The sequence below is a fragment of the Arthrobacter sp. zg-Y750 genome (genome assembly GCF_020907365.1).
Lineage (GTDB): Bacteria > Actinomycetota > Actinomycetes > Actinomycetales > Micrococcaceae > Arthrobacter_B.
Genome location: NZ_JAJJOC010000012.1, coordinates 56,180 through 109,707, shown reverse-complemented (window position 1 = coordinate 109,707; position 53,528 = coordinate 56,180). Strand labels below are relative to the sequence as shown.

The 53,528-nt window shown below is 66.9% G+C and carries 49 protein-coding genes (1 of these 49 cut by a window edge); 10 read left to right on the top strand and 39 right to left on the bottom strand.

Annotation, left to right across the window (positions count from 1 at the left end; all coding sequences use genetic code 11):
* Positions 1 to 85: 85 nt before the first annotated feature.
* The 5 genes from holA to leuS all read right to left on the bottom strand — a co-directional run bounded on the left by holA (position 86) and on the right by leuS (position 8,395).
* A complete protein-coding gene (gene holA / locus LOC57_RS07845; protein ID WP_229959027.1) occupies positions 86 to 1,111 on the bottom strand; it encodes a DNA polymerase III subunit delta in 1,026 nt (341 codons plus the stop codon).
* Between the two features lie 190 nt (positions 1,112 to 1,301).
* Positions 1,302 to 3,833, bottom strand: a complete 2,532-nt coding sequence (locus tag LOC57_RS07840) for a ComEC/Rec2 family competence protein (RefSeq protein ID WP_229959025.1) — start codon at positions 3,831 to 3,833, stop codon at positions 1,302 to 1,304.
* An 85-nt stretch (positions 3,834 to 3,918) separates the two neighbouring features.
* Positions 3,919 to 4,770, bottom strand: coding sequence for a helix-hairpin-helix domain-containing protein (locus tag LOC57_RS07835; RefSeq protein ID WP_229959023.1), 852 nt, complete (start codon positions 4,768 to 4,770; stop codon positions 3,919 to 3,921).
* Positions 4,771 to 4,875: 105 nt separating this feature from the next.
* Complete coding sequence (locus tag LOC57_RS07830; RefSeq protein WP_229959021.1) at positions 4,876 to 5,880, bottom strand: DegV family protein; 1,005 nt, start codon at positions 5,878 to 5,880, stop codon at positions 4,876 to 4,878.
* A 13-nt stretch (positions 5,881 to 5,893) separates the two neighbouring features.
* The gene (leuS, locus tag LOC57_RS07825; protein ID WP_442860136.1) at positions 5,894 to 8,395 is read right to left on the bottom strand and encodes a leucine--tRNA ligase; all 2,502 of its coding nucleotides are present in this window, start codon (positions 8,393 to 8,395) and stop codon (positions 5,894 to 5,896) included.
* 342 nt (positions 8,396 to 8,737) lie between these two features.
* Here leuS and LOC57_RS07820 point away from each other — a divergent pair, with 342 nt between their 5' ends.
* Positions 8,738 to 9,784, top strand: a complete 1,047-nt coding sequence (locus tag LOC57_RS07820) for an RNA polymerase sigma factor (protein WP_227911458.1) — start codon at positions 8,738 to 8,740, stop codon at positions 9,782 to 9,784.
* Between the two features lie 214 nt (positions 9,785 to 9,998).
* Here the strand turns inward: LOC57_RS07820 and glpK are convergent, their stop codons facing one another.
* Complete coding sequence (glpK, locus tag LOC57_RS07815; RefSeq protein ID WP_227911459.1) at positions 9,999 to 11,522, bottom strand: glycerol kinase GlpK; 1,524 nt, start codon at positions 11,520 to 11,522, stop codon at positions 9,999 to 10,001.
* Positions 11,523 to 11,578: 56 nt separating this feature from the next.
* A complete protein-coding gene (locus LOC57_RS07810; protein WP_227911460.1) occupies positions 11,579 to 12,325 on the bottom strand; it encodes an MIP/aquaporin family protein in 747 nt (248 codons plus the stop codon).
* Between the two features lie 198 nt (positions 12,326 to 12,523).
* Here LOC57_RS07810 and LOC57_RS07805 point away from each other — a divergent pair, with 198 nt between their 5' ends.
* The 3 genes from LOC57_RS07805 to LOC57_RS07795 are packed head-to-tail and all read left to right on the top strand — an operon-like array spanning position 12,524 to position 15,344.
* Positions 12,524 to 13,360, top strand: a complete 837-nt coding sequence (locus tag LOC57_RS07805) for an aldo/keto reductase (protein WP_227911461.1) — start codon at positions 12,524 to 12,526, stop codon at positions 13,358 to 13,360.
* The gene (locus LOC57_RS07800) at positions 13,360 to 14,250 is read left to right on the top strand and encodes an alpha/beta fold hydrolase (RefSeq protein ID WP_227911462.1); all 891 of its coding nucleotides are present in this window, start codon (positions 13,360 to 13,362) and stop codon (positions 14,248 to 14,250) included. The genes LOC57_RS07805 and LOC57_RS07800 overlap by 1 nt, the downstream gene beginning before the upstream one ends.
* Positions 14,251 to 14,252: 2 nt before the next feature.
* Positions 14,253 to 15,344, top strand: coding sequence for a glycosyltransferase family 4 protein (locus LOC57_RS07795; RefSeq protein WP_227911591.1), 1,092 nt, complete (start codon positions 14,253 to 14,255; stop codon positions 15,342 to 15,344).
* Between the two features lie 9 nt (positions 15,345 to 15,353).
* Here LOC57_RS07795 and LOC57_RS07790 read toward each other — a convergent pair whose 3' ends face one another.
* Positions 15,354 to 16,367: an NADP-dependent oxidoreductase gene (locus tag LOC57_RS07790; RefSeq protein WP_227911463.1), complete on the bottom strand. Its 1,014-nt coding sequence runs from the start codon at positions 16,365 to 16,367 to the stop codon at positions 15,354 to 15,356.
* Positions 16,368 to 16,376: 9 nt separating this feature from the next.
* Positions 16,377 to 16,838 carry a MarR family winged helix-turn-helix transcriptional regulator gene (locus LOC57_RS07785; RefSeq protein WP_227911464.1) on the bottom strand — a complete coding sequence of 154 codons (462 nt, stop codon included), beginning with the start codon at positions 16,836 to 16,838 and terminating at the stop codon, positions 16,377 to 16,379.
* Between the two features lie 122 nt (positions 16,839 to 16,960).
* On the opposite strand from LOC57_RS07785, the gene LOC57_RS07780 reads away from it, so the two are divergent.
* Entirely contained in the window at positions 16,961 to 17,932 is a 972-nt protein-coding gene (locus tag LOC57_RS07780; RefSeq protein WP_227911465.1) for a phosphotransferase, read from the top strand.
* Between the two features lie 14 nt (positions 17,933 to 17,946).
* On the opposite strand, the gene LOC57_RS07775 is transcribed toward LOC57_RS07780, so the two are convergent.
* On the bottom strand, positions 17,947 to 18,498 hold the full coding sequence (locus LOC57_RS07775; protein ID WP_227911466.1) for a TetR/AcrR family transcriptional regulator: 552 nt from the start codon (positions 18,496 to 18,498) through the stop codon (positions 17,947 to 17,949).
* A gap of 115 nt (positions 18,499 to 18,613) precedes the next feature.
* Between LOC57_RS07775 and LOC57_RS07770 the strand changes: the two genes are divergently transcribed.
* From LOC57_RS07770 to LOC57_RS07760, 3 genes are all read left to right on the top strand, one after another.
* Entirely contained in the window at positions 18,614 to 19,486 is an 873-nt protein-coding gene (locus tag LOC57_RS07770) for an NmrA family NAD(P)-binding protein (RefSeq protein ID WP_227911467.1), read from the top strand.
* A 182-nt stretch (positions 19,487 to 19,668) separates the two neighbouring features.
* A complete protein-coding gene (locus LOC57_RS07765) occupies positions 19,669 to 20,103 on the top strand; it encodes an Hsp20/alpha crystallin family protein (protein WP_227911468.1) in 435 nt (144 codons plus the stop codon).
* A 155-nt stretch (positions 20,104 to 20,258) separates the two neighbouring features.
* Positions 20,259 to 20,408, top strand: a complete 150-nt coding sequence (locus tag LOC57_RS07760; RefSeq protein ID WP_227911469.1) for a hypothetical protein — start codon at positions 20,259 to 20,261, stop codon at positions 20,406 to 20,408.
* Between the two features lie 4 nt (positions 20,409 to 20,412).
* Here LOC57_RS07760 and LOC57_RS07755 read toward each other — a convergent pair whose 3' ends face one another.
* From LOC57_RS07755 to pyrR, 13 genes are all read right to left on the bottom strand, one after another.
* Positions 20,413 to 22,551, bottom strand: coding sequence for a primosomal protein N' (locus tag LOC57_RS07755; protein ID WP_229959020.1), 2,139 nt, complete (start codon positions 22,549 to 22,551; stop codon positions 20,413 to 20,415).
* Between the two features lie 5 nt (positions 22,552 to 22,556).
* Positions 22,557 to 23,780 carry a methionine adenosyltransferase gene (gene metK, locus LOC57_RS07750; protein WP_227911471.1) on the bottom strand — a complete coding sequence of 408 codons (1,224 nt, stop codon included), beginning with the start codon at positions 23,778 to 23,780 and terminating at the stop codon, positions 22,557 to 22,559.
* Between the two features lie 54 nt (positions 23,781 to 23,834).
* Positions 23,835 to 25,061 (bottom strand): bifunctional phosphopantothenoylcysteine decarboxylase/phosphopantothenate--cysteine ligase CoaBC, encoded by a 1,227-nt coding sequence (gene coaBC, locus LOC57_RS07745; protein ID WP_229959018.1) that lies wholly within the window; start codon positions 25,059 to 25,061, stop codon positions 23,835 to 23,837.
* 30 nt (positions 25,062 to 25,091) lie between these two features.
* Positions 25,092 to 25,355, bottom strand: coding sequence for a DNA-directed RNA polymerase subunit omega (gene rpoZ / locus LOC57_RS07740; RefSeq protein ID WP_227911473.1), 264 nt, complete (start codon positions 25,353 to 25,355; stop codon positions 25,092 to 25,094).
* Positions 25,356 to 25,381: 26 nt separating this feature from the next.
* Positions 25,382 to 25,951 carry a guanylate kinase gene (gene gmk, locus LOC57_RS07735; protein ID WP_227911474.1) on the bottom strand — a complete coding sequence of 190 codons (570 nt, stop codon included), beginning with the start codon at positions 25,949 to 25,951 and terminating at the stop codon, positions 25,382 to 25,384.
* 53 nt (positions 25,952 to 26,004) lie between these two features.
* A complete protein-coding gene (gene mihF / locus LOC57_RS07730; protein WP_227911475.1) occupies positions 26,005 to 26,322 on the bottom strand; it encodes an integration host factor, actinobacterial type in 318 nt (105 codons plus the stop codon).
* 116 nt (positions 26,323 to 26,438) lie between these two features.
* Positions 26,439 to 27,299 carry an orotidine-5'-phosphate decarboxylase gene (gene pyrF, locus LOC57_RS07725; RefSeq protein ID WP_331460647.1) on the bottom strand — a complete coding sequence of 287 codons (861 nt, stop codon included), beginning with the start codon at positions 27,297 to 27,299 and terminating at the stop codon, positions 26,439 to 26,441.
* Positions 27,292 to 30,588, bottom strand: a complete 3,297-nt coding sequence (gene carB / locus LOC57_RS07720; RefSeq protein ID WP_227911477.1) for a carbamoyl-phosphate synthase large subunit — start codon at positions 30,586 to 30,588, stop codon at positions 27,292 to 27,294. Before carB ends, pyrF begins: the two co-directional genes overlap by 8 nt.
* Positions 30,588 to 31,724 carry a glutamine-hydrolyzing carbamoyl-phosphate synthase small subunit gene (gene carA, locus LOC57_RS07715; RefSeq protein ID WP_227911592.1) on the bottom strand — a complete coding sequence of 379 codons (1,137 nt, stop codon included), beginning with the start codon at positions 31,722 to 31,724 and terminating at the stop codon, positions 30,588 to 30,590. The genes carB and carA overlap by 1 nt, the downstream gene beginning before the upstream one ends.
* A gap of 38 nt (positions 31,725 to 31,762) precedes the next feature.
* Positions 31,763 to 32,278, bottom strand: a complete 516-nt coding sequence (locus LOC57_RS07710) for a PH-like domain-containing protein (protein WP_229959016.1) — start codon at positions 32,276 to 32,278, stop codon at positions 31,763 to 31,765.
* Positions 32,278 to 33,603, bottom strand: a complete 1,326-nt coding sequence (locus LOC57_RS07705; protein ID WP_227911479.1) for a dihydroorotase — start codon at positions 33,601 to 33,603, stop codon at positions 32,278 to 32,280. The genes LOC57_RS07710 and LOC57_RS07705 overlap by 1 nt, the downstream gene beginning before the upstream one ends.
* Positions 33,600 to 34,595, bottom strand: coding sequence for an aspartate carbamoyltransferase catalytic subunit (locus LOC57_RS07700; RefSeq protein WP_227911480.1), 996 nt, complete (start codon positions 34,593 to 34,595; stop codon positions 33,600 to 33,602). The genes LOC57_RS07705 and LOC57_RS07700 overlap by 4 nt, the downstream gene beginning before the upstream one ends.
* Positions 34,592 to 35,179, bottom strand: a complete 588-nt coding sequence (pyrR, locus tag LOC57_RS07695) for a bifunctional pyr operon transcriptional regulator/uracil phosphoribosyltransferase PyrR (RefSeq protein ID WP_227926224.1) — start codon at positions 35,177 to 35,179, stop codon at positions 34,592 to 34,594. Before pyrR ends, LOC57_RS07700 begins: the two co-directional genes overlap by 4 nt.
* A 146-nt stretch (positions 35,180 to 35,325) precedes the next feature.
* On the opposite strand from pyrR, the gene LOC57_RS07690 reads away from it, so the two are divergent.
* Positions 35,326 to 36,537, top strand: coding sequence for a PrsW family intramembrane metalloprotease (locus tag LOC57_RS07690; RefSeq protein ID WP_227911482.1), 1,212 nt, complete (start codon positions 35,326 to 35,328; stop codon positions 36,535 to 36,537).
* Positions 36,538 to 36,623: 86 nt separating this feature from the next.
* Here LOC57_RS07690 and nusB read toward each other — a convergent pair whose 3' ends face one another.
* The 13 genes from nusB to LOC57_RS07625 form a co-directional block, all read right to left on the bottom strand.
* A complete protein-coding gene (gene nusB, locus LOC57_RS07685; protein WP_227911483.1) occupies positions 36,624 to 37,034 on the bottom strand; it encodes a transcription antitermination factor NusB in 411 nt (136 codons plus the stop codon).
* On the bottom strand, positions 37,031 to 37,594 hold the full coding sequence (gene efp, locus LOC57_RS07680; RefSeq protein WP_227911484.1) for an elongation factor P: 564 nt from the start codon (positions 37,592 to 37,594) through the stop codon (positions 37,031 to 37,033). The genes nusB and efp overlap by 4 nt, the downstream gene beginning before the upstream one ends.
* 65 nt (positions 37,595 to 37,659) lie before the next feature.
* Positions 37,660 to 38,781, bottom strand: coding sequence for a 3-dehydroquinate synthase (gene aroB, locus LOC57_RS07675; RefSeq protein WP_227911485.1), 1,122 nt, complete (start codon positions 38,779 to 38,781; stop codon positions 37,660 to 37,662).
* Complete coding sequence (locus LOC57_RS07670; RefSeq protein ID WP_227911486.1) at positions 38,782 to 39,348, bottom strand: shikimate kinase; 567 nt, start codon at positions 39,346 to 39,348, stop codon at positions 38,782 to 38,784.
* Positions 39,332 to 40,546 carry a chorismate synthase gene (gene aroC, locus LOC57_RS07665; protein WP_227911487.1) on the bottom strand — a complete coding sequence of 405 codons (1,215 nt, stop codon included), beginning with the start codon at positions 40,544 to 40,546 and terminating at the stop codon, positions 39,332 to 39,334. The genes LOC57_RS07670 and aroC overlap by 17 nt, the downstream gene beginning before the upstream one ends.
* A gap of 32 nt (positions 40,547 to 40,578) precedes the next feature.
* Positions 40,579 to 41,448: a shikimate dehydrogenase gene (locus LOC57_RS07660; protein ID WP_229959014.1), complete on the bottom strand. Its 870-nt coding sequence runs from the start codon at positions 41,446 to 41,448 to the stop codon at positions 40,579 to 40,581.
* Complete coding sequence (gene mltG, locus LOC57_RS07655) at positions 41,449 to 42,663, bottom strand: endolytic transglycosylase MltG (protein WP_229959013.1); 1,215 nt, start codon at positions 42,661 to 42,663, stop codon at positions 41,449 to 41,451.
* The gene (ruvX, locus tag LOC57_RS07650; RefSeq protein ID WP_227911490.1) at positions 42,660 to 43,241 is read right to left on the bottom strand and encodes a Holliday junction resolvase RuvX; all 582 of its coding nucleotides are present in this window, start codon (positions 43,239 to 43,241) and stop codon (positions 42,660 to 42,662) included. Before ruvX ends, mltG begins: the two co-directional genes overlap by 4 nt.
* 1 nt (position 43,242) lies before the next feature.
* Positions 43,243 to 45,936, bottom strand: a complete 2,694-nt coding sequence (alaS, locus tag LOC57_RS07645; RefSeq protein ID WP_227911491.1) for an alanine--tRNA ligase — start codon at positions 45,934 to 45,936, stop codon at positions 43,243 to 43,245.
* Between the two features lie 90 nt (positions 45,937 to 46,026).
* Positions 46,027 to 46,281 (bottom strand): hypothetical protein, encoded by a 255-nt coding sequence (locus LOC57_RS07640; protein WP_231700628.1) that lies wholly within the window; start codon positions 46,279 to 46,281, stop codon positions 46,027 to 46,029.
* Between the two features lie 40 nt (positions 46,282 to 46,321).
* Entirely contained in the window at positions 46,322 to 46,723 is a 402-nt protein-coding gene (locus tag LOC57_RS07635; protein ID WP_227911492.1) for a DUF948 domain-containing protein, read from the bottom strand.
* A gap of 192 nt (positions 46,724 to 46,915) precedes the next feature.
* A complete protein-coding gene (gene rpsD, locus LOC57_RS07630) occupies positions 46,916 to 47,542 on the bottom strand; it encodes a 30S ribosomal protein S4 (RefSeq protein WP_227911493.1) in 627 nt (208 codons plus the stop codon).
* 262 nt (positions 47,543 to 47,804) lie between these two features.
* Positions 47,805 to 49,214 carry a replication-associated recombination protein A gene (locus tag LOC57_RS07625; RefSeq protein ID WP_227926220.1) on the bottom strand — a complete coding sequence of 470 codons (1,410 nt, stop codon included), beginning with the start codon at positions 49,212 to 49,214 and terminating at the stop codon, positions 47,805 to 47,807.
* Between the two features lie 67 nt (positions 49,215 to 49,281).
* On the opposite strand from LOC57_RS07625, the gene LOC57_RS07620 reads away from it, so the two are divergent.
* Positions 49,282 to 49,896, top strand: a complete 615-nt coding sequence (locus tag LOC57_RS07620; protein ID WP_229959011.1) for a Vms1/Ankzf1 family peptidyl-tRNA hydrolase — start codon at positions 49,282 to 49,284, stop codon at positions 49,894 to 49,896.
* Here the strand turns inward: LOC57_RS07620 and LOC57_RS07615 are convergent.
* The 3 genes from LOC57_RS07615 to aspS all read right to left on the bottom strand — a co-directional run.
* The gene (locus LOC57_RS07615) at positions 49,856 to 50,929 is read right to left on the bottom strand and encodes a nitronate monooxygenase (RefSeq protein WP_331460646.1); all 1,074 of its coding nucleotides are present in this window, start codon (positions 50,927 to 50,929) and stop codon (positions 49,856 to 49,858) included. The genes LOC57_RS07620 and LOC57_RS07615 overlap by 41 nt on opposite strands.
* Before the next feature lie 8 nt (positions 50,930 to 50,937).
* Complete coding sequence (locus LOC57_RS07610; protein WP_227911497.1) at positions 50,938 to 51,774, bottom strand: PhzF family phenazine biosynthesis protein; 837 nt, start codon at positions 51,772 to 51,774, stop codon at positions 50,938 to 50,940.
* 118 nt (positions 51,775 to 51,892) lie between these two features.
* Positions 51,893 to 53,528, bottom strand: partial view of an aspartate--tRNA ligase gene (gene aspS / locus LOC57_RS07605; protein WP_227911498.1) — the 3' portion only. It continues 176 nt past the right edge of the window; the window shows 1,636 of its 1,812 coding nt (coding positions 177–1,812); the start codon falls outside the window, past its right edge; the stop codon is at positions 51,893 to 51,895.

Sequence of the window (53,528 nt, the reverse complement as noted above, 5' to 3'; positions counted from 1 at the left end):
CGCGCGCTCTACCCAGCACCTTACAACCCGTCCCGGGGGGGCGGGTCCTGGGGCACCGGCCGCGCTTTGGTTTAAGTCCAGGCTTTTACCGGCCCGATGCCGCCAGGGCAATTACGGTCACGGCGCGTTCCACCGCGTACACGGGGTCCCGTCCGGCGCCCTTGACCTGGGCGTCTGCTTCGGCGAGGGCCTGCACTGCTTCGATGAGGGACTCCGAGGAAAACCTCTGCGCATCCCGGCGTGCCTGGTCCACCTGCCACGGTGCCATGCCCAGTTCCTTGGCCATGGACGCGGAGGAACCGCGCAGGTTCACCACGCGGGCCACCGCGCGGACCTTCATGGCCAGGGCGCCGACCAGCGGCACCGGATCGACTCCTGTATCCAGTGCGTGACGCAGCATGGACAGCGCCTGGGCCGCCCGGCCGGCCAGGGCGGCGTCTGCCACCTTGAAGGCCGTGGCTTCGACCCTGCCTCCGTAGTAGCGTTCCACCAGTTCTTCGGTGACCTCGCCGGTGGCGTCACTGATCAGTTGCTGGCAGGCCGCAGCCAACTCGGACAGACTGGAACCCACGGCGTTCACCAGTGCGCGGGCGGCAGCCGAATCTATGCGGCGGCGGGCGGACCGGAATTCGGAGGTGACGAACTCGAGCTTTTCTGCATCCTTCTTGAACGGCTGGCATTCCACCACCGGAGCACCGGCAGCCTTCACGGCGTCCAGCAGCTTTTTGCCGCGGTTGCCGCCGCTGTGGTGCAGCACCAGGACTGCGTCCGGGGACGGATCCTTTAAATAGGCAAGGGTTTCGGTGAGGAAGTCTTCGTTCATGGAGGCCAGGTTCACGGCTTCAATGAGTTTGGCTTCGCCGAAGAGTGAGGGGCTGGACTGCAGGGTGAGTTCCCCCGAGGCGTAGGAAGCGGCGTCGAACTGCACCAGCTCGGTGTCCGGCTGCTTCTCCCGCAGCGCCGCCCGTAGCCGGTCCCGGGCCCGGGACGCCAGGTAATCTTCGGGGCCGGCCAGCAGGATAACCGGGGCCGGTTCGACCTCCCGCCACGACACCGTGCGCGAGGAGGTTTTGCTGCCGGAGCTGCGTTTGGAAGGGACGGCCGGATTCACAGCAGGTGCTCCTGGGATTGTGCTGGCGGCGGGGTTGCGGAACCCGCCGGGATCAGTGGATCTGAGCATACCCGCACTGCGGATATCCTCCCTCCAAGATTCTCACGCCGGTCCGCGGGCACCAACTCAGGGCTCCGCGCCGGTTCCGGAGAGCCGGTGTCCGTCCCGAGGCCATCAATCCACCGTCCGGTCACGGCGGCAGCCCGCTGACCTGGAGGGCGTCTTGGCGCCGTGCCACCAGGACGGTCCCCAGCTTATCCGTCCGTGCTACAGCTGCGCCGGCGCTTTCCAGTGCCTGGACAATCTGCGGGGCCGGATGTCCGTAGTCGTTGTCCGCTCCGACCGAAATCAGCGCCAGCGACGGATGGGCTGCACGCAGCCACCCGTCGCCGCCGTTGCGGGCACCGTGATGGGCCACCTTCAGCACATCCACTCCGGCCTGCAGGACGGGGTGGGATGCCAGGACCGCAGCGGCGGCGTCCGTTTGGGCGTCTCCGGTCAAAAGCACTGTCAGGGGCGGCCGGCCCGGGTCCGCAGCGGCAATAGTAAGCAGCAGGACGGCGCTGGCATTGTTCTCATCGTCCTCCCCCGCACCCGCCGTTGCCCGTCCTGAGGCTTTTTCCGGCGGCCAGAGAACTTCCCAGCGCACCATGCCGGCGGTACCCGTCATGCCCTCACTCAACCGGGTTCGGGGCGCCGGTGAGCCGGACAGTGCCTTCTCCAGTTCCGGGGGCAGCGTGGACGATGCCGTGGAATAACCAATCTCCCGCACGCTGCGCCCGGACAGGACACCGGCGGTGCCGCCGTAGTGGTCCAGATGGGCATGCGTTATCACCAGCAGGTCAATGCTTTGCACGCCCAGCCGGTCCAGGCAGTTATCCATGTCCTCGGGCTCACCGCCCGCATCCACAACGACGGCGCTCCCCGGCCCGGTGCGGACCGCCAGTCCGTCGCCCTGCCCCACATCGCACGCAGCCAGCACCCATTCCTTCACCGGCACAGCCGGCCCCTCCCCAGCACCCCGTAGAACCAGAACCGTCCCGGCAGGCAGGACCAAGACAATGACCGCACCGGCCACGGTCCAGCGGTTAACGTTCCAGCGGTTAACGGTCCAGCGGTTAGCGTTCCGGTGCCGGAACCAGGGCAGTGAGGGCCCCTGCCGGCGCGGAAGGTCCCCGTGGTGCCGGTTCCTCCGGGACAAGTACAGGATCCCGCCTGCGGCGCCGGCTGCGGCCGTCCCCATCAGCACGGCTCCGGGTCCGCCTGCCGGCCACGGCGCCAGGGCGCCCGGCACGGATTCGAATGCACGGGCGGTCCCGGCGACCCACCAGGCCCCTGCGGCCGCGACCGCCAAAGGGATTCCGGCAGCGGCCGGTGCCAACCCGACCACTGCCACGGCCAGCATTCCCGTGATGGTTACGCCCGGGACGACCGGTGCAGCCCCCAGATTGGCAGGCACCGAATACACCGGCAATTGCGGCTGGAGCAGGACCAGGACCGGGGCGCAGAACAGCTGCGCCGCGACCGGCACCGTCAGTGCTGCCGCGAACCACAGCGGAAGCCGACGGGACAGCACCCGCAGCAGGTGCGGCCCCAGGAGCACCAGTCCCAGTGTGGCGCAGACCGACAGAATGAACGCGTAGCTCGTGCAAAGCCAGGGGTCGATGAACAGCAGGACCGTGATGGACAGGAACAGCAGGGCCACCGGCAGGCGCCCGCGTCCGGATAGCACCGCCAGGGTGCCCAGCCCGCCCATAACCGCTGCCCGAAGCACGCTCGGATCGGGCCGGACCAGCAGGACAAACGCCGCCAGTCCGGCCAGCGCCAGTAGCACGGCGGCTGCACGGGGCAGGCGCGCGGCCCTGGCGGCCAGGAAGATGAAGGCCAGCAGGTAGGAGCAGTTGGCGCCGGAGACCGCCGTCAGGTGGGTCAGGCCGGTAGCCTTCATGGATTGGCTCAGATCCGGGTCCAGGGTGCTGCGGTCGCCGAGCACCATGCCCGCCAGCAGTCCGTCCACGGATACTCCCCGGTGGGCGGCGGCCTGCACGAAATCGTCCCGCAGCTGTGCCGTTGCCCCGTACCAGCCGCCTCCCGGATGGATGTCAGGATCTGTGGCTGCACGCATCAGCGCAAGGTTCCGGTCTCCGGGCTGCAGTTTCTGCAGGGTTCCGGCACTGCTGAACCGGTCGCCCCAGCGGATCGCGGCGTATTCTTCACCGCCCACTACGAGGATGGGCGCTGATGTTCCGAAACGCTTACCGTCCGCAGCGGCGGTTTCGGCGACTGCGTCAACAAGGTACCGGGACTGCCCGGTGAAGCGGTCTGCTGCGGCCGGCCGGGCATCGGACACAGCACGGAAGTCAGCACTGATTGACCTTTCCCCGGCGATGAGACCGGAAACGGGACCGCTGCTGCGCTCGGTCAAAGCACCGGCAGCTCCGGCACAGACAAGCGCTGCAGCGGCCATCGGCACGGCGGCGCCCCGCAGGAGAGCAGCACCGCCCGCCCGCCGGCGCGCTGCCAGGGCAAGCCCCGCAATACTCCCAGCAGCTGCCGCAGCAGCCAGCAGCAAACCGGTTTCCGGGGCAAGCCGCACTGCGCAGAAGGCAGCAGCCCAGGCTGCGGCGGCAGTTGGCAGAAGCCGCAGTTCCAGCACCCGCGCCGGCGGTTCGGTTGTCTTTTGTCCGCGCTGATTCCTGGCCGGCGAACGTGCGGCTGCCACAGCGGGAGCAGGCGCAGCTGATACTGATCCCAAGGCGGAAGCCACATACCGGTCCCAGGTGCCCCTTTGACCCATGCCGAAGCTGCTAAACCGTGACCAGGGGCAGGAGCGCCGCCATCATGGCTTCCCCAATGCCGGGCACCGCGTCCAAATCCTCCGGCCGGCTGAAGCGTCCGTGCTCGGTCCGCCACGCGATGATCCGTTCGGCCAGCACCGGCCCCACCCGCGGCAGCTCCTGCAGCTGCGCGGAGTCGGCGGTATTGAGGTTGACCGGGGAACCGGCTCCGGGAGCCGCGCCGGCACCCGCCCCAGTACCGCCGCTAATCCCAGGCACTCCCCCGCTACCCCCTCCGCGCTCCGCTGCCGTTCCAGCTGCGGGCGGAGCAGCCTCGCCGAGACGGGGCACCAGCACCATGGCACCGTCTTCCAGCACTGCAGCCAGGTTCACCGCTGCAAGGTCGGCATCCGCCGCTGAACCGCCGGCTGCCTCAACGGCATCCACAATCCTGCTTCCGGCCTCCAGGCGGACCACCCCGGGGCGTTGGACAGCTCCCGCGACGTGAACCACTACTACGCCGGCCCCACCGGACGCTGTTGCCGGCCCGGACACGTGGCGGGCTTCTGCGGGGGCATCCGGTGCCGGTGCCGTACCCGTTGCGGAACTGCCGGCGCCAACAGGTGGCTGCGTTGAGGCATCCGGCTCCTCAAGATCAACGGACGCAACCGGTACCGGATTCCGGTCCCTGAGCAGATACACGGCTGCCCCGCATCCCAGCAGCAGGCACACCGCCAGTACTGCGGCGGGCAGCGTGAAGGCCCACCGGCGTCGCGTGCCGGGAGAATCATCGGGTGCATCCTCTGCGTTCTCGGGAGTAGCCGGCAGGTCCGGTTCCGGTTCGCTCCCCTGCCAGGTGGTTTCCCATCGGTGCTGTGCCATGGGAAAAAGCTAGGTGGAAAACGGCCCATCCAGCTCTCCGCGTGCCTGCAACCGGGGCTTCCGTCGCTGCGCCCGGGACGCCGGCGCCCCTGTGGAGGAAGCCCCTCAGGACGACGGCGACTCCGGCGACTCCGGCGGTGCGCTGACCGGTGCGGCAAGTGCCCCGCGCTCACCCGAGATGGGCGCACGGTCCCCGACAACCGCGACCGCCAGTACTCCCAGCCCCACGTGGGCGGCAAGAACCGCAGGAAGCGGGCAGATAAGGATCTCGACTTCGGGTGAAGCTGCCCCGATGAGGCCGGCCAGCCGTTCGGCTTCGGAGGCATTGCCGAAATGGTGCACGGCCGCACGGACCTTCCCGGTCCGCGCGGCGATGTCCTGCTGCACCAGTTCGGCGAGCCGGGCGAGTGCCTTCGGGGCGGTCCGGACGCGTTCCAGCGGCAGGACCTTCCCGTCGCGGACCACGAGGATCGGCTTCACGGCGAAGAGGGTCCCCAGCCAGCCGGCTGCCGCCCCGATACGCCCGCCGCGCCGCAGCTGGTCCAGGCTTGGCACATAGAAGAGGATGTTCGAATCCGCGCTCACTGCCCGGGCGCAGGCAGCCACGGCCTCGGGCGGACAGCCGGCACGGGCGCTTTCGGCTGCTGCGGCAACGGCAAAACCGAGTCCCATGGCCGCCGTCGCACTGTCGATAACCTCCACGGGAACAGCTGCCGAACGGGCGGCAAGCCGCGCGGAGTCCACTGTGCCGGACAGCTGGCCGGAGAGGTGGACGGACACTACGGAGCTGCATCCGGCAGCAGCCAGTTCGGCGTAGGCCGCCTCAAACCGGCCCGGCGCCGGCCGTGAAGTGCGCACCTCGTGTCCCTGGGCCAGGGCCATGGCCAGGGAAGGGATCAGTTCCTCGGATCCCTCACCGTAAATCTGGTCTCCGATCATGACCGGCATGGGAACAACCCGCACAAACCGTGCCACCTTGGCTGCGTCCGCCCACCCCCGGGGCAGGGCGGCAGCGGAATCCGTCACCACTCCCACGGACGGCCCGGGGACGGCGGCGGTTTCCCGCTGCCGTCCCTTGGCCCGCGATGCGAGCCGTTCCAGCCAGTCCATGGTTGTCCGGGGCCTAGGCCGGGACGATGTTGACGAGTTTCGGCGCCCGTACAATAACGGTTCGGATGCCGCGCCCGTCAAGGGTCCGCTGCACTGCCTCGGACGCCAGCGCGGCTTCGCGCAGGTCCTCCTCGGAGATGTCCGCGGCAACCTCGAGCCGGTCCCGGACCTTGCCCTGGACCTGGACCACGGCGGTCACCGTGTCCTGCACCAGCAGCGACTCGTCGACCGTGGGCCAGCCGGCGTTCACCACGGAGGCTTCGCGGCCCAGCAGGCTCCACAGATCCTCCGCTGTGTACGGGGCGAACAGGCTCAGGATCACGGCCACGGCTTCGGCAGCTTCGCGCACTGCCGGATCGGCGCCGCCCGCACCGGAATCAATGGCCTTGCGGGTGGCGTTGACCAGTTCCATCAGCTTCGCCACCACCACGTTGAACTTGTTGTTCTCCAGCAGTTCGGTGGCCTCGGCGACGGTCCGGTGCGTTAGCGACCGCAGCTTCTTGTCACCGCCGGAGTAGTCGATGCCCGGTTCGCTCGTAATGTCCTGCCCCAGGCGCCAGGCGCGGGCCAGGAACTTAGCGGAGCCCGACGGCGAGACGTCGGCCCAGTCGACGTCGTCTTCCGGCGGCGAGGCGAAGATCATGGTCAGCCGCACGGCGTCGACGCCGTACTTGTCCAGCTGCTGGCCCAGGTCCACACCGTTGCCCAGCGACTTGGACATGGCCTTGCCGCCGTTGAGGACCTGGCCCTGGTTCAGCAGCGAACCGAACGGTTCGCTGGTTTCCAGCAGGCCCATGTCGTGGACCACCTTGGTGAAGAACCGTGCGTAGAGCAGGTGCAGGATGGCGTGTTCGACACCGCCCACGTACTGTCCGACCGGCATCCAGTTCTTCGCCGCCTCCGGATCAAAGGGTCCGTCGGTGAAATGCGGGGATACAAAGCGCATGAAGTACCAGGACGAGTCCACGAAGGTGTCCATGGTATCGGTGTCGCGCTTGGCCGGGCCGCTGCACTTGGGGCAGGCGACGTTGACCCATTCCTCGGCGGAGGCCAGCGGCGAGGTGCCCTTGGGGGCCAGGGCTTCGCCCTTCAACCCGGTGGGCAGGGTGACTGGCAGCTGGTCATCCGGAACCGGAACCTCGCCGCACTCGGCGCAGTGGATGATGGGGATGGGGGTGCCCCAGAACCGCTGGCGGGAGAGCAGCCAGTCGCGCAGCCGGAAGTTCACGAACTTCTCGCCCGTGCCCTGCTCTTCGAGCATGGCGATGGCGGCCGGAATCGCTTCGGACTTCGGCAGGCCGTCCAGGGCGCCGGAGTTGATCAGGGTGCCTTCGCCGGTGGTGGCAGTGCCGCTGACGGCGGGATCTTCTTCGCCGGTGTCCAGGACCGCCCGCACGGGCAGGTCGAAGGTCTTCGCGAAGTCCAGGTCGCGCTGGTCGTGCGCGGGCACGGCCATGATGGCGCCGGTGCCGTAGTCGGCCAGCACGTAGTCCGCGGCCCAGACGGGCAGCTTCTCCCCGTTGAGCGGGTTCACGGCGTAGCGGCCGGTGAAGACGCCGGTCTTGGTACGTTCGGTGGACTGGCGTTCGATGTCCGAGAGAGCCTTTACCTGCTCGCGGTAGGCCAGCAGGGAATCCATGTTCCCGTCAGTGGTCAGCTCAACCGCCAGCGGAGCGTCTGCAGCCACCACGAAGAAGGTGGCACCGGCCAGGGTGTCCGGGCGGGTGGTGAAAACGGTGACCTGTTCCTCGGGCTTGCCCTCGGCAGCCTCGATCGCGAAGCGGACGTGGGCGCCCTCCGAGCGGCCGATCCAGTTCTTCTGCATGGCCAGCACGCGCTCGGGCCAGTGCCCCTTGAGCTGCTCCATGTCATCGAGCAGCCGGTCCGCGTACTCGGTGATCTTGAAGTACCACTGGTTCAGGGACTTTTTGGTGACCTGGGTGCCGCAGCGTTCACAGGCGCCGTTGACTACCTGCTCGTTGGCCAGCACGGTCTGGTCCTTCGGGCACCAGTTGACCGGGGAGTTCTTGCGGTAGGCCAGCCCGCGCTCGTAGAACCGGGTGAACAGCCACTGGGTCCAGCGGTAGTACTCCGGGTCGGAGGTGTGGATGCGGCGGGACCAGTCAACGCTGATGGCGTAGCGCTTGAAGGATTCCGCCTGCGTTTCAATGTTGCGGTAGGTCCAGTCGCTGGGGTGCGCATTGTTTTTGATGGCGGCGTTTTCAGCCGGCAGGCCGAAGGAGTCCCAGCCGATCGGGTGCAGCACGTCATAACCGAGCTGGCGCCAGTACCGGGCAACGACGTCGCCCATCGCGAACGCTTCGGCGTGCCCCATGTGCAGGTCGCCGGAGGGGTAAGGGAACATGTCCAGCACGTAGCGGCGTTCGCGGGAGCCGTCATCGGCAGGGGTGAAAACGCCAAGGTCCTCCCAGACCTTCGGCCATTTCTGTTCGATGGCCGCGAAACTGTAGACGGCCTCTTCCTGCTGATCAGTCTGTGACTGCGTGCTCACTATGTTTCGCCTCTGTCCTGAATGAAAAAATCTTGATCCGCGCTCCGGGCCGATGCACCGGAAACCTGGTCCTCCCCAGACACACAAAAGCCCCTCGACAAGCAAGGGGCGGCCGCGCACAGACGGTGCGCGGCTAGCTAAGGAGGAGTACTGCGCTCATTTCTCCACTTTACAACAGAGCGTGCGCTCCGGAAGCAGGATGCCGGGGTGAGCCGCAGGGGGAAATTCTGCCCGGCAGCGTATCTTTTCCCCTGCTCCGTGCGTCTACCGGTTAAAGGCTGTGGCGCAATGCCATTGTTGGTTCAGGACCGCCGGGGGCGGCCTGTAAAAAGGAGCGAAATGCCAGTGGATACAAACCCTGCAGTGTCATTGGCGGGCACGGAAAGCGGCAGTGCGGGACTGGGTGGCATTCCGCGCCAACTGCGGCAGGTCCGGCGCGATTTCCTGCTCGCCCTGGAGCCGGTCCGCCCTTCCGTTTACCGTTACTGCCGAAGCCTGGCGGGGAACGTGTGGGACGCCGAAGACCTGCTCCAGGAAACCCTGACCAAGGCATTGGCCGAGGCGTCCCAGCGGCACGAACCGATCCGGAACCTGCAGGCGTGGCTGATCCGCATAGCCACCAACACCTGGCTGGACACCGTCCGGCGCAGCACCAGGAACACTGTGGCGGACTTCAGCGCCCCGGAGATGGACCGCGCGGACGACGGCGTCGCCGATCCGCTCACCGCCGTGGCGGTGGAGGCCGCCCTCCGCCGGCTGGTGGATGTCCTGCCACCGAAGGAACGTGCCTGCGTGGTCCTCAAGGACGTATTCGGCTATTCACTGGCCGAAACCGCGGACGTCCTGGATACCAGCGCCGGTGCAGTGAAATCGGCCCTGCACCGCGGCCGGAACACGCTGGCGGCTGCCCAGGAGGCGCCGTCGCATTCCGACGGCTCGTCCGGCGGTCCCGCGGCTGTGGCGGTGCCTTCGGCCGGGCACGCCGAACTGCTGCGCCGGCTGGCGGATGCGTTCAACTCCTACGACATTGAGGCCATGGTCAGCCTGTTCCTGGCGAACGGCCGCACGGAGGTGGTGGGCAATGTCAGCGAAACCGGACACGAGGAAATCCGCACCGGTTCCCTGGACCACACCTTCGGCCCGGAGGCGCCCGAGATCTACCGGGCCACCGTGCACGAGTTCGACGGCGAGGAGGTCATCCTCCTCTGGGAACGGCCCAAGGACAGCCCTGACGCAGCGGAAGTGGTGGCCGACGTCGTCCGGATGCGTGCCGCGGAAGGCGTGCCGCTGATTGCGGAGACGAAGGTCTATTTCTTCTGCCCGGAGCTGCTGGAAGAAGTGGCCGGGGGCCTGGGACTGCCTTTCAAGACCAACGGCCTGTCGTACTTCTGACCGGCAGCTTCAGTGGCTTCCTGCGCTTCCCGGGCCCGAGTGGCGTCCACCGCGATGTCGCAGCCGCTGTTGCCCGCTCCTGGCGATGGCGGTGTCCCGGGTAGTCGGGGTTTCCGGCCACATGGAGAACTCGCCACACTGCCGCCTGCGCGGCACAACGCAGAAGGCCCCGGCGGTAACCGCCGGGGCCTTCTGCGTCATGCTTTGCGTGGTATCAGTTCACGTCAGCGTCAACCCAGTCGAAGGTCTTGGTGACGGCCTTCTTCCAGTTGCGCATCTGCCGTTCGCGCTCGGCATCTTCCATGGCGGGGCTCCAGCGCTTGCCTTCATCCCAGTTGCGTCCAAGCTCGTCAGTGTCGTTCCAGAATCCAACGGCCAGGCCGGCGGCGTAGGCCGCACCCAGGGCCGTGGTCTCGATGACCTTGGGACGCACCACGTCCACGCCGAGGATGTCGGCCTGGAACTGCATCAGGGCGTCATTGGCAACCATGCCGCCGTCCACGCGAAGTTCGGTCAGCGGAACACCGGAGTCGGCATTCACGGCGTCCAGCACTTCGCGCGTCTGGAAAGCGGTGGCTTCCAGCGCGGCGCGGGCAATGTGGTTCTTGTTCACGTAGCGGGTCAGGCCAACCATGGCACCGCGGGCATCGGAACGCCAGTACGGGGCAAACAGGCCGGAGAACGCCGGAACGATGTACACGCCGCCGTTGTCGTCCACCTGGCGGGCCAGTTCCTCGATTTCCGGGGCGCTGTTGATCATGCCCAGGTTGTCGCGCAGCCACTGGATCAGCGAACCGGTGACAGCGATGGAACCTTCCAGTGCGTACACCGGCTTGGCGTCGCCCAGCTGGTAGGCCACGGTGGTGATCAGGCCGTTTTCGGAACGGACAATCTCCTCGCCGGTGTTGAAGATCAGGAAGCAGCCGGTGCCGTAGGTGTTCTTGGCGTCACCCTGGGCGAAGGCGGCCTGACCGAAGGTGGCGGCCTGCTGGTCGCCCAGGATGCCGGCGACCGGGGTTTCGCGGAGCAGCTGCGACCCGGCAACCATGCCGTAGACCTCGGACGAGGAACGGATCTGGGGCATCATGGACTTAGGCACGCCGAATTCCTTGAGGATGTCCTCATCCCAGGTGAGTGTCTCAAGGTTCATGAACAGCGTCCGCGAAGCGTTGGTCACATCGGTGATGTGCGCGCCGCCGTCGGGGCCGCCGGTCAGGTTCCAGACGATCCAGGAATCCGTGTTGCCGAAGATGAGGTCCCCCGCCTCGGCCCGCTCGCGGGCCCCTTCAACATTGTCCAGGATCCACTTGATCTTCGTGCCGGAGAAGTACGTTGCCAGCGGCAGGCCCACGGTGTTCTTGAAGCGGTCCAGGCCGCCGTTCTGTGCCAGCTCGTCAACGATGGGCTGCGTGCGGGTGTCCTGCCAGACAATGGCGTTGTATACGGGCTCGCCGGTGTTCTTGTCCCAGACCACCGCGGTTTCGCGCTGGTTGGTGATGCCGACGGCGGCGATGTCGTGCCGGGTCAGGTTCGCCTTGGAGAGGGCGGTGCCGACTACTTCGCGGACGTTGGTCCAGATTTCCTGCGGATCGTGCTCGACCCAGCCGGCGTGCGGGAAGATCTGCTCGTGTTCCTTCTGGCCCGTGGAAACGATGTTTCCGTCGTGGTCGAAGACGATGGCCCGGCTGCTGGTGGTGCCCTGGTCGATGGCGATGATGTACCTGGGATTATCAGGCATTGTTTCTGCTCCTTGCGGTGGGGGTATATGGGTGACCGCGGGCGGCGGCCGGTGCGCTACAGCGAAATTTCCGGGAGGGGAATCTGGGCGCCGAGGAGGCCGCCCAGGGCGCCGCCGATCAGCGGACCCACCACGGGGACCCAGGCGTAGGCCCAGTCGCTGTTGCCCTTGTGCCGGATGGGCAGCAAGGCGTGGACGATGCGCGGACCGAGGTCACGTGCCGGGTTGATGGCGTAGCCGGTGGGGCCGCCGAGGGAGGCACCGATGCCGAGCACTACCAGCGCCACGGCCAGCGGACCCAGTTCGGTCGGTGTACCTGCGAAGGCAATAATCGTAAAAACAAGCACGAAGGTGCCGATAATTTCGGTAACGAGGTTCCAGCCGTAGGAACGGATGGCCGGGCCGGTGGAGAAAACGCCCAGGATGTTGGCGGCGTCGGGTTCGTCGTCGAACTGCTTCTTGTACGCCAGCCATGCGACGAAGGCACCAATAATGGCGCCGGCCATCTGGCCCGCGAAGTAGGTCAGGGCCGCACCGAAGGACACCTCGACACCGGGGGCAAATTCATCGGCACCGCTGGCCCACAGGCCCACGGTGACGGCCGGGTTGATGTGTGCGCCGGAAATGGCGGCAGCGTAGACACCGGCAAACACACCGATGGCCCAACCCCAGTTGACCATCAGGAAACCGCCGCCGGCACCCTTCGTCTTGGCCAGGGCAACGTTGGCTACGACACCGCAGCCAAGAATGATGAGGATGGCGGTTCCCGCCAGCTCACTGATAAAAACTTCTCCCAGAGTCACCATCGACTCCTCCGATCATTTGTGGCATTCCGCGCCCCAGACGGGTGGGCGGATTTCTTTGGTTCTATGCAACCAATCTTTTGCAAGAAGCGCCATTACCTTAGCGGACCTCTTTGGCGGCACGCCAATTACAGCACGGCAAAACAGGTAGTCAGGTCCGATTCGGCTGGCGGGCGCCCACCTCGGTAAAGTCATCTTATGCAGCCGGCACCTCGAATCGAGCTCAATAACGGCGTCCTGATGGACCAAATCGGCTTCGGCACCTACAAGGTTCCGGAAGACAGCGCGGCCGGCCTGTGCCTGACCGCGTTCGACACCGGTTACCGCCATGTGGACACTGCCGCCCTGTACGGCAATGAAACCGGGGTGGGCGAGGCCGTCAATACCTTCACGGACAGCGGCAGCGCCGCCCGCGGGGACATTTTTGTCACCTCCAAGGTCTGGAATACGGACCAAGGCTACGACTCCACCCTGCAGGCCTTCGACGACTCCCTCGCGCGGCTCGGCTTGGACTACTTGGACCTCTACCTGATCCACTGGCCCTGCCCCCGGCGAGGCCTGTTCATTGAAACGTACCGGGCCCTTGAAAGCCTGTACGCCTCCGGCCGGGTGCGGGCGATCGGCGTCTCGAACTTCCAGCCGGCACACCTGGAGCAGCTGATGGATGCCACCGGAATTGTTCCGGCCGTGAACCAGATTGAGCTGCACCCGTGGCTGGCACAGCAGGAACTGCGCGAACTCCATGAGCAGCTGGGCATCCGCACGGTGGCGTGGAGTCCGCTGGGACGCGGTGCCGTCCTGGCCGACCCGGTCATCGGGCAAATAGCGGGCGAACTGGGCCGGACCCCGGCGCAGGTCATCCTCCGCTGGCACCTGGACCAGGGCAACGTGGTGATCCCCAAGGCCAGCAGCCCGGAGCGGATTGCGGGGAACCTGGACCTGTTCTCCTTCGAGCTGACGGACGCGCACCGGCAGGCGATTAACGGCCTGGACCGCGGCCAGCGGTCCGGCTCCCATCCGGATGAGGTCAATTGATGTCCGCTTCGGCCGTGACCTTGGCGCGCAACGCCGTCGTCCGCTCCTTTACCGTGGCGGGCACCGAGCAGTTCTGCTGGGACTTCAGCCCGCTCGACGACGCCGGCGCACCTCCCGTTTTGATGGTCCACGGCTTCCGCGGCGACCACCACGGGCTGCTCCGCATAGTGGAATCCCTCCCCCGCCACCGGGTCCTGGTGCCCGACCTTCCCGGGTTCGGCATTGGCTCCGCCCTGCCCGGCCGGCACGATGTTCCGGCCTACGCCTCCTTTGTCCGGGAGGCCCTCGCCGCATTGGACCTGGGCCCGGACACGGTGCTGCTGGGCCACTCTTTCGGTTCGATCATCTCCTCGCACCTCGCGGCACAGTCCCCGGAGCTGATCAGCGAACTGGTGCTGGTCAACCCCATCTGTGAGCCTGCCCTGGAGGGACCCAAGGGCATCACCAGCAAGGCGGCGGAGCTGTACTACCGGGCCAGTGCCGCCCTGCCGGAGAGGCCCGGCATGGCACTGCTGCGCAGCCCGCTGATTGTCCGCGGCATGAGCATCATGATGGCCAAGACCCGTGATCCGGGGTTGCGCCGCTGGATCCACGGCCAGCATGATGCGTATTTCAGTGCCTTCGCCAACCGCGCGGTGGTCCTGGACGCGTTCCGGGCCTCCATCTCCGCCACGGTGCGCGACGTCGCCGCGCAGCTGGCGATGCCGGTGTTGCTGATCGCTGCGGAACAGGACGACCTCGGATCCGTGAAGGGCCAGCGGAAGCTGGCGGCTATGATTCCAGACGCTGAGCTGCACATCCTTCCCGGGGTGGGGCATCTGGTGCACTATGAAAAACCGGCCGAAGCGGCAGCAATAATCGAAGATTTCCTGTCCCGGAGGCACACATGAGGATGCGGCTGGCCATCGACGCCCGGTTTACCCGCACGGACCACCACGACGGGATCAGCCGCTACGGCGCCAGCATGATCGAAGCGGTCAGTGAACACGCCGATGTCCTGATGCTGATTTCGGACGAGCGGCAGCTGGCCCTGCTGCCGGACCTGCCGTGGGTCAGGATCAACAGTCCCCTGTCCCCCGCCGAACTGTTTGTGGCCCGGCGGATCAACCGGCTGGGGGCGGATGCGGTGTTCTGCCCCATGCAGACCATGGGCAGCTGGGGACGGAAGTACCCGCTGATCCTTACCCTGCACGACTTGATCTACTACCAGAACCCCGCCCCGCCGTCGTTCCTGCCGCTGCCGGTGCGTGCCCTGTGGCGGCTGTACCACCTGGCGTACTGGCCGCAGCGGCTCCTGCTGAACCGGGCCGACGTCGTTGCCACCATCAGCGAGACCACGCGGGCGCTGATGGAGCAGCACCGGCTGACCAGGCGGCCGGTCCGGATCCTTGCCAATGCACCGCAGCCAGGTGCCGTGCCGCGGACGGCGGATGCCCCTGCGGAACCGTCGCTGCTGTATATGGGTTCGTTTATGCCGTACAAGAATGTGGAAACGGTTATCCGCGGCATGGAGCACCTGCCCGGGTTCACGCTGCACCTGCTCAGCCGGATCAGCGATGCACGGCGGACGGAACTGGAGGCCCTGGTTCCGGCCGGGGCGCAGGTGCGGTTCCACAACGGGGTGACCGATGAGGAATACGATCACCTGCTGCGGCGGGCAACGGCCCTGGTGACCCTGTCCAAGGCCGAGGGCTACGGGCTGCCGGTGATCGAGTCAATGGCGGTGGGCACCCCGGTGGTGGCCAGCGACATTCCGATTTTCCGGGAGGTATCCGGCGGCGCGGCCCTGCTGGTGGATCCGGACGACCCGGCCGCGTTCGCCGGTGCCGTCCGTGAGCTGGCGGTGCCGGAGCGCTGGCAGAAGGCGTCCGACGCCGGCCTGCAGCGGGCGGGCGACTACGGATGGGCGGCTTCCGCGCGGCAGCTGATGGCAGCGGCCGGGGAGGCTGTACGCCTGTTCCCCGGCCGCCGACGTCGTCGTTAGCGCCTGCCGTTAGAGGTTAACGACCATCTTGCCCTTGTTGGCACCCTTCATCAGGTCGATGAAGGCCTGCGGTGCGTTCTCCAGACCGTCCACGAAGGTTTCGTCGTAGCTGACCGCGCCGTCCCGCAGCCAGCCGCCCATCACGGTGTTGAACTCGTCGACATACTGGCTGTAGCTGCCGACGATGAAGCCGCGCAGCGTGATTTCCTTGCCGATGGCGATGGCAAGGTTGCGGGGTCCGGTGGCGGCGCCCTTGTCGTTGTACTGGGAGATGGCCCCGCACATTGCGACCCGGCCGCCCTTGTTCATCACTGAGAGGGCTGCTTCGAGATGTTCGCCGCCAACATTGTCGAAGTAGACATCGATACCGTCCGCACCGGCTGCCTTCTTCAGGGCGTCCTTGACGGGGCCCTCGTGGTAGTTGAACGCCTCGTCGAATCCGAGGTCAAGCAGCCGCTGGACCTTTTCCGCGGAACCGGCGCTGCCGATGACCTTCTTCGCTCCCAGCGCCTTGGCGATCTGGCCTACGAGGGATCCCACGGCGCCTGCGGCACCCGAGACGAAAACCACATCCCCTTCTTTGAACTCCCCCACCTTGGTCAGGCCGATGTAAGCGGTCTGTCCGGGCATTCCCAGTACACCCAGGTAGGCGCTGGCGGGTGCCAGATCCGTGTCAATGACCTTTGTGCGGCGGCCGTCCAGCACCGCGTAGTCCCGCCAGCCAAGGCCGTGGAGCACTATGTCGCCGGGCTTGCGGTCATCCGAGCGGGACTGAATGACCTCGCCGACTGCACCGCCCTCGAGTGCGGCGTCGAGCTTAAACGGCGGGACGTAGGACTTCACGTCATTCATGCGTCCGCGCATGTAGGGGTCCACGGACATGTGCAGGTTACGGACCAGCACCTGGCCGTCCTGCAGTTCAGGGACCGGCACTTCGGCCAAGCGGAAGTTCTCATCTGCGGGCCAGCCCTCGGGGCGGGAGGCAAGCTGGATTTCACGGCCTGTTTCGGGGTACGTGCTCATGGAGAGGTCCTAACTGTTGGGGTGGATGGACTGTTGGGCTTTGGCCACGGACTGCCGCAGCGCGGCATTGACCTTGGCGAGGGTTTCCTGGAGGCTGCGCAGTTCCTCCGGATCCAGGCCGGCGGATGCTGCGACACGGTCCGGAAGGTCGTGGGATTTCTGTTCCAGGGCGCGTCCTGCATCTGTGAGGTAGACGCGGACCCGGCGCTCGTCCTCAACGGCCCGGCGGCGCTGAAGCAACTGCGCCGCTTCCAGCCGCTTGAGCAGCGGAGAGAGCGTGCCCGAGTCCAGTTCCAGGGACTGCCCCAGGTCACTCACGCTCTGGCCGTCCTGTTCCCAGAGCAGCGTCATTACCAGGAACTGCGGGTAGGTCAGCTTAAGTTCCTCGAGCATCGGACGGTACAGCGCGGTGGCGGCCCGTGAGGCTGAGTACAGCGAGAAGCAGACCTGGCGCTGCAGCGATTCGTTCATGCCTTCCACCGTAGGACACAACTCAGTTGTGTACAACTTAATTGCCTTCGGGGCTGCTGGCGCCTGTCGCCCGGCTGCAGCAGCTGGCGGCAGGTTGCCGCCCCCTCCCGTAGGCTGTGGCCATGCAGGAACCCCTGGCTATTCCCGATTACCGCCGAACCGCACGCCGTCTCCCCTGGGGCCGGCTTCCTGCTGCTGTCCGGGACAGCATTGCCGCTTCCCTTGACGGCGGGGTGTCACTGGTGGAGCCGGCAGGCGGCGGGTTCACCCCCGGCTTCGCTGCGGTGCTCGGGAACAAGAGCGGGGACCGTATCTTCGCCAAGGCGGCCGCTGCGTCGGACGCCTTCATCTACCCTTCCTATCTCCGCGAGTCCCAGGTGGTTCCCCTGCTGCTCCCGGGGATGCCTATGCCTGCCCTGCGCAGTGTGCAACGGCTGGTGGCCGACGGCATTCACTGGCAGGTGCTGGTGTACGAGGCCGTGCCCGGACGGATGCCGGGCCAACCCTGGACCGAAGCGGATGTTGCCGCCGTCGAAACCGCCTGCGTCACTGCCGCAGCACTGCTCGCCGGCTTCCCGCGTTCCGAAGGCGGAACACCGGTTGCCGAAGATATGGCCCTGATTCCGACCCGGTTCAAGGCGGTGGCCGACGGCGGAGAGCCGCCGTGGTTCCTGCCCGGGCTCAGCGCTGAAGAGGCCGGCGGGTTCCAGGAAGCACTGGACCTGTGTCCCGAGGCACTGGCCGGAGACGCCGTCCTGCACGGCGATCTGCGCGCCGACAATATCCTCATCAGCAACGGACGTGCGCTGTTCTGCGACTGGAATTTCCTGGGCACCGGTGCACCCTGGATCGACTGGGTGGGGGTGCTGCCTTACGGCCGGGCCGACGGTATCGACGCCGATGCCTGGCTGCGCCGGTCCGAACTCACCCGGGACGTGCCGGACGCCTATATTGATGCCTTGCTGGCAGCCCTGCTGAACTACATGATCCACTGGGGCAGCCAACCCGACGTCGACACCAGTCCCCTCCTGCGCATCCACGGACGGCACACAGCCCGGCTGGTGTACGACTGGCTGGCTCGCCGGCAGGGGTAGTGCGGGGCCGCAGGCTATCCCAGCCCCTCCAGGACAAGGGTCAGATGCCGGCGCCAATCGGCGCCTCCGGGCTGGAAATACATGGTCGACATAATCCCGCAGGTGATCACCGGAAAGTCGTCCCAGGTCAGATCCCCGCGCACGGCACCGGAGTCAGCGGCCCTGCGGATGATCCGGGTGACGATGCGGGCAAACTCCGTCTTCTCGGCTTGGACGCCCTCCCATTCGAAAGGCCCGGAACCGAGCAAGGCGAGCTGGAAGCCGGCGTCGTCGTCCGCGGCTTCCAGGTAGCCCACCAGCACGGCCTCAAATGCCGCCCGGGGGTCTTCGATGGCCTCCGCCGAGCGGGCGAGCTCAGACATGCCGCCGAATCGTTCCTGCACAATCGCCGTGAGCAGCTCCTGCTTGTTGGAGAAGTGCCGGTAAAGGGAACCTATGCCGACGCCGGCATGGGCAGCAATTCTGTCCATGTGGACATCGTTGCCGTGGCTGGCGAACAGCTCCCTGGCTGCAGCCAGGATTTTCTGCCGGTTCCTTCGCGCATCGGCGCGTAAAGAATCATTCAATGTGGCACTCCTTTGACAAACGGAATTGTAGTTCCGTATTGTGGCGCACACCAAAGCGGAACCGGAACTCCGGTTCCAGTCCTGCCAAGCAGGATGCCCATTTTCGGAGGAAACCATGATTGTAGTCACCACACCAACCGGCCAGATCGGGCACGCAGTAGTTCAGGGCCTGCTCGCGGAGCGCCAGTCCGTGCGGGTTATTGCCCGGAACCCCGCGGCGCTGCCGGACGGCATCGCCGAAAACGTCGAGGTGTTCGCGGGTTCGCACGGCAACCCTGAGGTCGCCATGGCTGCCTACGAGGGGGCGGATGCCGTACTCCACATCACCCCGCCAGATGTCCATGCAGCGAATGTACGGAGCCACTACCGCGGGTTCGCCGCGGCGTCGGCGGCTGCAATTACCGCAACAGGGGTCAAGCGTGCGGTCGTGGTATCCACCCTCGGGCGGGGGTATACGGCAGAGGCCGGGCACCTCTCCGCTGCCCTGGAGGCGGAAGGGATCATCAACGCAACAGGCGTGCACACCCGCTCCCTGGCCATGCCCTTCTTTATGGACAACCTCCTGAACCACCGCTCATCCATCAAGGACCACGGGATACTCCCCCTGCCCAACGAGCAGGACAAAGTACTGCTGACCGTCGCGACCCCCGACATCGCCCGTGTTGCGGTGGGACTGCTGACAGACCGGACCTGGACGGGGCAGGAGTCGTTACCCGTGGTGGGGCCGGACCTGCTCACCCCACGGAAGATGGCAGGGATTATCTCGGACAGTATCGGCCGGCCCGTGCACTTTGCGCAGGTCAGCTCCGATACCTACCGGTCGACGCTCCTCCAATACGGCATGAGTGAAGGCTGGGTTCAGGGCCTAGCGGACATGGGGACCGCCCAGAACAACGGCATTTACGACGTGCAGGTCCGAGACCCGCACCGGGTTACCGAAACAAGCTTCGCGGCCTGGGTGGAAACCACGCTCAAACCTGCGCTCTGAATTCCCGCGCCTGCGTCACCTGTGCCGCCGAAAAAGTAGTTGGCACTCCGACCCGTGGAGTGCTAATCTGCTTCCGCAAGTTGAGTGATGCTCACTCAGCTTTGGAACAATTGCACAACAAACGCACAACAAACGCAGAACAACGCTTGAATCAAGCGATCGAATGGAGGAGTTGATACCACATGGCTATGAAGTTTGATCCGTTCCAGGAACTCGACCGGATGGCACAGGCACTGCGCGGTGAAGGAACGCTCCGCGGCATGCCGATGGACCTTTACCGGCAGGGCGACCACTATGTCCTGGCCGCCGACCTGCCGGGCATCGATCCCGGATCCATCGACGTTGATATCGACGGCCAGCTGCTGACCATCCGGGCCCAGCGCACGCTGCACGGAGCCGAAGGCGTCAAGTGGCTCACCCGTGAACGGGAAAGCGGTTCGTTCCTGCGCCAGCTGAACCTGGGGCAGGGACTCGACACCGAGAAGATCTCCGCAAGCTACGAGAACGGTGTCCTGAGCGTAACCATCCCGGTGAGCGAGCGGGCCAAGCCGAGGAAGATCGCGGTGCAGGCAGGCGAAGCCCGTGACGCCGAGGCACACGAGGCCGTCAGCGCGTGAAAACCAAGCGGGGTCCCGGGAACTCTCCCGGGACCCCGCTCTTGTACGCGGTTGTTGCCAAGTTCACGCCGCTCCGGTTAGGGACCGTTCCGTGGCCGGCTGGATACTGGAAGGGACTCCTCCTAGTCGCCGCCTCGAGGAAGAAGGGATGGCCTGTGCATATTCCCAAAGTCAATCGGCCCGGCTGGATGATCCACGGGGTGCCCCGCGGACTTCTCGGAAGGCTTGCCAGGCTGGGCAACGCCGCGCAGCTATCGCTCCTCGTGCTGCTGGCGGGCTGCGCCGTCCTGTGTGAACTGCTGTAGCGGCTTAAAGGATGTCGGTGCCGTCCACCCGCACGTACACCGGGTCCCCCGTGCGCCGCGCGGATGCTGCGGCCTTGACGGACCGCAACGACGCCGTGATGGACGGGGCCGCAGCATAGGGGAAGAACAGCAGCGTGCGGTACCTGCCGCCGGCTCCGCCCAGCTGCCCGGCCTCCGGTCCGCTGTCCTGGACGCCGCCCGGAAGACCTGCGGAGGGAAGCGGTGCAGGACCAATGGAACGGACCCCCTGAGGCAGGTCCAGCCGGGTACTAAAGGCTTCCAGTGCCTCACGCGAACCGGTCAGCTCCGCATACCGTACAGCAGGAGGCAGGCCTAGTTCCTGCCGCAGCGTCAGTTCGCGCTCCGCTGCCCCCGCAGGGTCCCAGCGCAGCAGGTGCCCAACGGTTGTGCCGTCGTCGGCCGTCACCACCACCAGTCCCTTCTCCCCCGCCGGACGAACCAGCGCGGCGGCGCTGAACCAGCGCCGCAGGGTATCTTCCCCGGCACGCAGGGACTCCCGCGAGAGCATCGCGTTACCGTCCAGCAGGATGGCCGCCGCGTATCCGCCGGCCGCAACCGGTTCGGCTCCGGGCGTGGCAACCACCAGTGCAGGCGCATCAGGGATCTCGGCCCGCACATGGTCCCCAGCCGATGAAATGACCGTGGTGGAAGGAAAGGCGCGCCCCAGCTCCTCGGCAGTGCGTCCCGCGCCGGCAGTGGAACCGCGCAGCTGTGTTCCGCCGCAGTTGCCGCAGTGCCACATAGGCTCCGGGCGCCCGCACCAGCGGCAGGCAGGAATGCCGTTTCGGCTGGCCAGCCCCAACGGACCGGAGCAGTGCCGGCAGCGCGCCGGTTCCCGGCAGTCCTGGCAGGCAAGGGCCGGAGAGAAACCGGTACGTGCCACCTGGACCAGCACCGGACCGCGGGTCAGCCCGTCCTGGGCGGCCTTCCACGCTGTATGCGGAATCCGGGCCCGGGCCGCCAACGGATCCCGTTCCATGGTGAAGGAGTCCGAGGTGCTGACCACGCGGGGCGCGTGCCCGCGGACGGTGGAGCGCTCGGCCGCGATCCCGGCGGCCCAGCCGCTGGCAACCAGCCGCTGGGCTTCGGTGCTGCGCGAATGCGAGGCAAGCAGGAGCGCACAGTTCTCCAGTTCGGTGCGCAGCAGCAGGACATCGCGTGCATGCTGGTAGGGAGCGCGCTGCTCGGCATGCAGGTCATCGGCGTCGTCCCAGAGCACGGCCAAGCCAAGGTCCGTTACGGGTGCGTAGGCAGCTGACCGGGTGCCGATAGCAACCCGGACTTCACCGTGCAGCAGCTTTAGGAAGCTGCGGTAGCGCGGGGTGGGACCGTCCTCCGCAGTCAGCCGCACAAACGCGTCGGCTCCGATGCGTGCGGTCAGGGCAGCCTGAAGCCGGGCCAGGTCCTTGTTGTCGGGCACCACCACTACGGCCCCGCGCCCGGAAATCAGCGTGGACCGGACGGCTTCGGCGATTTCGGCAGGCCAGTCCTGCGGTCCGTATCCGCCCAGCGAGGAGAGCACCGCGCGCGGACTGTGGCCGGCAGCTAGGTGGGTGAGGAAGCGGGGGCCGTGCGGATAACGTGCCAGCGGATTCGCTCCGGCACCTTCCGGTCCGTCAGCCTTACCCGGTGCGGCCGGCGTAGCAGTTTCGCCGTCGGCCGCCGCGTTCTTGCGTGCCGTGAATTCCTTGTCCACACGGGCCGCCCGCGGCGGAATGGCGACGCGCAGCACATCGTGCACCGTGCCCGCGTACCGTGCCGCCACCGCTTCAGCCAGGCGAAGGATCTGCGGGGTGAGCACCGGCTGCGGGGAAATGACCTTACCCAGCGGCATCAACCGGGCCGTGGTATCCGCTTCCGCGGTCCGTTCGGTGATGAACCCGGGCAGCTCCTGCCCGCCGAACCGGACCTTGACCCGGGCACCGGACACCGCGTCGGCGTCGAGCTCCACGGGAACCAGATAGTCGAACGGCCGGTCCAGGTGCGGCAGCGGCGAGTCCAGCAAGACGCGCGCTATCGGCAGGGCAGGCGCCGGCTGGGCCTTGCCCACTGCCTTGGCCGGCGGCGTGAAGCCGTGCAGCAGCGACAGCTGCACGGCCTCTCCGGACTGGTCCGCTGCCATGCCGGCTACACGTTGAAGTAGCTGCGGAGGTCCTCGACCTTGTCCTTGCGCTCCCAGGTGAACCCTTCATCCTCGCGGCCGAAGTGGCCGTGCGCGGCGGTTCGCTGGTAGATGGGGCGCTTCAGGTCCAGGCCGTTAATGATGCCCAGCGGGCGGAGGTCGAAGACCTCCTGGACGGCGTCGGCGATCCGGGCCGGGTCAACGGTTTCGGTCCCAAAGGTCTCCACGTAGATGCCTACGGGGCGGGCCATGCCGATGGCGTAGGCAATCTGGATTTCCGCACGCCGGGCCAGGCCGGCGGCGACCACGTTTTTGGCCACCCAGCGCATGGCGTAGGCCGCTGAACGGTCCACCTTGCTCGGGTCCTTGCCGCTGAAGGCGCCGCCGCCGTGGCGGGCGAATCCGCCGTAGGTGTCCACAATGATCTTGCGGCCGGTCAGGCCCGCGTCTCCCACGGGGCCGCCGATGACGAACGGGCCGCCCGGGTTGATGATGTGCTGCACGTTGGAGACGTCCAGGTCACTGCCGGCCAGCACGGGATTAATGACGTACGCCGCCATGTCGGCCCGCAGCTGCTCAAGGTCCAGGTCTGCGGCGTGCTGGGTGGATACCACCACGGAATCAACGGACACTGGGCGGTCGCCGTCGTAGCCAATGGTGACCTGGGTCTTGCCGTCCGGGCGGAGGTACGGGAGGGTGCCGTCCTTGCGGACGTTGGTCAGGCGCTCGGAGAGCCGGTGCGCCAGCCAGATGGGCGTGGGCATCAGCACCGAGGTTTCATCACTGGCGTAGCCGAACATAATGCCCTGGTCCCCCGCGCCTTGGGCGTCGTACGGGTCCACCACCTTGCCGGTGCGGTTTTCCAGGGAGTTGAACACGCCGGAGGCGATTTCCGGGGACTGCTGGCCAATGGAGACGGACACACCGCAGCGCGCACCGTCGAAGCCGTTGGCGGAAGAGTCGTAGCCGATGTCCAGGATGGTGTCGCGGACCAACTGCGGGATTTCGACGTAGCCCTCGGTGGTCACCTCACCGGCAACATGGACCAGGCCGGTGGTCACGAGGGTTTCAACAGCTACCCGGGACTCGGGGTCCACCTTGAGCAGTCCGTCGAGGATGGCGTCACTGATCTGGTCGCAGATTTTGTCCGGGTGGCCCTCAGTGACGGATTCCGAGGTAAAAAGGCGCAGGTTGGACTGCGTCTTGGGAGAGGCAGAAGTAGAAGTCACAGCATTTACTCTACCGGCCACCCCGGACACTCCCGGACCCGGCCGGCCGCGGGGTCAGGACCGGCGGGCAGCCAGTTCGCCGGCAATCCGTGCGATGATGCGCGCCGAGACCTTGGATTTGGTACCGGCGATGGTTCCGGCCGGCTCCAGGTCCGAGTCCTGCGGTGAGAGAATCGTCACCTCGGTTTCGTCCTGACCGAAGACCAGGGACCGGCCCACCCGGTTCAGCACCAGCAGGTCGCAGCCCTTCCGGGCCAGTTTCTTGCGGCCGTATTCCAGGACGTCGGCTGACGCGTCACCGGTCTCGGCGGCGAACCCGACAATAAGCCGCGGTGCGGCGGTGGCGGACGCATCCCGGTCCTGCACCAGTTCGCGCAGGATATCGGGGTTGCGGACCAGGGTAATCACAGGGTCGGGGACGTCGTCGCTCTTTTTGATTTTGGTTTCCACCGTCCGGTCCGGACGGAAGTCTGCCACGGCCGCGGCCATGATCAGCACGTCCGAACTGGCGGCAGCCTCGCGGACTGCCGCACGCATGTCCAGCGCGGTCTCCACGGAAACCAGTTCGACGCCGGCAGGGGCCGGGACGTCCATGTGGGCGGCGATGAGGCGCACCTTGGCGCCTGCGGCAAGGGCGGCCGAGGCCAGAGCGGTCCCCTGCTTGCCGGAGGAACGGTTGCCCAGGAAACGGACCGGGTCCAGGGGTTCGCGGGTGCCGCCGGCGGTGATGGTTACAGTGGTACCGGAAAGCGGGCCCGGCTCCACCGCGGCCAACGCGGCAGCGTAGATCGCTTCGGGCTCGGGCAGCCGCCCCGGACCCGAGTCCTTGCCGGTCAGGCGGCCGACGCCCGGTTCCAAGACCACGGCGCCGCGGCTGCGCAGGGTCGCCACGTTGGCCGCCGTGGCGGGATGGGCCCACATTTCGGTGTGCATGGCAGGTGCGAACACCACCGGGCCCCTGGCCATCAGCAGCGTATTTGTCAGCAGGTCATTGGCCTGCCCCGAGGCGGCGCGCGCCAGCAGGTCCGCCGTGGCGGGGGCCACCACAATCAGATCGGCTTCATGGCCCAGCCGAACGTGGTTGACCTTCTCCACCTCGTCAAAGACCGAAGAGGAAACGGTGTTGCCGGACAGTGCCTCCCAGGTGGCAACTCCGACAAACTGCTTGGAGGATTCAGTGGGCACAACGCTGACGTTGTGCCCGGCTTCGGTAAACAACCGCAGCAGCGACGCGGCTTTGTACGCGGCAATTCCGCCGCCAACGCCCAGAACTACGCGCACGCTGCTGCCTTCCCCCGTTGGTGGTGCTGTCTACTCGGCGGTTTCGCTCGGGCGCACCACAAGCATGCCGTCGTTGATCTCGCGCAGGGCGATGGACAGCGGCTTTTCGTTCAGCTTGGTTTCGACCAGCGGGCCAACATACTCGAACAGCCCCTCATGGAGCTGGGAGTAGTAGGCATTGATCTGGCGGGCGCGCTTGGCACCGTAGATGACCAGCGCGTACTTGGAATCGGCGGCTTCGAGCAGGTCGTCGATCGGCGGGTTGATGATGCCTTCAGACACAGGGTTCTCCAAAATTCTTGAACGGGATTCGAGGTTTGTCAGCGCTGGCGCGGACTGATTCCCATGAGTGATACGAGCTCAGCTGCAGCCCGCTGGACGTCATCATTAATGACGGTGTGATCGAACTCGGACTCGGCAGCAAGTTCCAGTTTAGCGGTTTCCAGCCGTTGCTGCTGCTCTTCGGGGGTTTCGGTACCCCGGCCCACCAGACGGCGTACCATTTCGTCCCAGCTGGGCGGGGCCAGGAACACGAAATTCGCCTCCGGCATGGACTTCTTGACCTGGCGTGCGCCCTGCAGGTCAATCTCCAGGAGAACGCTGCGGCCATCGGCCATGGCGGCCTCCACGGTGCGGCGCAGGGTGCCGTAGCGGTTGCGGCCGTGGACAACGGCCCACTCGAGCATCTGGTCCTGTTCAATCATGGCGTCGAACTCTTCAGCGCTGACGAAGAAGTAGTGCACGCCGTCTTCCTCGCCGGGCCGGGGTGCCCGGGTGGTGGCTGAGACGGAAAGCCAGACCTCGGGATAATTGTCCCGGATATAGGTGGACACAGTGCCCTTGCCAACTGCGGTTGGACCTGCAAGAACTGTCAGCCGCGGTTGCGACACGTAAACCTCATTCACTCGTGATAAATGCGCTGAAAGACTGCAGCGGTCGAAACCTAGTGGTTCTCCAGCAGCTCGATCAGCGCCTTGCGCTGATGCACGCCCAGCCCCCGGACACGGCGGGTGGGCGCTATACCTACCGTAGCCATTATTCCAGCTGCGCGGCGCTCCCCTACACCGGGCAGGGCGCGGAGCAGGTCCATGACCTTCAGCCGGCCTACGGCCTCCTCCCCCGAACGGGAGAGGATCACTTCTTCAATACTGAGGTCACCGGACTTGATGCGTGACTTGACCTCGGCCCGTACGGCCCGGGCGGCAGTGGCTTTTTCCCGGGCCCGGGTACGCTCGGCTTCGGTCAGGGGCTTGAGGTTCAAAAGGGACTCCCGGACGACGACGTACCGCTGTCAGCGGCTCTGCTGGTAGGACCGAACCTATCCGCAATCGAAGCCCAATTGCAATGGAGCGGGCTTTCGGCGCAGACGGCGCGCAGTTACGGTTCAGCTGCCAGCTCCGCGCCGGCCCGTACCGCCGCTGCCTGCAGCAACCGCGGATCCGGTCCGGCCTGCAGGATGCCGCGGCTGGAGGTGGCCAGGACATTGGGATACGCCGCTCCGAAGGTTTTGCGCAGGTCTGCGGCCGTGGCGCCTTGGGCACCCAGGCCCGGCGCCAGCAGGGGCGCACGGGATGCGGCCAGGTCAATGTCCAGCCCGTCCAGCACCCCGGCCCCCACCGTCGCGCCGACCACCAGGCCCACCGGGCCCAGCCCATCCGGGGTCCGGGCGTTTTCCGCGGCGGCGGCATCAACCACGCGTGCAGCCACCGAGCGTTCCCCGTGAGCGTTGCCGGCGTGCTGCACCGAGGCACCTTCCGGGTTGGACGTCAGTGCCAGCACAAACACACCGCGTCCGCTGCCTGCTGCGAGATCCAGGGCCGGGCGCAGCGATTCGAAGCCGAGATACGGGCTGAGCGTCACGGCGTCGGCGGCCAGGACGGAGCCGTCCCGCAGCCAGGCATCGGCATAGGCAGCCATGGTGGAGCCAATGTCGCCGCGCTTGGCATCGGCAATGCTGAGCATCCCCGCGTCGGCGCACGCCGCCAGCAAGCGCTCCAGGACCGCCAGGCCCGCCGAGCCGTGGCGTTCGAACAGGGCCACCTGCGGTTTGAGTGCGGCGGCGTGCCCGGCCACCGCCTCCAGGACGGTCAGCGAGAAACGCTCCAGCCCGGCGGCGTCGTCGTTAAGTCCCCAGTCCGCCAAGAGGCCCGGATGTGGATCAACGCCCACGCACAGCTGCCCGCGGCGGTCCATGGCCGCGCGCAGCCGTGCGCCGAACTGACGGCGTGCCTCAGGCACCTGCGGCGGCCTTCAGGCGCGCGGCATGCTCCTGCAGCGAGGTGACATCCCATTCATAGGAGCGCATCGCCTCAATGGCCTGCACCGCGGCGCCGAACTCGGACACCGTGGTGACCACCGGGCAGCCGATGGAGGTGGCAGCGGCACGGATCTCGTAACCGTCGCCGCGGGCCTGGCCGCCGGAGGGAGTGTTCACCACCAGGTTGATCTCACCTGCGGTGATGAGGTCGACGACGGTGCCTTCCCCGTTGGGGCCGGTCCCCTCGGCAACCTTCCGCACCACGGTGGCGGTGATGCCGTTGCGGCGCAGTACATCGGCGGTGCCGCCGGTGGAGAGGATTTCGAAGCCGAGGTCGCTCATCAGCTTCACCGGCATGATGATTGAGCGCTTGTCCCGGTTGGCCACGGATACAAACACCTTGCCGGCGGTGGGCAGGGCGCTGTTGGCTGCGGCCTGGGACTTGGCGAAGGCCGTGTCGAAGTATTTGTCGATGCCCATGACCTCGCCGGTGGACCGCATTTCCGGGCCGAGCAGGGAATCCACCACAGTGCCCTCGGGCGTGCGGAACCGGCTGAAGGGCAGCACTGCTTCCTTCACGGCCACCGGGGCGTCCAGCGGCAGGGTGGAGCCGTCGCCGTCGGCGGTCAGCTTTCCGGCGGCCCGCAGTTCAGCGATGGTGACGCCGGTGCCGATCAGGGCGGCGGCCTTGGCCAGCTGCACTCCGGTGGCCTTGGAGACGAACGGGACCGTGCGGGAGGCCCGCGGGTTGGCTTCGATGACGTACAGGACGTCGGAAGCCAGCGCGAACTGGATGTTGATCAGGCCGCGCACGCCCACGCCGGCGGCGATGGCCCGGGTGGCTTCGCGGACCCGGGCGATGACGTCGGTGCCCAGGGTGATGGGCGGCAGCACGCAGGCGGAGTCGCCGGAATGGATGCCGGCTTCCTCGATGTGCTCCATGATCCCGCCCACGTACAGGTCGGTGCCGTCGAAGAGGGCGTCCACGTCGATCTCGATCGCGTCCTCGAGGAACCGGTCCACCAGCACCGGGTGGTCCGGCGTGATTTCGGTGGCGTTGGTGATGTAGCGGGACAGGTTTTCCTCGTCGTACACGATTTCCATGCCCCGGCCGCCCAGCACATAGGAAGGCCGGACCAGCACCGGGTAACCGATTTCGTCCGCAACCTTCTTCGCGTCCTCAAAGGAGACGGCGGTACCGTTCTTCGGTGCGGTCAGTCCGCCCTGGTCCAGGACCCGTTGGAAGGCACCGCGGTGTTCCGCCAGGTCGATTGCCTCGGGCGAGGTGCCCAGGATGGGGACACCGGCGTCGGCCAGCGCCTGCGCCAGCTTCAGCGGGGTCTGCCCGCCAAGCTGGACGAACACGCCCAGTACGCCGCCGGTGCGCTGCTCGGCAGCGATCACCTCCAGGACGTCTTCCAGGGTGAGCGGCTCGAAGTAGAGCCGGTCGGAGATGTCGTAGTCGGTGGAGACGGTTTCGGGATTGCAGTTGATCATGACCGTCTCGTGGCCGGCTTCGCGCAGCGCCATGGTCGCGTGCACGCAGGAGTAGTCGAACTCGATGCCCTGACCGATCCGGTTGGGCCCGGAGCCCAGGATAATGATGGACGGCTTGGCGTGTTCGGCCACCTCGTCCTCCTCGTCGTAGGAGGAGTAGTGGTACGGGGTGTAGGCGGCGAACTCGGCGGCGCAGGTGTCCACGGTCTTGTAGACCGGACGCACGTTCAGGGCATGCCGGACGCCGCGGACAACGGCCTCCGGGGTGTTGGTCAGCGTTCCGATCTGCTCATCGGAGAAGCCGTGCCGTTTGGCCAGGCGCAGGATGTCCTCGTTGACCGACGGCGTGGCGCGGATCTGCTCGGCCGTCTCGTTGATCAGGGCCAGCTGGTCCAGGTACCAGGGATCAATGCCGGTGGCTTCGAAGAGCTCTTCAATGGAAGCGCCGCCCAGCAGGGCCTGCTGGACCTGCTGCAGCCGTGCGGTGGTGGGCCGCTTGGCTGCTTCGACCAGGGCCGGGACGTCGGCGGCGTCCACCGGATCGAAGGACAGCGTGGCGCCCTTCTGCTCCAGGGAACGCAGCGCCTTCTGCAGGGCTTCGGTGAAGTTGCGGCCAATGGCCATGGCCTCGCCCACCGACTTCATGGTGGTGGTCAGGGTGGGATCGGCGGCCGGGAACTTCTCGAACGCGAACCGCGGAACCTTCACGACCACGTAGTCCAGGGTGGGTTCGAACGACGCCGGGGTCTTCTTCGTGATGTCGTTCGGGATCTCGTCCAGGGTGTAGCCCAGGGACAGCTTGGTGGCGATCTTGGCGATGGCGAAGCCGGTCGCCTTGGACGCCAGTGCCGAGGAACGCGACACGCGCGGGTTCATTTCAATGACGACCACCCGGCCGGTGTCCGGTTCGATGGCGAACTGGATGTTGCAGCCGCCGGTGTCCACCCCCACCTCGCGGATGACGGCGATCGCGATGTTGCGCAGCTTCTGGTACTCGCGGTCCGTCAGGGTCATGGCCGGGGCCACGGTAATGGAGTCGCCGGTGTGCACGCCCACGGGATCGAAGTTCTCGATGGAACAGACGACCACCACGTTGTCGTTCTTGTCGCGCATCATTTCCAGCTCGTATTCCTTCCAGCCGAGGATGCTCTCTTCGAGCAATACCTCGGAGGTCGGGCTGTACTGGATGCCGGCGCCGGCGATGCGGCGCAGGTCCTCCGCGTTGTAGGCCAGGCCGGAACCCAGCCCGCCCATGGTGAAGGAGGGCCGGACCACCATCGGGTAGCCCAGCTTTTCGGCTGCGGCGAAGGCCTCATCCATGCTGTGCACAATGATGGAATCAGCTGATTCGGCGCCGCAGCGTTCGACGACGCCCTTGAACTTTTCGCGGTCCTCGCCCAGTTCGATGGCGGCGATGTTGGCGCCGATGAGTTCCACGTTGTATTTCTCCAGCACGCCGTTCTTATCCAGCGCGATGGCGGTGTTCAGGGCGGTCTGCCCGCCCAGGGTGGGCAGGATCGCGTCGGGGCGTTCCTTGGCGATGATCTTTTCGACCACCTCGGGGGTGATCGGCTCGACGTAGGTGGCGTCGGCGAACTCCGGGTCCGTCATGATGGTGGCCGGGTTGGAGTTCACGAGGATGACCCGCAGGCCTTCCTCCTTCAGGACGCGCAATGCCTGCGTGCCGGAGTAGTCGAATTCCGCGGCCTGGCCGATGACGATCGGGCCGGAGCCGATGACCAGGACGGATTTAAGGTCGGTTCTGCGGGGCATTAGATGCTCTCCTTGTTCTTACTGGAGGCCATGAGCTCCACGAAACGGTCAAAAAGGTAAGCGGAGTCGTGCGGGCCGGCGGCGGCTTCGGGGTGGTACTGGACGGAGAAAGCGGGGATGTCCAGGCAGGCGAGGCCTTCGACCACGTTGTCATTCAGGGACACGTGGCTGACCTCCACCCGGCCGTAGCGGGACTCCGGTGCAGTGACGGGCCCGTCCAGCGGGGCGTCGACGGCGAAGCCGTGGTTCTGGCTGGTGATTTCCACCTTGCCGGTGCGCCGGTCCAGCACCGGCTGGTTGATGCCGCGGTGGCCGTAGCGCAGCTTGTAGGTGCCGAAGCCCAGTGCGCGGCCAAGGATCTGGTTGCCGAAGCAGATGCCAAAGAACGGGGTGCCGGAATCGAGCACCTCGCGCAGCAGGTCCACCTGGGCGTCGGCGGTGGCCGGGTCGCCGGGGCCGTTGGACATGAACACGCCGTCGGCCTTCAGCGCCGAGATGTCTTCAAAGGTGGAAGCGGCGGGCAGTACGTAGGTCCGAACGCCGCGCTCGGCCAGGCGGACCGGGGTCATCGACTTGATGCCCAGGTCGACGGCGGCCACCGTGGCAATGGGTTCGCCCGTCCAGCCGTGGTCCGCCGGGTCGATCAGGTAGGTTTCATCCACGCTGACTTCTTCGGCCAGACGCGCGCCTTCCATGCCCTGCTGGGCACGGACCTCGGCGAGCAGTTCGGCATCCGGACGGCCGGCGTCGTCCCCGGAAAAGATCCCGGCCTTCATGGCGCCGCGTTCGCGCAGGTGCCGGGTCACGGCGCGGGTGTCCACACCGGAGATTCCCACTACGCCCTGCTCCGCGAGCTGCTCGTGGAGAGTGGATTCGGAGCGCCAGCTGGAGGGGCGGCGGGCGGCGTCGCGCACAATGTAGCCGGCCACCCAGATGCGGCGGGACTCGGCGTCGTCGGCGTTGACCCCGGTGTTGCCGATATGCGGGGCCGTCTGGACCACCAGCTGCCGGGCGTAGGAGGGATCGGTGATGGTTTCCTGGTAGCCGGTCATGCCGGTGGCGAAAACCGCTTCACCCAGGGCAGTGCCCTGTGCGCCGTAGGCCCGTCCGCGGAAGGTGCGCCCGTCCTCGAGCATCAGGACGGCGGGGGTGGGATTGATGATCTCGTGGACTGTCACAGTTGTTCCTCGCTTGGGGCGGCCGATTCCGGCAGAAGTTTCGTTATGGCGTTTACCAGGGGGGTCTTGTCGCTGCCCGCGCGGGTCCGGAAGCCGGTGTCCACGCGCTTGGGGCCGAGCTGCCAGGTCACGGTGACCAGGCCGTCCTTTTCGACGAATTTGCCGGCCATCCCGCGCTCCAACCGGACCGCGCGCAGGTCGGACTTGGGGATCCACAGATCCTCGGCCCCGGACCGGGCAAACAGCAGGCCTTCGGGGAAGACGGCGGCGGTGGCGTTGGACTTGATGCCCAGTCCGTACTGCGCCACCCGGTCCAGCCAGTCGCCGGCGGTGGTGGTGACCACGTACTGGCCCAGCGCCTGGAAACCCGGTTCCGACAGGTCCTCCGGCATCGGCAGGGGGCGGGGCATGTCCTGCTGGCGTCGTCGGCGGCCGCGCCAGCCCAGGGCAAAGAGGCCCAGGACCACGACAATGAGGGCGGCCAGGCCCAGGAAGAAGTACAGCAGTTCCATCAAGATTCCTTTGCGGCAGCGGGGTGGGGCGTGTTCAGCCTGCCGGCCAGGACCGTGGGGTGGCCGGCGTAGAAAACCGCCTCGACCACGCCGGGCAGTTCCAGTCCGGCAAACGGACTGTTGCGTCCCTTGCTTGCCATCTTATGAGGGTCAACGGTCCGGCGCGCAGTTGGGTTCACCAATATGACATGGGCCGGTTCACCGGCGGCGAGGGGACGGCCCTGCGTGGAGACATTCCCGATCCGGGCAGGTGTGGAGGACGTGACGCGGGCAAAGCCGGCCCAGTCCATCAACCCGGTGTCGATCATGGTGTGCTGCACTACGGACAGCGCGGTTTCCAGGCCGGTCATGCCCATGGCCGCCTGCTCCCATTCGCATTCCTTGTGCTCACTGGGATGCGGGGCATGGTCGGTGCCCACAATGTCGATGGTGCCGTCAGCCAGTCCGCGGCGGACTGCCTGCACGTCCGCGGCAGTGCGCAGCGGCGGGTTGACCTTGTAGACCGGATCGTAGCTGCGCACCAGCTCATCGGTCAGCAGCAGGTGGTGCGGGGTGACCTCTGCAGTGACGCTGATGCCCTGCGCCTTGGCCCAGCGGATGATTTCCACGGATCCGGCGGTGGACAGGTGGCAGACATGCAGCCGGGACCCGGTGTGTTTCGCCAGCAGGACATCGCGGGCAATGATGGCTTCCTCGGCGACGGCCGGCCAGCCGGCCAGGCCCAGGACGGCACTCACCTCGCCCTCGTTCATCTGGGCGCTTTCGGTGAGCCGGGGTTCCTGCGCGTGCTGCGCCACCACTCCGTCAAAGGCCTTGACGTATTCCAGCGCCCGGCGCATCAGCACCGGATCCGAGACGCATTTGCCGTCGTCGGAAAACACCCGCACCCGGGCACGGGAATCGGCCATGGCACCCAGCTCGGCCAGCCGTTCCCCGGCCAGGCCCACGGTTACGGCTCCTACCGGGCGCACGTCCACCCAGCCGGCGCGTTCGCCCAGGCTCAGGACCTGTTCCACCACACCGGCGGTGTCCGCGACAGGCATGCTGTTGGCCATGGCGTGCACGGCGGTGAATCCGCCCAGGGCCGCGGCGCGGCTGCCCGTTTCCACGGTCTCGGCGTCTTCGCGGCCGGGCTCGCGCAGGTGGGTATGCAGGTCCACCATGCCCGGCAGGGCGATCAGGCCGTGTGCCTCGAGAACCTCGGCGCCGTCGGCGTCCAGGCCGGGGCCGACGGCGGTGATGGTGCCGTTTTCGATGCAGATATCCGCCTGCTCCGTGCCGAGCACCGAGGCGCCGCGGATCAGGTAGGTGCCGGTGGTGCTCATAGCGAATGCTCCTGTGCTGTGCGTGCGTGGCTGCCCTCACCGGAGAGCAGCAGGTAAAGGGCGGCCATCCGTACGGATACGCCGTTACTGACCTGGTCCAGGACGGTGGAGCGCGGCGAGTCCGCTGCCCGGGCGGAGATTTCCAGCCCGCGGTTCATGGGGCCGGGGTGCATGATGATGGTGTCCGTCAGGCCGAGAGCGTCCAGCCGGTCCAGCCGGACGTCGTCCAGGCCCCAGCGGCGGGAGTATTCGCGGACGGATGGGAAGAACGCCGAGTCCATCCGCTCGCCCTGTACGCGCAGCATCATCACCGCGTCGGGCCGGCTTTCCAGCGCCTCGTCCAGGTCGTAACTGACCGTGCACGGCCAGGCGCCGACGCCGAAGGGCAGCAGGGTGGGAGGTGCCACCAGGGTGACTTCCGCGCCCAGGGTGCGCAGCAGCCAGAGGTCCGACCGCGCCACCCGGGAATGCAGCACGTCTCCGGCGATGAGCACCTTCATGCCGGCCAGGTCGGTACCGGCGGACGGGGTTCCGTGCAGCCGCGCCCAGTGCCGGCGCATGGTGAAGGCATCGAGCAGGGCCTGGGTGGGATGTTCGTGCGTGCCGTCTCCAGCGTTCAGGACGGCGGCGTCGATCCAGCCGGAGTTGGCCAGCCTGGCCGGCGCCCCGGAGGAACCGTGGCGGATCACCACGGCGTCGGCGCCAATGGCCGCCAGTGTCTGGGCAGTGTCCTTCAGCGATTCCCCCTTGGACACCGAGGAGCCCTTAGCGGAGAAATTGATGACGTCGGCGGAGAGCCGCTTGGCGGCTGCTTCGAAGGAAATCCGGGTGCGGGTGGAATCTTCGAAGAAAAGGTTCACCACGGTGCGGCCGCGCAGGGCGGGAAGCTTTTTGACTTCCCGCTCCCCCACTGCCGCCATCTGCTCCGCCGTGTCCAGGATTGCCAGGGCATCATCCCGGCTGAGGTCCAGTGTGGAGAGCAGATGCCTCATGCAGTGCCCTCGATAACCACTTCGTCGACGGCGGGAGCGCCGGATTCCGCAGTATCCGACTCGGTCAGCCGGACACGGACCTGCTCCCGCGACGAGGTGGGCAGGTTCTTGCCCACATGGTCCGCGCGGATGGGCAGTTCCCGGTGCCCGCGGTCAACGAGCACGGCCAGCCGGACAATCCGGGGCCTGCCGAGGTCCACCAAGGCGTCAAGGGCGGAGCGGATGGTGCGGCCCGAATAGAGCACGTCGTCCACCAGGACAACCACCTTGTCGTCGATGCCGCTGGCCGGTTCGCGGGTGGCATACGGCGGCCGGGTGGGGCGGCGGGAAAGATCGTCCCGGAACATGGTGACGTCCAGCTGGCCGGTAATGGCCGCCGGGTCCACTCCCGGGGATGCTGCGGCAATCTTTGCTGCCAGGCGCTGGGCCAGCGGGTATCCGCGGCGGGGAATGCCCATCAGGACAAGGTCTTCAGGGCCCTTGTTGGCCTCGAGGATTTCGTGGGCAATGCGCGTCAGCGCGCGGTCTATGTCAGCTGAAGACAGAACGGTACGGCTGGGTACCGGGACAGTATGATTGTCCATTTCCGCTTCCTCCTTCCCCGCCTCACAGGACGGAACTTAAAGGTTGAATGCGCACCCAAGCTACCACAGGGCGCGCCGCACCCCCCGATCCGGAACCGGAACGTCAGTTGTGTGACTATTCTGTCTCCTATGAGCAGGCCCGACGCATGAGCGCACCCGGTTTCCAACCCGCCCCACAGCAGTACCCCGGGCCTCCCGGGTACGCCCCTGCCTACGGCCCGGCCCCGGTGCAGCCCTTCTGGGTACCTCCGGCACCCCGCCGCGACAAGGGCCTGGCGGCCACCATTGTGCTGACGGTCCTGTCCGCGGCGGCGCTGGCGTGGGTCGGCATGGGGCTGATCGACCGTTTCGGTTCTCCGGCCTTTGTGATCTGCGGCATCCTGGCGCTGATACCGCTGGGCATTTGCTTCCTCGGCATCTGGTGGGTGGACCGCTGGGAACCGGAACCGCGCAGCGCCCTGCTGTTTTCCTTCCTCTGGGGCGCCGGCGTATCGGTGGTGATCGCCCTGCTGCTCGGCCCGTATTTCACTCTCGCCCTGCTGGACATCCTGCCCTACACCTCTGCCGAAATCCTCGGACTTGTTCTCGAGGCACCGGTGGTTGAGGAAACAGCCAAGGGTCTGGGCATCCTGATCCTGCTGCTGGCCCGCCGCCGGATTTTCGACGGCCCCGTGGACGGGATCGTCTTCGCAGCGTCTGTGGCTGCGGGTTTCGCCTTTACGGAGAACATCCTCTATTTCGGTACGGCCATGGTCGGTTCCGACTGGGGCGCCGCGGACTTGGGCTTCACCTTTGTGCTGCGCGGACTGCTCTCCCCCTTCGCGCACGTGCTCTTCACTGCCTGCACCGGTCTGGCCCTCGGCCTTGCCGCGAGCCGGGCCGGCCGCGGCTGGATTCTGCCGGCCTTCATCCTCGGCCTGATTCCGGCGATCCTGGGCCACATGCTGTGGAACGGCGGCCCGACGTTCTTCTTCGAGGACAACTTCTTTGTGTTCTACTTCCTGCTGCAGGTCCCGCTGTTTGCCCTGGCGGTCACCGGCGTGTGGATGCTGCGCCGCAAGGAGCAGCGGCTCACGCTGCGGCGCCTGGACGAATATGCCATGGCCGGGTGGTTCACACCGGCAGAAGTGCGCATGCTCGCCACCGGCAACGGGCGCCGTCAGGCCATGAGCTGGGCCAGGCTCAACGGCTCAGCGGGCACCATGAAGGAGTTCATCCGCCGCTCCACCCGGCTGGCCCTGACCCGGCAGCAGATTGCCGTAGGCCGCGACGTCGCAGCCAACCAGGAGTACGAGGCCACCCTGCTGGCCGAAGTGACCGGCATCCGTGCCGCCATGCTGGCGGGCGCGCGGGTCTAGGAAAACAGGCGTAAGGCATACAAAAGGACCGGCCCCCGCGGGGGCCGGTCCTTTTACGTACTGCCTGTGTCCGGCTTGCCTGCCCCCTAGGCCAGGAGCGAAGGCTTCAATTCCTGCAGCCGGCCCAGCAGGCCGTTGATGAAGGCCGGGGACTCGTCCGTGGAGAGCGTTTTCGCCAGTTCCACGGCTTCGCTGATGGCGACCTTGTCCGGAATCTCGTCGTTGTAGAGAAGTTCCCAGGCGCCCAGGCGGAGGATGATGCGGTCCACCGAAGGCATGCGTTCAAGCGTCCAGCCCTGCGAATACGTGCTCAGGAACTCGTCAATCTGTTCCTGCATCGCAACCACGCCTTCCACCAAATCCATGGTGTAGGGGTTGATCGTCTGGTCGGTCTGTTCGCGGCGGGCCCTGATGGCATCAAAGGCTGAAACCGAACGCTGTTCGGCTTCGAAGAGGACCTCCAGTGCGCGGGTCCGTGCTTTACTGCGTGCGCTCACTCGTTAACGCGTCCCAGGTAGTCGCCGGTGCGGGTGTCGACCTTGACCTTGGTGCCCTGCTCCAGGAACAGGGGAACCTGGATCTCGTAGCCGGTCTCGATGGTGGCCGGCTTGGTGCCGCCGGTGGAGCGGTCGCCCTGCAGGCCCGGCTCGGTGTACGTGATCTCCATGGTGACCGACGGCGGCAGTTCGATGTACAGCGGCGAACCTTCGTGGATGGCGATGGTGACCATCATGGACTCCATCATGAAGTTGGCGTTGTCGCCGACAATCTTGCCCGGAACCGTGAGCTGGTCGAAGTCGGAGGTGTCCATGAAGACGTAGTCTTCGCCGTCCTGGTACAGGTACTGGTAGTCGCGGCGGTCCACCGTGGCGGTCTCGACCTTGATGCCGGCGTTGAACGTCTTGTCCACTACCTTGCCCGAAGTCACGTTGCGCATCTTGGTACGGACGAACGCACCACCCTTGCCCGGCTTCACGTGCTGGAACTCGATGATGCTCCAGAGGTTGCCTTCAAGCTTCAGCACGGTGCCGTTCTTGATGTCGTTGGTCGTCGCCACAGTTTCTCTTCCGTTGTCCGTCTATATATTCAAGTCCGACGACTATTCTACCCGCTTCCGGGGAGCTACAGGCTGAGCCGGATCCCGCCCTGCGGCTCGGAAGCAATTTCCTGGTAGGCGGCGAACAGCAGCGAGGTGTCCGGCACCTCGAGCATGGAGGGTTTCGCCAGACCGTCCAGCACCACAAAACGCAGCAGGTCGCCGCGGGATTTCTTGTCCCGGCGCATGCCGTCCAGCAGGGCGGACCAACGGTCCTTCCGGTAGCTGACAGGCAGTCCCAGCGAGGACAGGATCTCCTTGTGCCGGTCCGCCGTGGCGTCATCCAGGCGCCCCACCATGCGGCCCAGTTCGGCGGCGAACACCAGGCCCACCGACACCGCCGCGCCGTGGCGCCACTGGTAGCGTTCGGCCAGTTCGATCGAGTGTCCCAGGGTGTGCCCGTAGTTCAGGAATTCCCGGCGGCCGGCTTCGCGCAGGTCGGCGGAAACAATCTCGGCCTTCACACGGATGGATCGTTCCACGAGTTCGCGCACGACGTCGGAACCGCCGTCGCCCACTGCCTCCGGGTTGGCTTCCACCAGGTCCAGGATGGCGGGATCGGCAATAAAACCGCACTTGATGACCTCGGCCATGCCGCTGAGCAGTTCGTTCTTCGGCAGGGTGCCCAGGGCATCCAGGTCGGCCAGGACTCCAGCGGGCGGATGGAACGCACCCACAAGGTTCTTGCCTTCGGCCGTGTTGATGCCCGTTTTGCCGCCTACGGCGGCGTCCACCATGCCCAGCAGGGAAGTGGGGATGTGCACCACCTTGATGCCGCGCAGCCAAGTGGCAGCCACAAAACCGGCAACGTCGGTCACGGCGCCGCCGCCCACGGCAACAATGGCGTCGGACCGGGTGAAGTCGTTCTGGCCCAGGACCTGCCAGCAGAACGCGGCCACCTGGATGTGCTTGCCTTCTTCGGCGTCGGGGATTTCAGCGGTCACGGCCGTGAGGCCGGTTGCTGCCAGTTCGTCCCGCACGGTGTCCCCCGTGGTGCGCAGTGCCCTGGGGTGGATCACCAGGACACGGCGCACGCGTTCTCCGAGCATGTCCGGAAGACGCCCCAGCAGGCCGTTGCCTACGACGACGTCGTAGTTGTCTGAGGGGGCGGAGCCGGTCACCGGAATGATCGTCGGTTCGGAGGGCATCTAGTCTTCTCCTTTAGTGAGGACGGAAGTCAGCCGGTCGATGATGGCCGGAACTGTGAGGCCCCTGGTGTCAATGGTGATGTCGGCCAGGGATTCGTAGACGGGACGGCGGACCTTGGCCAGCTCCTGCCAGCGCCGGACGGGGTCCGGGGAAAGGAGCGGCCGGTGGCCTGCCCGGGTGATCCGGGGAAGCACGGTGGCCAGGTCCGTATCCAAAAACACTACCGTGACGTTGGCCAGGAGCTGTTGCGTGCCTGAATCCAGGACGGCACCGCCGCCCAGCGAAATGACGGCAGGCTCCGGCGATTCCAGCGCGGCGGCCACGGTCCGGGCCTCGACCTCACGGAAATAGCACTCCCCCCGGGAACTGAACAGGTCTGCAATGGGACCGTGGCGTTCCACCACGGCCTCGTCCGTATCCACGAAGGGCAGTCCGGCACGGGCAGCGTAGCCGCGGCCCACCACCGACTTGCCCGCGGCCATAAAGCCCATCAGGACCACATGGCGTCCGGTGCGGCGGGTCTGTCCGCTGCGGGCGCTGCCGCGGCGGTCAGTACTGCGGGACATCGGTGCCGGCGGATTCCAGGGACTCGGGGATGGCCGCCAGGTACGCGCGCAGGTTCCGGGCGGTCTCCGGCACGGAATCGCCGCCGAACTTCTCGATCACGGCTTCGGCCAGGACGAGGGCCACCATGGCTTCCGCCACTACGCCGGCGGCGGGAACGGCGCACACGTCGGAGCGCTGGTGGTGTGCACGGGCCGGTTCGGAGGTGCGTACGTCCACGGTCCGCAGGGCGCGCGGCACGGTGGCTATCGGTTTCATGGCCGCGCGGACGCGCAGCAGTTCACCGATGCTCATGCCGCCTTCGATGCCGCCGGCCCGGTTCCCGGACCGGACCACGCGGCCGGAGGCGTCCTGCAGGATTTCGTCGTGTGCAGCGGACCCGCGGCGCGTGGCGGTGAGGAACCCGTCACCCACTTCCACGCCCTTGATTGCCTGGATACCCATCAGGGCACCGGCAATCCGGGCATCAAGCCGCCGGTCCCAGTGCACATAGCTGCCCAGCCCCGGCGGCAGGCCGTAGGCCAGCACCTCCACCACGCCTCCGAGGGTTTCGCCCTCTTTGTGCGCGGCGTCCACTTCGGCAACCATGGCCGCGGAGACGCCGGCGTCGAAGCAGCGCATGGGATCGGCGTCAAGGGCGTCAACGTCGGAGGGCAGCGGGAGCGCTGCGTCCTGCGGCGCCATGACGCCGGCGATGCCCACGGTGTGGCTGACCAGGCGGATGCCCAGCTGGGACAGGAACGCAGCGGCTACGGCGCCGAGGGCCACCCTGGTGGCTGTTTCGCGGGCACTGGCGCGTTCCAGGACGGGACGGGCCTCGTCAAAGCCGTACTTCTGCATTCCGGTGAAGTCGGCGTGCCCGGGGCGGGGACGGGTCAGGGGCGCGTTGCGGGCGGAATCGGCCAGTACGGAGGGGTCCACCGGGTCAGCGGACATCACCTGTTCCCACTTGGGCCATTCGGTGTTGCCGATCTCGATGGCCACCGGGCCGCCCTGGGTTCTTCCGTGCCGGACGCCCCCGAGGATGCGGACGGCGTCCTGTTCGAACTTCATCCGGGCACCGCGGCCGTAGCCAAGCCGGCGGCGGGCCAGCGCGGACTGGATCCCGGCGCTGTCCACTTCCACTCCGGCGGGGACACCTTCGACAATTCCAACCAATGCAGGCCCGTGGGACTCACCGGCGGTCAACCAACGCAACATGCTTTCAATACTGCCATGTCCCGCCGGGCCGTTCAGCGCCGCGGGATACCGACTGCGTCACACATGGCGTTTGTGACGCCGTGCTCGTCGAAGAAGGCATCTGTTGTGAACAGCTTCACCTGCTCCACCGCCTGGTACAGCAGCATCTCGATGCCGGCAGCCACCCGGCCGCCGTGTGCAGACCAGGCCTGCGCGAGCATGCTCGGCCAGGGATCGTAGGCAACATCCAGGAGGATGCTGCCCGGGACAATGCCGCGCAGTTCCTGTGCCAGTGCGTCGGCGCCGTGCGGGGGAAGCGTGGAGATGACGACGTCGGCTACCGCGCAGGCGGCGGCCGCTTCGTCCCAGCCCCGGGCCGAGACACTCACGCCCATCCGCTCCCCTGCCTCGCGCACTCCGGCGTTGCCGGGCGACGGCGCGGGGAAGCGGCGGGCGCAGACCTGCACGCGGGGGGAACCAAGTTCGGCCAGCGCCGCCACGGCAGCGCAGGCAGTGCCGCCGGCGCCCAGCACGACGGCGCGGGGACGCTCCGGCGCCCCGGCACGCCGGAGCGCGCCCAGGATGCCGTCGACGTCGGTGTTGTGTCCGGTGAGGACCGTGCCGTCCGTCCCGTGGGAGAAGGTCACGGTGTTCAGGACCCCAAGGGCCGCGACCCGGCGGTCCGTGCTGTCCATTGCGGGCACCAAGACGGCTTTCAGCGGCATGGTCACGGAAAGCCCGGTCCATGCCGGCTGGCCCCGCAGGGAGGCCGCGAACTCCGCGGCCTCCCCTGCGGTCAGGTCAATCGCCTCGTAGCTGCAGGCGAAGCCCAGGAAGGCATAAGCCGCCCGGTGAAGCAGCGGCGACTTGGAGTGGCCGATCGGATGCCCCAGGACGGCTGCCCGCCGCAGGGTCGGATCCACCTATCCGCACCGCCCCGGCTTCTGCGTGCTGCACCAGTTCTGGTATTCCTCCACGTACTTGGCGTGTTCGGCCAGCGTGCTGGAGAACTTCGTCTCGCCGGTGTCCAGGTTGACCGTGACCCAGTAGTAGTACGGGACATCACTGGGGTGGGCGGCGGCCTCGATGGCCTCCGTGCTCGGCGAACCGATGGGCCCGACGGGCAGTCCCGGGTTGGCGTACGTGTTGTAGGGGTTGGACTTGTCGGCTTTCTCGTCGGACGTAAGCTCGTAGCTCTTGCGGCCCAGCCCGTAGGTCACCGTGGCATCCGACTGGATGAGCCCGTTGGTTTCCTTGTTGTCGGCGTGCAGCCGGTTTTCGATGGAACCGGCAACGCTGCCGTAGTCGGCTTCACCCGCTTCGGCCTGGATAATGCTGGCCTTGGTCAGGACCCGGTACTGCTCGGCCGGATCGGTGATCCCCGCGTTTTTCAGTTCCGCGAACGTGTTGTCCACCATCTCCTTGATGATGTCCGTGGCTTCCATGCCCACGTCGAACCGGTACTCGCCCGGGAACAAGTAGCCCTCCAGGCTCACGGCCTGGGCGGGCAGGCCGAACTGCTGCGGAGCGTCAGCCAGCGCCTGGAACTCCGAAAGCGGAATCTGCGTGGAGGTGTTCAGCACTTCGAACACTTCGTTTTGGCGCAGCCCGCGCTGCACGGCAGCGTAATGGACCGGGCTGTCGCCGTCGCCCAGCAGCGCATCCACCGCTGCGGAGGAAGACATCTGGTACTTCATCTCGTACGTGCCCGGCTGGATCTCCCGGCCGTCCGACTGCTCCGTGAAGGCATTGACGAACTGCTTGGAGGTGGCCACGATGTCTTCGGCTTCCAGCTTGCCGCCGATCAGCAGGGGCCCGTCCCCTTCCGCGACGGTGAACGCGACGGTGCCGTTGCCGGCCCCCTCGTAGTCCTTGATCTCATTCATGCCCAGCAGGTCCCGCAGGAACATGGTGAGGCCGAACAGGACGGCGGCGAAAACGGCCAGCACGGTGACCATGATGATGGTGCGGCGGCGGCGTCGTCGCTGCTTCTCCCGGGACGGCCGCTGGCTCCTGCGGGTAGGCAGGTCGGTGGGCTCGTCAAAGAACTGCGTCATGGGAAGCTCATCTCCGTGGCCGTATCCGGGCTCATGGTCCGGTTCCGCCATGGCGGGGTACTCGGGATATCTGTGGCTCACGGCGTGATACCGCCTTCGCGCTCGATGTCCTGCGAAATTGTGGACTCCTCAGTCGGGGCCGGCTCTGCATCACGGTGGCGATGCGGCCGGCTCGGTGTAACCAGCTCCCCCACGTCCCGGTTCAGGGAACGTTGTGTGTCAATAGACTGCTGCAGAATTGCGACAGCAGCCGCTTGATCAACCACTGTACGGTGATTCCGGCTGTTCATTCCAGCTTCGTGCAGCGAGCGGTGCGCGGTGACCGTGGTCAGACGTTCGTCCACCAGCCGCACTTCCAGTCCGGTGCCTGCCGCCAGCAACGCGTCGGCCAGCGTCTTCGCGTAGTCCCGTGCCATCTGGGTTGAGGCCGTTTCACCGCCCCGCATGCTGCGGGGAAGGCCGACAAAAACCTCTACCGCACCCCGTTCGGCAACCTCGTTCAGCACCACTTTGATGTCGCTGTTTTTCTTTGCGTCCCGCTTCAGCGTCCTGACCGGCATGGCCAGGACGCCGTCGGGGTCGCTGGCGGCCAGGCCCACCCGGACCAGGCCCACGTCGACCCCGAGCTTTACGCCCCGCGGAACAGCAGAATCAGCCAAGTTAGCCCCGTCCGGCCACGGCTCCGCGGATAGCCGTGAGGGCATCCGCGATCTTGCCGGCGTCGGAGCCGCCGCCCTGGGCGACGTCGTCCTTACCGCCGCCGCCACCACCGAGGACGCCGGCCGCAACCTTCACGAGTGCTCCGGCCTTGACCCCGGCGCTGCGGGCGCCTTCATTGGTGGCAACGATCACTACGGGACGGTTGTTGGAAACGCCGGCCACGGCCACGGCAGCGGGTTCGCTGCCCAGCCGGGAGCGCAGGTCCAGCGCAAGGGTGCGCAGATCATCGGCGCCGCCGACTTCGCCGGCGTTGTGGGCCAGCAGGCGTACGCCGTCGACGTCCACTGCGGTGCCCACCAGCGCGGCTGCGGAGGCGGCCAGCTGCTCGCGGCGCAGCTTCTCCAGTTCCTTTTCCGTCGCCTTCAGCTTGGCCAGGGTGGCGGCCAGGCGGTCCGGCAGCTGCACGGAGGGGACCTTCAGCATTTCGGACAGTTCGTTGACCAGCGCGCGCTCGGCGGCCAGGTGGCGGAAAGCGTCCATGCCTACAAACGCTTCCACCCGGCGGTTGCCCGAGCCCACGGACTGCTCGCCCAGCAGGGTGAGGCTGCCGATCCGGGAGGTGGAGGCCACGTGCGTGCCGCCGCAGAGTTCGCGGGACCAGTCGCCGTTCATTTCCACCACGCGCACCGTGTCGCCGTAGGCTTCGCCGAACAGCGCGGTGGCGCCCAGTGCCTTGGCATCGGCCAGGGACATGATTTTGGTCTCGACCTGGTAGTTGCTGCGGATCGCGAGGTTGGACACCTCTTCGATCTCGGACTTGGCAGCGTCGGAAAGTCCCTCGCCCCAGGAGAAGTCGAAGCGCAGGTAGCCGGCCTTGTTGAAGGAACCGCGCTGCAGGGCTTCCGGGCCGAGGATCTGGTGCAGGGCGGCGTGCACAATGTGCGTGCCGGAGTGCGCCTGCTCGGCTTCGTGGCGGCGCTGGGCGTCGACGGCGGCCAGCACGTTGGCGCCGGCGGCAATTTCGCCTTCACGGACGATCGCCTTGTGCACGCTCAGGCCCTTGACCGGACGCTGGACGTCCGACACTTCCAGGACGAAGCCGTCACCGGTGATCAGGCCGGTATCGGCCGCCTGGCCGCCTGCCTCGGCGTAGAACGGGGTCTCATCCAGGACCAGGGAGATTTCCGAGCCCTGCGGGGCGAAGTCCACCCGGGAGCCGCCGGAAATGATGCCGCGTACCTTGGACTCGGTGCTCAGCTCGTCATAGCCGGTGAAGACCGTGTTGCCTGCGGCGAGGAGCTCGTTGAAGACCGAGAGGTCCGCGTGGCCGTGCTTCTTGCCGCGGGCGTCCGCCTGGGCACGCTTGCGCTGTTCGGACATCAGCGAACGGAAGCCTGCTTCGTCCACCTTCAGACCCGCTTCCTCAGCCATTTCCAGAGTGAGGTCGATGGGGAAACCGTAGGTGTCATGCAGCGCGAAGGCTTCCTCGCCGGACAGCGGGGTGCCGGCGGCCTTGGAGACCTTGACGGCTTCTTCCAGTCGCTCGGTGCCGGAGGCAATGGTGCGCAGGAACGCCTTTTCCTCGGCGTAGGCAATTCGGCTGATGCGGGCGAAATCGGCCTCAACCTCGGGGTAGGTGCCCTTCATGGCGTCCCGGGATACCGGCAGCAGTTCCGGCAGCACGGCCGTTTCGACGCCGAGCAGGCGCATGGCGCGCACGGCCCGGCGGATCAGGCGGCGCAGCACGTAGCCGCGGCCTTCGTTGGAGGGGCTCACGCCGTCGGAGATCAGCATCAGGGCCGAACGGATGTGGTCGGCCACCACCCGCATGCGCACGTCGTCGGTGTGGTGCGGGTCGGAGGCGTCCTCCGCGCTGGTGTAGGCCTTGCCCGAGAGCTCGGCGGCCTTGTCCAGGACGGGGCGGACCTGGTCCGTCTCGTACATGTTCTCCACGCCCTGCAGGATCATGGCGAGGCGCTCGAGGCCGAGGCCGGTATCGATGTTCTTCTGCGGCAGTTCGCCGGCAACGTCGAAGTCGGTCTTGGAGCGCACGGCGGAGAGCTGGTACTGCATGAACACCAGGTTCCAGATCTCGATGTAGCGGGTCTCGTCGACGGCGGGGCCGCCTTCCTGCCCGTACGCCGGTCCGCGGTCGTAATAGATTTCGGAGCAGGGGCCGCCGGGTCCGGCCTGGCCGGTGTTCCAGTAGTTGTCCGCCTTGCCGGTGCCGACGATCCGCTCATTGGGGATGCCGATCTTGTCGCGCCAGATGGCACGGGCCTCATCGTCGCGCTCGTCGCCGTCTTCATAGACCGTGACCCAAAGGCGTTCGGGATCCAGGCCGAAGCCGCCCTTCTCGACGTCGGACGTCAGCAGCTCCCACGCGTAGGTGATGGCTTCTTCCTTGAAGTAGTCACCGAAGGAGAAGTTGCCGGCCATCTGGAAGAAGGTGCCGTGCCGGGCGGTCTTGCCCACTTCCTCAATGTCCGCGGTGCGGATGCACTTCTGCACGCTGGTGGCCCGGCTGTACGGGGCCTTCTCACGTGCGGTCAGGTAAGGGATAAACGGCACCATGCCGGCCACTGTGAACAGCAGCGAGGGATCGTTGGAGACGAGTGACGCCGAGGGCACCACCGTATGGCCCTTATCGCTGAAGTAATCCAGCCAGCGGCGAGCAATCTCGTGGGACTTCATGGTGCTTCTTTACCCTTCCGGTAATTCGGTTTCAGCATGCAGGATCAGGTGCATGCGGTGGTGCTGTGCCTCGGTGCCTTGGCGGCAGCCTTAGCGGCGGGCCGACCTCATGGCCTCGGCGGCGTTATCCGTGTTGTCCAGTCCCAGTGCTGCGCGCAGGTCGCCCTCGCGCTGGCTCATGCCCTCGCGCAGGGCCTCGGCAAAGCTCTGGACCGCTCCTGCCGCGGAGTCGACAGCGCGGTTGATGCCGGCCTGCTTGAGGCTGGACTTGGCTTCGTTGGCCCGGCGGACGGCGATGACGCCGATCGCGACACCGATTGACATCCAAAATACGCGCTTAATCATGACTGGCTCCTGTGCTTTGGGGTTGGTTACGGCTGCGGTACTAGCGGCTGCGCCGGCCGCGGCGGGTTCCCTGCACCGCTTCGCCGGCCTGTCCGCTGCGGCGGGATGCCAGGGCGGAGCGGACGCCGTAGGTGAAGGCCGAGACCTTGATCAGCGGCGAACCGACGGTGGCTGCGACCAGCGAAGACAGGGCGGACAGGTTCGCTGATGCGTCGGAGACGTTCGAGGAAATTCCGTCCACCTTCTGCAGCTGCAGGTTGGTGGTGGACACAGTGGTGGTCACCTCGTCAATCAACGGCGTGGTCTCGTCGCTGAGGGTCCGGATGGCCGAACGCATCTCGTCGAAAACCTTCCCCAGTTTCCAGACGGGCACGGCCAGCAGTGCAACCAGCACCGCAAACACACCGGCCGCTATCAGACCGGCAATATCTCCACCCGACATGGGACTCCTTTAGCGCAGAAAATCATAGTGGCTGGCACAACCGTCGCCGGTTCTGCCATATGTACCTTACCTACTGCAGCGCTGCGGCACTTACTTTTGCCGCCTGCGCCACGAAAGCGGGGGTGCCCGGATAACGGAACAGCCCGCGGCACGGGGCCGCGGGCTGGACTGTAAACGGGGTAATCCCGTTATTTAGCGTGCGTAGTATTCCACCACGAGCTGCTCTTCGCAGGTCACGGGGATTTCGGAACGCTTGGGGCGACGCACGAGGCGTGCCTGCAGCTTGTCCAGGGAAACATCAAGGTAACCCGGGACGGCGGGCAGGACGTCGCGGTGGGCGCCGGCTGCGGCAACCTGGAACGGCGTCATGGTCTCGCTGCGCTGGTGCACGTGGATGAGCTGGCCTTCGGAAACGCGGAAGGACGGGCGGTCCACGCGGGCACCGTCAACCAGGATGTGGCGGTGCACAACCAGCTGGCGGGCCTGGGCGATCGTGCGGGCGAAGCCGGCACGCAGCACGAGTGCGTCGAGACGCATTTCGAGCAGTTCGATCAGGTTTTCACCGGTCAGGCCGGCGGTGCGGCGGGCTTCTTCGAAGACACGGGTCATCTGTGCTTCGCGGATGCCGTACTGAGCACGCAGACGCTGCTTTTCGCGCAGACGTACGGCGTAGTCGCTGTCCTGCTTGCGACGGGCGCGGCCGTGCTCACCCGGGGGGTAAGGCCGACGCTCGAAGTATTTAGCTGCCTTGGGGGTCAAAGCAATGCCGAGGGCGCGCGATGCGCGTGCCTGCCGGCGTGCACGTGTGTTGTTAGCCACGTTCACCTTTCACTGTTTGGCGGTTTGGCCACGGCAGAAATAAATCCCTGCTGTGACTGCTGCGAAATATGCTGGCCTCCATGAGGGAGAGCTCCGGCCAACCGCTGCCGTCTGCTACAGACCCGGGCTCCGGACACACCACTGCCGTCCATACTTTTCAATACGGGGAAGCGGAAACCGGTACCTGGGCTTGCCAGTCAACCATCAATGCTAACACGGCAGCGCGTGCGCCCGCGCACACTTGCGCATTGGGCAGTCCGGATCAGGACTTCTCGCCGCGGATGATTCCGCGCAGCCGGTCCAGCCGTGCCGAAATGTCCCGTTCCACTCCGTTCCCGGTGGGCTCGTAGTAGTTCCGCCCCACCAGGTCGTCCGGGGCATACTGCTGGCGGGCCACGCCGTGCGGTGAATCGTGGGAGTAGATGTAGCCCTTGCCGTGGCCCAGCTGCTTGGCACCGGGATAGTGGGCGTCGCGCAGGTGAGCCGGCACGCCCTGCCCGCGTCCGGCCCGGACATCGGCAATGGCGGAGTTGATGCCGTTGTACGCGGCGTTGGACTTGGGCGCGGTGGCAATGTGGACCACCGCCTCGGCCAGGATGATCCGGCCTTCAGGCATTCCGATCAGCTGCACGGCCTGCGCGGCGGCAACGGCGGTCTGCAGTGCCGTCGGATCGGCCATGCCCACGTCCTCGGAGGCGGAAATAATCAGGCGGCGGGAAATGAACCGCGGGTCCTCCCCCGACTCCAGCATGCGGGCCAGATAGTGCAGGGCCGCATCGACGTCGGATCCGCGCAGCGACTTGATGAAGGCACTGGTGATGTCGTAGTGCTGGTCCCCCGCGCGGTCGTACCGCAGCGCCGCTACGTCCAGGGCTTCCTCGGCGTGCTTCAGCGTCACTTCCGGAACCTCGTCGCCGTCGGCCTTCTCGGAGTATGCGACGCCGGCTGCGGCCTCCAGCGCGGTCAGCCCGCGCCGGGCGTCACCGGCAGCGAGCCGGACCAGGTGCTCCAGTGCCTCTTCGCTCAGGGTTACCCGCCCGGCCAGCCCGCGCTCATCCTCCACGGCCCGCTGGAGCAGGGCTGCAATGTCGGCTTCGGTCAGCGGCTTCAGGGTCAGGAGCAGGGACCGGGAAAGCAGCGGGGAGACCACGGAGAAGGAGGGGTTCTCCGTGGTGGCTGCCATCAGGACCACCCAGCGGTTTTCGACCCCGGGCAGCAGCGCGTCCTGCTGGGCCTTGTTAAAGCGGTGGATCTCATCCAGGAAGAGGATGGTGGTGACGCCGTGCAGGTCACGGTCCGTCAGCGCCTGCTCCATGACGCGGCGGACGTCCTTGACCCCGGCGGTGATGGCCGAGAGCTCCACGAACTTACGTCCGGCGCCGCGAGCCACCACGTGCGCCAGCGTGGTTTTGCCGGTTCCGGGAGGACCCCAGAGCATCACCGAGGACGGTCCGGCCGGGTTGTGCTCGTCAGCGGACTGCGCCAGGGTACGCAGCGGCGAGCCGGGACCGAGCAGGTGCTGCTGGCCCACCACCTCGTCCACGGTCCGCGGCCGCATCCGTACGGCCAGCGGGCTGCGCGGCCTTACCCGTGCGGCGGAGCCGTCGGCGTAGTCATCGTCGTCGTCGTCGCCGCCCGCACTGAACAAATCATTCCCCGACAAAGCATTCACGCTTCAAGGCTACTCGTGCCGTAACCTGAGCTGGTCCACCCCCTTCGGCTTGAAAGCAGGCTCCGCCATGCCCGGCCCGCGCACCACCTTTGTTTCCGCCGAGCGCCTGCCGGGTTGGGTGGAAAGGTTCGAGGCGGCGCAGGGCACGCTCGCGGTACAGCCCGGCGATGACGGGCTGCTGCTGCGTGCCGGGTCCGGGGCGCAGGCGGAACTGCTCGCGCCGTGGCCGGCGGACGGCCGTCCCGGGCGGGGCGCGGGCGACGTCGAACGCCTCGCCTCCCTCGCCGGGCAGGCCCGGACCGTGGGCCTGGTGCTGGTCCGGCGCGGCGGGTACGCCGTCGGGGCAGCGCGCGAAGGCCGGCTGTTGGCCTCGAAGACCGGTTCCCCCAACAGCCGCCGCGCCAATGCAGCCGATGCCCTTGCGGCCCTGGCCGCGGAGCAGGCGGCGGCAGTATTCACGGCGGCGGCTCCGGAGTACCTGGTTTTGGGCGGCGACCGGATGCTCGCCGAACAGGTGGCCGCACGGCGGGAGTTTTCGCGCTGGTCCGCCCTGCCCCGGCTTCGCCCGCTGGATGTGCCTGACCCGAAGGCTGCCGTGCTGGCGCAGGCGGCCCGGGACGCGTCCTCCGTGCTGGTGCGGATTATCCTGCCCCAGCCGGGCGCGGCGGCCAACCTGCGCTGATCCGTTCCACCGTCTCAGCAGCAGGTTGGGGCACAGCCGAACGCCAGCCGGTTCCCGCCCAGAGACTCATCCCGTGCGGATCCCCTGCTGCTGCCGCCTTGGCGCGGAGTGTTTTCGTCACCTGGTTGACCAGCGGATAGGCGGCCGGCGCGTCCGGATGTTCGGCCATGAACCTGTTGGCCAGTCCCCGGGCGGTCCGGCCGGAGAAGGCACGGGTCAGTGCTGTGGCGCGAAACTGCGGATCCTGCAGGGCGGCCCGGTGCACGGGACTGGTTCCGGCTTCCGGGCTCAGGAGCAGCGCGGTACCGATCTGCACGGCGTCGGCCCCCGCCCCGCGCAGGGCCTGCGCATCCGCAGCGGCGCCGATTCCACCAGCGGCAATAAGTTCGACGCCGGGGCCCGCGGCGGCGCGCACGGCACGCACGAGTTCGGCCAGCGGCTGCGCCGGCGGCTCCCCCGCCGCATTGAAGGTCCCCCGGTGCCCGCCCGCCTCCGGGCCCTGCAGGCACAGCATCCGGGCACCGGCGGAAACAGCCAGTGCGGCTTCTTCAACCGTGGTGACGGTAACGGCCACGGCGCTGCCGGCCTCCGTCAGTGCTGCCATAACGTCTTGGCCGGGCAGGCCGAAAGTGAACGACACCACCGGCACCTGCAGCCGGTGGACCAGTTCGAGCTTGGCGTCCCACCCGTCATCGTCCTCCGGATCCGGCAGCGGCAGCAGGTCCGGTGGATACTGCGGATACTCCCTGGCCAGCTGCTCCCGGTAGGCCAGGGCGGCAGCGACCCGGCCGGAGGTGCCCGTGCCTCCGGTATTGGCCTGGTCCGGCACAAAAAGGTTCACGCCGAACGGACGTGGGGTCAGCTGCCTCACCCGGGCGATTTCCGCGGCCACAGCCCCGGCGTCCTTGTAGCCGGCCGCCAGGAATCCCAGCCCGCCGGCGTTGCTGACGGCGGCAGCCAGCGCGGGCGTGGACGGCCCGCCCGCCATCGGGGCGCCGACGACGGCGCGGGGCAGGGATGCCAGCGTAAACACGGCGATGGCTACAGCTTTACCGTGCCGTCAATGCAGGTGGCAGTTTCCCCGCCCACCCAGATCCTGCGGTCCCGGGTAAAGATCCGCACCAGTCCCGACCGTTCCAGCACCGTGCCCTGAGTGACTGTGTAGCGTTCCGGCGCAAGGCCCGAGCCGATCAGCCACTGGGCCAAGCCTGCGTTGAGGCTCCCGGTGACGGGATCTTCCAAGACGCCGTGGCCGGGGGCGAAGGCGCGGACTTCGTAGTCCGTGTCGCCGCCGTCGGGCTGCGGACCGATCACGCCCACTGCCAGGGACCCAAGCGCCGCAGGATCCGGCGTCAGGGACAGGACGGTTTCCGCATCCTTCAGGAGCAGCCCCAGCCAGCCGGGGCCGTTGTCTATCCAGTTCGAGGCGGATACCTGCTCCCGGGTGATGCCGAGAGCGTCCACCGTCTGCTGCAGCACGGCGTCCTCCAGCTCGCCCGAGCGGATCAGCGGCGGAGCGCCGAAGGCGGCCATTCCCGCCGAGGCGTGCAGCGTCACCAGGCCTACTCCGCATTCCTGAATGACGACGCCGGGATAGTGCGGAATGTTGCCGGCTTCGAGCCAGGCGTGGCACGTGCCCAGCGTGGGGTGGCCTGCGAAGGGGATCTCTCCCCCGGGCGTGAAGATGCGGACCCGGTAGTCGGCGCCGTCCTGTGTGGGCGGCAGCACGAACGTAGTCTCGGAGAGGTTCGTCCACCGGGCGAAGGAAGCCATCGCGGTGTCGGACAGGCCGTCCGCGTCCAGCACCACCGCCACGGGGTTGCCCAGATAGGGCTTGGTGCCGAAGACGTCCACTTGCTTGAACCAGCGATCTCTCATGCCCAAACACTATCGGGTGCCGGTGCCGGAGTGTCCAGCGGGGCTGGATATGTCTGCAGGGTTAAAGCACGGTACCCGGCCGCGTGCTGCGGCCGGGTACCGTCAGTGCGGTGCGAAGTTAGGCGTCCTTCACGGGTGCTTCCTTGTCCTTCTTGGCCTCGGGGTCCTTCTTGGCCTCGGGCTTGAAGTCGACGCCGGCCTCCTTGCGCTGCTGCGGGGTGATCGGCGCCGGGGCCGCGGTCAGCGGATCGTAGCCGCCGCCGGACTTCGGGAAGGCGATCACGTCGCGGATGGAGTCGGTGCCGGCCAGCAGGGCCACCACGCGGTCCCAGCCGAAGGCGATGCCGCCGTGCGGCGGGGCACCGTACTTGAAGCCCTCCAGCAGGAAGCCGAACTTCTCCTGTGCCTCTTCCTGGCTCAGGCCCATCACCTTGAAGACGCGTTCCTGCACGTCGCGCTGGTGGATACGGATGGAACCGCCGCCGATTTCGTTGCCGTTGCACACAATGTCGTAGGCGTAAGCCAGGGCCGACTCGGGATCGGTGTCGAAGGTGTCCATGAACTCAGGCTTGGGCGAGGTGAAGGCGTGGTGCACGGCCGTCCAGGCGCCGCCGCCCACTGCAACGTCGCCGGCGGCGACAGCTGCGGAGGCCGGCTCGAACATGGGGGCGTCCACAACCCAGACGAAGGCCCAGTCCTTCGGGTCGATCAGGCCGGTGCGGTGGCCGATCTCCACGCGGGCCGCGCCGAGCAGGGCACGGGCCTCGCTCTTTTCGCCGGCACCGAAGAAGATGCAGTCGCCGGGCTTGGCGCCGACCTTATCGGCGAGGTTCTCCCGCTCGAAGTCGGTCAGGTTCTTGGCCACGGGTCCGGTCAGGGTGCCGTCTTCCTGGATCAGGACGTAGGCGAGGCCCTTCGCGCCGCGCTGCTTGGCCCATTCCTGCCAGGCATCAAGGGTGCGGCGGGCCTGCGAGGCACCCCCCGGCATCACCACGGCGCCGACGTACGGGGCCTGGAAGACGCGGAAGGTGGTGTCCTTGAAGAATTCGGTGAGTTCGGTGAGCTCCAGGCCGAAACGCAGGTCCGGCTTGTCGGAGCCGTAGCGGGCCATGGCGTCCGCGTAGGTCATGCGCGGGATGGGGGTGGTGATCTCGACGCCGATCAGCTTCCACAGCGACTTCACGATCTGCTCGCCGAGGGCAATGATGTCGTCTTCCTCAACGAAGCTGGCCTCGATGTCCAGCTGCGTGAACTCCGGCTGCCGGTCCGCGCGGAAGTCCTCATCACGGTAGCAGCGGGCAATCTGGTAGTACTTCTCGAATCCGCCAACCTGCAGCAGCTGCTTGAACAGCTGCGGGGACTGCGGCAGCGCGTACCAAGAGCCCGGGGCAAGGCGTGCCGGGACCACGAAGTCGCGGGCGCCTTCGGGGGTGGAACGGGTCAGCGTGGGAGTTTCAATTTCCACGAAGCCTTCGTCGTGCAGCAGCTCGCGGGCCACACGGTTCGCTTCGGAGCGCAGGCGCATGGCCGCAGCCGGTGCCGGACGGCGCAGGTCCAGGTAGCGGTGACGCAGGCGGGCTTCCTCGCCTACCTCCACGTGCTCGTCAATCTGGAACGGCAGCGGGTCCGAGGTGTTCAGGATGACGGTCTTGTCCGCAATGACCTCGATCTCGCCGGTGGCCAGCGCCGGGTTCTCGTTGCCTTCGGGCCGCTTCTGGACGGTGCCGGTGATCTGCAGGACGTACTCATTGCGC

Coding starts and splice junctions, on each gene's coding strand:
- LOC57_RS07705 (WP_227911479.1), bottom strand. CDS start 33,603: ATGAGCACCACCGGCACCTACCTGATCCGCGGCGCCTCGGTGCTCGGC.
- LOC57_RS07835 (WP_229959023.1), bottom strand. CDS start 4,770: ATGGCACAGCACCGATGGGAAACCACCTGGCAGGGGAGCGAACCGGAA.
- LOC57_RS07785 (WP_227911464.1), bottom strand. CDS start 16,838: ATGAACGAATCGCTGCAGCGCCAGGTCTGCTTCTCGCTGTACTCAGCC.
- aroB (WP_227911485.1), bottom strand. CDS start 38,781: ATGCCCTCCGAACCGACGATCATTCCGGTGACCGGCTCCGCCCCCTCA.
- LOC57_RS07710 (WP_229959016.1), bottom strand. CDS start 32,278: ATGGAACTGCTGTACTTCTTCCTGGGCCTGGCCGCCCTCATTGTCGTG.
- LOC57_RS07670 (WP_227911486.1), bottom strand. CDS start 39,348: ATGTCCCGCAGTACTGACCGCCGCGGCAGCGCCCGCAGCGGACAGACC.
- LOC57_RS07690 (WP_227911482.1), top strand. CDS start 35,326: ATGAGCGCACCCGGTTTCCAACCCGCCCCACAGCAGTACCCCGGGCCT.
- LOC57_RS07780 (WP_227911465.1), top strand. CDS start 16,961: ATGCAGGAACCCCTGGCTATTCCCGATTACCGCCGAACCGCACGCCGT.
- LOC57_RS07830 (WP_229959021.1), bottom strand. CDS start 5,880: ATGGACTGGCTGGAACGGCTCGCATCGCGGGCCAAGGGACGGCAGCGG.
- LOC57_RS07640 (WP_231700628.1), bottom strand. CDS start 46,281: ATGATTAAGCGCGTATTTTGGATGTCAATCGGTGTCGCGATCGGCGTC.
- aroC (WP_227911487.1), bottom strand. CDS start 40,546: ATGTTGCGTTGGTTGACCGCCGGTGAGTCCCACGGGCCTGCATTGGTT.
- LOC57_RS07795 (WP_227911591.1), top strand. CDS start 14,253: ATGCGGCTGGCCATCGACGCCCGGTTTACCCGCACGGACCACCACGAC.
- LOC57_RS07770 (WP_227911467.1), top strand. CDS start 18,614: ATGATTGTAGTCACCACACCAACCGGCCAGATCGGGCACGCAGTAGTT.
- carA (WP_227911592.1), bottom strand. CDS start 31,724: ATGCTCGAGGACGGGCGCACCTTCCGCGGACGGGCCTACGGCGCACAG.
- LOC57_RS07700 (WP_227911480.1), bottom strand. CDS start 34,595: ATGAGGCATCTGCTCTCCACACTGGACCTCAGCCGGGATGATGCCCTG.
- pyrR (WP_227926224.1), bottom strand. CDS start 35,179: ATGGACAATCATACTGTCCCGGTACCCAGCCGTACCGTTCTGTCTTCA.
- LOC57_RS07610 (WP_227911497.1), bottom strand. CDS start 51,774: ATGAGAGATCGCTGGTTCAAGCAAGTGGACGTCTTCGGCACCAAGCCC.
- alaS (WP_227911491.1), bottom strand. CDS start 45,936: ATGAAGTCCCACGAGATTGCTCGCCGCTGGCTGGATTACTTCAGCGAT.
- LOC57_RS07800 (WP_227911462.1), top strand. CDS start 13,360: ATGTCCGCTTCGGCCGTGACCTTGGCGCGCAACGCCGTCGTCCGCTCC.
- carB (WP_227911477.1), bottom strand. CDS start 30,588: ATGCCCCGCAGAACCGACCTTAAATCCGTCCTGGTCATCGGCTCCGGC.
- LOC57_RS07805 (WP_227911461.1), top strand. CDS start 12,524: ATGCAGCCGGCACCTCGAATCGAGCTCAATAACGGCGTCCTGATGGAC.
- LOC57_RS07790 (WP_227911463.1), bottom strand. CDS start 16,367: ATGAGCACGTACCCCGAAACAGGCCGTGAAATCCAGCTTGCCTCCCGC.
- LOC57_RS07755 (WP_229959020.1), bottom strand. CDS start 22,551: ATGGCAGCGGACCAGTCCGGAGAGGCCGTGCAGCTGTCGCTGCTGCAC.
- LOC57_RS07635 (WP_227911492.1), bottom strand. CDS start 46,723: ATGTCGGGTGGAGATATTGCCGGTCTGATAGCGGCCGGTGTGTTTGCG.
- glpK (WP_227911459.1), bottom strand. CDS start 11,522: ATGCCTGATAATCCCAGGTACATCATCGCCATCGACCAGGGCACCACC.
- LOC57_RS07620 (WP_229959011.1), top strand. CDS start 49,282: ATGCCCGGCCCGCGCACCACCTTTGTTTCCGCCGAGCGCCTGCCGGGT.
- LOC57_RS07765 (WP_227911468.1), top strand. CDS start 19,669: ATGGCTATGAAGTTTGATCCGTTCCAGGAACTCGACCGGATGGCACAG.